At 60.1% G+C, this 53,846-nt stretch carries 63 protein-coding genes and 5 pseudogenes (2 of these 68 only partly in view); 45 read left to right on the forward strand and 23 right to left on the reverse strand.

Annotated elements, in window-relative coordinates; genetic code table 11:
- Positions 1–1,413: the 3' portion of an acyl-CoA synthetase gene (locus BLR13_RS35495; RefSeq protein WP_074832723.1), read on the forward strand. The gene continues 144 nt to the left of window position 1, outside the view; only the last 1,413 of its 1,557 coding nucleotides appear in the window; its start codon lies beyond the left edge, outside the window; its stop codon occupies positions 1,411–1,413.
- Positions 1,414–1,672: 259 nt separating this feature from the next.
- Here BLR13_RS35495 and BLR13_RS35500 read toward each other — a convergent pair whose 3' ends face one another.
- Positions 1,673–3,784 carry a RidA family protein gene (locus tag BLR13_RS35500; RefSeq protein WP_143039883.1) on the reverse strand — a complete coding sequence of 704 codons (2,112 nt, stop codon included), beginning with the start codon at positions 3,782–3,784 and terminating at the stop codon, positions 1,673–1,675.
- A gap of 335 nt (positions 3,785–4,119) precedes the next feature.
- Positions 4,120–4,655, reverse strand: a pseudogene (locus BLR13_RS35510) (VOC family protein).
- Between the two features lie 297 nt (positions 4,656–4,952).
- Between BLR13_RS35510 and BLR13_RS35515 the strand changes: the two are divergent.
- From BLR13_RS35515 to fabZ, 11 genes are all read left to right on the forward strand, one after another.
- The gene (locus BLR13_RS35515; RefSeq protein WP_074832728.1) at positions 4,953–5,951 is read left to right on the forward strand and encodes a 30S ribosomal protein S2; all 999 of its coding nucleotides are present in this window, start codon (positions 4,953–4,955) and stop codon (positions 5,949–5,951) included.
- A gap of 131 nt (positions 5,952–6,082) precedes the next feature.
- Positions 6,083–7,006 (forward strand): translation elongation factor Ts, encoded by a 924-nt coding sequence (gene tsf / locus BLR13_RS35520; protein WP_074832731.1) that lies wholly within the window; start codon positions 6,083–6,085, stop codon positions 7,004–7,006.
- 70 nt (positions 7,007–7,076) lie between these two features.
- Complete coding sequence (gene pyrH, locus BLR13_RS35525; protein WP_074832732.1) at positions 7,077–7,793, forward strand: UMP kinase; 717 nt, start codon at positions 7,077–7,079, stop codon at positions 7,791–7,793.
- Between the two features lie 73 nt (positions 7,794–7,866).
- Positions 7,867–8,430: a ribosome recycling factor gene (gene frr / locus BLR13_RS35530; RefSeq protein ID WP_074832735.1), complete on the forward strand. Its 564-nt coding sequence runs from the start codon at positions 7,867–7,869 to the stop codon at positions 8,428–8,430.
- 86 nt (positions 8,431–8,516) lie between these two features.
- On the forward strand, positions 8,517–9,272 hold the full coding sequence (locus BLR13_RS35535; RefSeq protein ID WP_074832840.1) for an isoprenyl transferase: 756 nt from the start codon (positions 8,517–8,519) through the stop codon (positions 9,270–9,272).
- The gene (locus tag BLR13_RS35540; RefSeq protein WP_074832738.1) at positions 9,269–10,117 is read left to right on the forward strand and encodes a phosphatidate cytidylyltransferase; all 849 of its coding nucleotides are present in this window, start codon (positions 9,269–9,271) and stop codon (positions 10,115–10,117) included. Before BLR13_RS35535 ends, BLR13_RS35540 begins: the two co-directional genes overlap by 4 nt.
- A 4-nt stretch (positions 10,118–10,121) precedes the next feature.
- Positions 10,122–11,345 (forward strand): 1-deoxy-D-xylulose-5-phosphate reductoisomerase, encoded by a 1,224-nt coding sequence (gene dxr / locus BLR13_RS35545; RefSeq protein ID WP_074832741.1) that lies wholly within the window; start codon positions 10,122–10,124, stop codon positions 11,343–11,345.
- Between the two features lie 43 nt (positions 11,346–11,388).
- Positions 11,389–12,543, forward strand: a complete 1,155-nt coding sequence (rseP, locus tag BLR13_RS35550) for an RIP metalloprotease RseP (protein WP_074832744.1) — start codon at positions 11,389–11,391, stop codon at positions 12,541–12,543.
- A 172-nt stretch (positions 12,544–12,715) separates the two neighbouring features.
- Complete coding sequence (bamA, locus tag BLR13_RS35555; RefSeq protein ID WP_074832843.1) at positions 12,716–15,286, forward strand: outer membrane protein assembly factor BamA; 2,571 nt, start codon at positions 12,716–12,718, stop codon at positions 15,284–15,286.
- Positions 15,287–15,318: 32 nt separating this feature from the next.
- Positions 15,319–16,386, forward strand: a complete 1,068-nt coding sequence (lpxD, locus tag BLR13_RS35560) for a UDP-3-O-(3-hydroxymyristoyl)glucosamine N-acyltransferase (RefSeq protein WP_074832747.1) — start codon at positions 15,319–15,321, stop codon at positions 16,384–16,386.
- A complete protein-coding gene (gene fabZ / locus BLR13_RS35565) occupies positions 16,383–16,844 on the forward strand; it encodes a 3-hydroxyacyl-ACP dehydratase FabZ (RefSeq protein WP_074832750.1) in 462 nt (153 codons plus the stop codon). Before lpxD ends, fabZ begins: the two co-directional genes overlap by 4 nt.
- A gap of 19 nt (positions 16,845–16,863) precedes the next feature.
- Here the strand turns inward: fabZ and BLR13_RS35570 are convergent, their stop codons facing one another.
- Positions 16,864–17,205, reverse strand: a complete 342-nt coding sequence (locus BLR13_RS35570) for a KTSC domain-containing protein (protein WP_074832752.1) — start codon at positions 17,203–17,205, stop codon at positions 16,864–16,866.
- Between the two features lie 375 nt (positions 17,206–17,580).
- On the opposite strand from BLR13_RS35570, the gene lpxA reads away from it, so the two are divergent.
- The 3 genes from lpxA to lpxB are packed head-to-tail and all read left to right on the forward strand — an operon-like array spanning position 17,581 to position 20,445.
- Positions 17,581–18,384, forward strand: a complete 804-nt coding sequence (lpxA, locus tag BLR13_RS35575; RefSeq protein ID WP_074832755.1) for an acyl-ACP--UDP-N-acetylglucosamine O-acyltransferase — start codon at positions 17,581–17,583, stop codon at positions 18,382–18,384.
- 19 nt (positions 18,385–18,403) lie between these two features.
- Positions 18,404–19,261 carry an LpxI family protein gene (locus tag BLR13_RS35580; protein ID WP_074832759.1) on the forward strand — a complete coding sequence of 286 codons (858 nt, stop codon included), beginning with the start codon at positions 18,404–18,406 and terminating at the stop codon, positions 19,259–19,261.
- Positions 19,258–20,445, forward strand: coding sequence for a lipid-A-disaccharide synthase (lpxB, locus tag BLR13_RS35585; protein WP_074832762.1), 1,188 nt, complete (start codon positions 19,258–19,260; stop codon positions 20,443–20,445). Before BLR13_RS35580 ends, lpxB begins: the two co-directional genes overlap by 4 nt.
- A 161-nt stretch (positions 20,446–20,606) precedes the next feature.
- On the opposite strand, the gene gltA is transcribed toward lpxB, so the two are convergent.
- Positions 20,607–21,911, reverse strand: coding sequence for a citrate synthase (gene gltA, locus BLR13_RS35590; RefSeq protein WP_074832764.1), 1,305 nt, complete (start codon positions 21,909–21,911; stop codon positions 20,607–20,609).
- 172 nt (positions 21,912–22,083) lie between these two features.
- On the reverse strand, positions 22,084–23,508 hold the full coding sequence (gene gltX / locus BLR13_RS35595) for a glutamate--tRNA ligase (protein ID WP_074832767.1): 1,425 nt from the start codon (positions 23,506–23,508) through the stop codon (positions 22,084–22,086).
- A 142-nt stretch (positions 23,509–23,650) separates the two neighbouring features.
- Here gltX and BLR13_RS35600 point away from each other — a divergent pair, with 142 nt between their 5' ends.
- On the forward strand, positions 23,651–25,333 hold the full coding sequence (locus BLR13_RS35600; RefSeq protein ID WP_074830500.1) for a glutamine--tRNA ligase/YqeY domain fusion protein: 1,683 nt from the start codon (positions 23,651–23,653) through the stop codon (positions 25,331–25,333).
- A gap of 23 nt (positions 25,334–25,356) precedes the next feature.
- Positions 25,357–25,740, forward strand: a complete 384-nt coding sequence (locus tag BLR13_RS35605; protein ID WP_074830498.1) for a YybH family protein — start codon at positions 25,357–25,359, stop codon at positions 25,738–25,740.
- A 20-nt stretch (positions 25,741–25,760) separates the two neighbouring features.
- Here BLR13_RS35605 and BLR13_RS35610 read toward each other — a convergent pair whose 3' ends face one another.
- Positions 25,761–26,042 (reverse strand): hypothetical protein, encoded by a 282-nt coding sequence (locus tag BLR13_RS35610; RefSeq protein WP_074830495.1) that lies wholly within the window; start codon positions 26,040–26,042, stop codon positions 25,761–25,763.
- 145 nt (positions 26,043–26,187) lie between these two features.
- On the opposite strand from BLR13_RS35610, the pseudogene BLR13_RS35615 reads away from it, so the two are divergent.
- The 6 genes and pseudogenes from BLR13_RS35615 to BLR13_RS42775 form a co-directional block, all read left to right on the forward strand.
- Positions 26,188–26,790 (forward strand): annotated as a pseudogene (locus tag BLR13_RS35615) (DUF4131 domain-containing protein); the annotation flags it as partial.
- Between the two features lie 171 nt (positions 26,791–26,961).
- Positions 26,962–27,186: a hypothetical protein gene (locus tag BLR13_RS35620; protein WP_074830489.1), complete on the forward strand. Its 225-nt coding sequence runs from the start codon at positions 26,962–26,964 to the stop codon at positions 27,184–27,186.
- Between the two features lie 10 nt (positions 27,187–27,196).
- A complete protein-coding gene (locus BLR13_RS35625) occupies positions 27,197–27,448 on the forward strand; it encodes a hypothetical protein (RefSeq protein WP_074830486.1) in 252 nt (83 codons plus the stop codon).
- A 528-nt stretch (positions 27,449–27,976) separates the two neighbouring features.
- A complete protein-coding gene (locus BLR13_RS35630) occupies positions 27,977–28,735 on the forward strand; it encodes a hypothetical protein (RefSeq protein WP_143039849.1) in 759 nt (252 codons plus the stop codon).
- 116 nt (positions 28,736–28,851) lie between these two features.
- Complete coding sequence (locus BLR13_RS35635) at positions 28,852–29,604, forward strand: hypothetical protein (RefSeq protein WP_143039848.1); 753 nt, start codon at positions 28,852–28,854, stop codon at positions 29,602–29,604.
- Positions 29,605–29,759: 155 nt separating this feature from the next.
- A pseudogene (locus BLR13_RS42775) lies at positions 29,760–31,240 on the forward strand (P-loop ATPase, Sll1717 family).
- Between the two features lie 158 nt (positions 31,241–31,398).
- Here the strand turns inward: BLR13_RS42775 and BLR13_RS40795 are convergent.
- The 3 genes from BLR13_RS40795 to BLR13_RS35650 all read right to left on the reverse strand — a co-directional run bounded on the left by BLR13_RS40795 (position 31,399) and on the right by BLR13_RS35650 (position 32,581).
- Entirely contained in the window at positions 31,399–31,710 is a 312-nt protein-coding gene (locus tag BLR13_RS40795; protein WP_143039622.1) for a hypothetical protein, read from the reverse strand.
- 292 nt (positions 31,711–32,002) lie between these two features.
- Positions 32,003–32,257, reverse strand: a complete 255-nt coding sequence (locus tag BLR13_RS42780; RefSeq protein ID WP_074830477.1) for a DUF1488 family protein — start codon at positions 32,255–32,257, stop codon at positions 32,003–32,005.
- A gap of 57 nt (positions 32,258–32,314) precedes the next feature.
- Entirely contained in the window at positions 32,315–32,581 is a 267-nt protein-coding gene (locus BLR13_RS35650; RefSeq protein ID WP_349517147.1) for a hypothetical protein, read from the reverse strand.
- A 524-nt stretch (positions 32,582–33,105) separates the two neighbouring features.
- Here BLR13_RS35650 and BLR13_RS35655 point away from each other — a divergent pair.
- A complete protein-coding gene (locus BLR13_RS35655; RefSeq protein ID WP_143039847.1) occupies positions 33,106–33,567 on the forward strand; it encodes a hypothetical protein in 462 nt (153 codons plus the stop codon).
- Between the two features lie 352 nt (positions 33,568–33,919).
- On the opposite strand, the gene BLR13_RS35660 is transcribed toward BLR13_RS35655, so the two are convergent.
- From BLR13_RS35660 to BLR13_RS35665, 3 genes are all read right to left on the reverse strand, one after another.
- Positions 33,920–34,102, reverse strand: a complete 183-nt coding sequence (locus BLR13_RS35660) for a hypothetical protein (protein WP_143039830.1) — start codon at positions 34,100–34,102, stop codon at positions 33,920–33,922.
- An 82-nt stretch (positions 34,103–34,184) separates the two neighbouring features.
- Positions 34,185–34,400: a hypothetical protein gene (locus BLR13_RS40800; RefSeq protein ID WP_143039846.1), complete on the reverse strand. Its 216-nt coding sequence runs from the start codon at positions 34,398–34,400 to the stop codon at positions 34,185–34,187.
- Positions 34,401–34,507: 107 nt separating this feature from the next.
- Positions 34,508–34,690 (reverse strand): hypothetical protein, encoded by a 183-nt coding sequence (locus tag BLR13_RS35665; RefSeq protein WP_143039845.1) that lies wholly within the window; start codon positions 34,688–34,690, stop codon positions 34,508–34,510.
- A gap of 335 nt (positions 34,691–35,025) precedes the next feature.
- Between BLR13_RS35665 and BLR13_RS35670 the strand changes: the two genes are divergently transcribed.
- The 4 genes and pseudogenes from BLR13_RS35670 to BLR13_RS35685 all read left to right on the forward strand — a co-directional run bounded on the left by BLR13_RS35670 (position 35,026) and on the right by BLR13_RS35685 (position 36,896).
- Complete coding sequence (locus BLR13_RS35670) at positions 35,026–35,295, forward strand: hypothetical protein (protein WP_138838555.1); 270 nt, start codon at positions 35,026–35,028, stop codon at positions 35,293–35,295.
- Positions 35,296–35,465: 170 nt separating this feature from the next.
- Positions 35,466–35,702, forward strand: a complete 237-nt coding sequence (locus BLR13_RS35675) for a hypothetical protein (protein WP_074830463.1) — start codon at positions 35,466–35,468, stop codon at positions 35,700–35,702.
- A 278-nt stretch (positions 35,703–35,980) separates the two neighbouring features.
- A pseudogene (locus BLR13_RS35680) lies at positions 35,981–36,406 on the forward strand (ComEC/Rec2 family competence protein); the annotation flags it as partial.
- A gap of 313 nt (positions 36,407–36,719) precedes the next feature.
- Positions 36,720–36,896 (forward strand): hypothetical protein, encoded by a 177-nt coding sequence (locus BLR13_RS35685; RefSeq protein ID WP_157793757.1) that lies wholly within the window; start codon positions 36,720–36,722, stop codon positions 36,894–36,896.
- Between the two features lie 482 nt (positions 36,897–37,378).
- Here the strand turns inward: BLR13_RS35685 and BLR13_RS35690 are convergent, their stop codons facing one another.
- Together BLR13_RS35690 and BLR13_RS35695 are read right to left on the reverse strand one after the other, a co-directional pair.
- Positions 37,379–37,672, reverse strand: coding sequence for a helix-turn-helix domain-containing protein (locus BLR13_RS35690; RefSeq protein WP_074832379.1), 294 nt, complete (start codon positions 37,670–37,672; stop codon positions 37,379–37,381).
- 34 nt (positions 37,673–37,706) lie between these two features.
- Positions 37,707–38,099: a type II toxin-antitoxin system RelE/ParE family toxin gene (locus tag BLR13_RS35695; protein WP_074830457.1), complete on the reverse strand. Its 393-nt coding sequence runs from the start codon at positions 38,097–38,099 to the stop codon at positions 37,707–37,709.
- 370 nt (positions 38,100–38,469) lie between these two features.
- On the opposite strand from BLR13_RS35695, the gene BLR13_RS40805 reads away from it, so the two are divergent.
- The 3 genes from BLR13_RS40805 to BLR13_RS35705 are packed head-to-tail and all read left to right on the forward strand — an operon-like array spanning position 38,470 to position 39,172.
- Positions 38,470–38,688 carry a hypothetical protein gene (locus BLR13_RS40805; RefSeq protein WP_074830454.1) on the forward strand — a complete coding sequence of 73 codons (219 nt, stop codon included), beginning with the start codon at positions 38,470–38,472 and terminating at the stop codon, positions 38,686–38,688.
- Positions 38,689–38,723: 35 nt separating this feature from the next.
- Positions 38,724–38,951 carry a hypothetical protein gene (locus tag BLR13_RS35700; protein ID WP_074830452.1) on the forward strand — a complete coding sequence of 76 codons (228 nt, stop codon included), beginning with the start codon at positions 38,724–38,726 and terminating at the stop codon, positions 38,949–38,951.
- A 17-nt stretch (positions 38,952–38,968) separates the two neighbouring features.
- A complete protein-coding gene (locus BLR13_RS35705) occupies positions 38,969–39,172 on the forward strand; it encodes a hypothetical protein (protein WP_074830448.1) in 204 nt (67 codons plus the stop codon).
- 40 nt (positions 39,173–39,212) lie between these two features.
- Here the strand turns inward: BLR13_RS35705 and BLR13_RS35710 are convergent, their stop codons facing one another.
- Genes BLR13_RS35710 through BLR13_RS35720 form a run of 3 tightly spaced genes read right to left on the reverse strand, consistent with a single transcriptional unit; the run spans position 39,213 to position 39,983 of the window.
- Positions 39,213–39,560 (reverse strand): hypothetical protein, encoded by a 348-nt coding sequence (locus BLR13_RS35710; protein WP_143039844.1) that lies wholly within the window; start codon positions 39,558–39,560, stop codon positions 39,213–39,215.
- Positions 39,560–39,760, reverse strand: coding sequence for a hypothetical protein (locus tag BLR13_RS35715; protein WP_143039843.1), 201 nt, complete (start codon positions 39,758–39,760; stop codon positions 39,560–39,562). The genes BLR13_RS35710 and BLR13_RS35715 overlap by 1 nt, the downstream gene beginning before the upstream one ends.
- A gap of 7 nt (positions 39,761–39,767) precedes the next feature.
- On the reverse strand, positions 39,768–39,983 hold the full coding sequence (locus BLR13_RS35720; RefSeq protein WP_074830439.1) for a cold-shock protein: 216 nt from the start codon (positions 39,981–39,983) through the stop codon (positions 39,768–39,770).
- Between the two features lie 138 nt (positions 39,984–40,121).
- On the opposite strand from BLR13_RS35720, the gene BLR13_RS35725 reads away from it, so the two are divergent.
- From BLR13_RS35725 to BLR13_RS35760, 9 genes are read left to right on the forward strand one after another with little or no spacing between them, the layout of a single operon-like run.
- A complete protein-coding gene (locus BLR13_RS35725) occupies positions 40,122–40,586 on the forward strand; it encodes a hypothetical protein (protein ID WP_074830436.1) in 465 nt (154 codons plus the stop codon).
- Between the two features lie 2 nt (positions 40,587–40,588).
- A complete protein-coding gene (locus tag BLR13_RS35730; RefSeq protein WP_074830433.1) occupies positions 40,589–40,990 on the forward strand; it encodes a hypothetical protein in 402 nt (133 codons plus the stop codon).
- Positions 40,987–41,364 carry a hypothetical protein gene (locus BLR13_RS35735; protein ID WP_074830431.1) on the forward strand — a complete coding sequence of 126 codons (378 nt, stop codon included), beginning with the start codon at positions 40,987–40,989 and terminating at the stop codon, positions 41,362–41,364. The genes BLR13_RS35730 and BLR13_RS35735 overlap by 4 nt, the downstream gene beginning before the upstream one ends.
- An 11-nt stretch (positions 41,365–41,375) precedes the next feature.
- Positions 41,376–41,579: a hypothetical protein gene (locus BLR13_RS35740; RefSeq protein WP_091976953.1), complete on the forward strand. Its 204-nt coding sequence runs from the start codon at positions 41,376–41,378 to the stop codon at positions 41,577–41,579.
- Between the two features lie 2 nt (positions 41,580–41,581).
- Positions 41,582–42,397 (forward strand): hypothetical protein, encoded by an 816-nt coding sequence (locus tag BLR13_RS40810; RefSeq protein ID WP_143039842.1) that lies wholly within the window; start codon positions 41,582–41,584, stop codon positions 42,395–42,397.
- A 26-nt stretch (positions 42,398–42,423) separates the two neighbouring features.
- The gene (locus tag BLR13_RS35745) at positions 42,424–42,663 is read left to right on the forward strand and encodes a hypothetical protein (protein ID WP_143039841.1); all 240 of its coding nucleotides are present in this window, start codon (positions 42,424–42,426) and stop codon (positions 42,661–42,663) included.
- 5 nt (positions 42,664–42,668) lie between these two features.
- Positions 42,669–43,052, forward strand: a complete 384-nt coding sequence (locus BLR13_RS35750) for a hypothetical protein (RefSeq protein ID WP_143039840.1) — start codon at positions 42,669–42,671, stop codon at positions 43,050–43,052.
- Entirely contained in the window at positions 43,045–43,362 is a 318-nt protein-coding gene (locus tag BLR13_RS35755) for a hypothetical protein (protein ID WP_074830423.1), read from the forward strand. The genes BLR13_RS35750 and BLR13_RS35755 overlap by 8 nt, the downstream gene beginning before the upstream one ends.
- Positions 43,359–43,553 (forward strand): hypothetical protein, encoded by a 195-nt coding sequence (locus BLR13_RS35760; protein WP_074830421.1) that lies wholly within the window; start codon positions 43,359–43,361, stop codon positions 43,551–43,553. Before BLR13_RS35755 ends, BLR13_RS35760 begins: the two co-directional genes overlap by 4 nt.
- A gap of 209 nt (positions 43,554–43,762) precedes the next feature.
- Here BLR13_RS35760 and BLR13_RS35765 read toward each other — a convergent pair whose 3' ends face one another.
- The 4 genes from BLR13_RS35765 to BLR13_RS35785 form a co-directional block, all read right to left on the reverse strand.
- Entirely contained in the window at positions 43,763–43,996 is a 234-nt protein-coding gene (locus BLR13_RS35765; protein WP_074830419.1) for a hypothetical protein, read from the reverse strand.
- A 197-nt stretch (positions 43,997–44,193) separates the two neighbouring features.
- Positions 44,194–44,733 (reverse strand): recombinase family protein, encoded by a 540-nt coding sequence (locus BLR13_RS35770; protein WP_074830416.1) that lies wholly within the window; start codon positions 44,731–44,733, stop codon positions 44,194–44,196.
- Positions 44,734–44,975: 242 nt separating this feature from the next.
- Positions 44,976–45,467 carry a hypothetical protein gene (locus BLR13_RS35775; RefSeq protein WP_074830414.1) on the reverse strand — a complete coding sequence of 164 codons (492 nt, stop codon included), beginning with the start codon at positions 45,465–45,467 and terminating at the stop codon, positions 44,976–44,978.
- 995 nt (positions 45,468–46,462) lie between these two features.
- Positions 46,463–46,831: a hypothetical protein gene (locus tag BLR13_RS35785; protein ID WP_074830409.1), complete on the reverse strand. Its 369-nt coding sequence runs from the start codon at positions 46,829–46,831 to the stop codon at positions 46,463–46,465.
- Positions 46,832–47,479: 648 nt separating this feature from the next.
- On the opposite strand from BLR13_RS35785, the gene BLR13_RS35790 reads away from it, so the two are divergent.
- Entirely contained in the window at positions 47,480–48,067 is a 588-nt protein-coding gene (locus BLR13_RS35790) for a hypothetical protein (RefSeq protein ID WP_143039839.1), read from the forward strand.
- Between the two features lie 1,274 nt (positions 48,068–49,341).
- Here the strand turns inward: BLR13_RS35790 and BLR13_RS40815 are convergent.
- Both BLR13_RS40815 and BLR13_RS35795 read right to left on the reverse strand, forming a co-directional pair.
- Positions 49,342–49,626, reverse strand: coding sequence for a hypothetical protein (locus BLR13_RS40815; RefSeq protein ID WP_143039838.1), 285 nt, complete (start codon positions 49,624–49,626; stop codon positions 49,342–49,344).
- A 19-nt stretch (positions 49,627–49,645) separates the two neighbouring features.
- Positions 49,646–51,148 carry a DUF3631 domain-containing protein gene (locus tag BLR13_RS35795; RefSeq protein ID WP_074830403.1) on the reverse strand — a complete coding sequence of 501 codons (1,503 nt, stop codon included), beginning with the start codon at positions 51,146–51,148 and terminating at the stop codon, positions 49,646–49,648.
- A 318-nt stretch (positions 51,149–51,466) separates the two neighbouring features.
- Here BLR13_RS35795 and BLR13_RS35800 point away from each other — a divergent pair, with 318 nt between their 5' ends.
- From BLR13_RS35800 to BLR13_RS35815, 4 genes and pseudogenes are all read left to right on the forward strand, one after another.
- Positions 51,467–51,652 (forward strand): hypothetical protein, encoded by a 186-nt coding sequence (locus tag BLR13_RS35800; RefSeq protein WP_143039837.1) that lies wholly within the window; start codon positions 51,467–51,469, stop codon positions 51,650–51,652.
- Positions 51,653–51,817: 165 nt separating this feature from the next.
- Positions 51,818–52,132, forward strand: a complete 315-nt coding sequence (locus BLR13_RS42080) for a helix-turn-helix domain-containing protein (RefSeq protein WP_074830398.1) — start codon at positions 51,818–51,820, stop codon at positions 52,130–52,132.
- A 32-nt stretch (positions 52,133–52,164) separates the two neighbouring features.
- Entirely contained in the window at positions 52,165–53,142 is a 978-nt protein-coding gene (locus BLR13_RS35810; protein WP_244525007.1) for a tyrosine-type recombinase/integrase, read from the forward strand.
- A gap of 38 nt (positions 53,143–53,180) precedes the next feature.
- Positions 53,181–53,846 (forward strand): annotated as a pseudogene (locus BLR13_RS35815) (ComEC/Rec2 family competence protein); its annotated part runs 408 nt beyond the window's last position; the annotation flags it as partial.

Here is a 53,846-nt window from a genome sequence, read left to right on the forward strand (position 1 = left end):
AAGACCGGCGACCGTGTCGCTATCCTGTCGCTGAATTCGGATCGCTATCTCGAAGTCTATCTCGCCACCGGCTGGGCGGGCGCCGTCGTGGTGCCGCTCAACATCCGCTGGAGCCCGCTTGAGAATGAAGACGCGATGCGCGACTGCCGGGCCAACGTGCTGCTGGTCGACAAGGCCTTCGCGCCGATCGGCGCCGCGCTGACAAAGGTGATCGACGGCCTGACGCTGATCTATGCCGACGACGGCGATGCGCCGGAGGGCATGCTCGATTACGAAGCCTTGTTGCGCCGGAGCGATCCGGTAGCGGACGCGATGCCCGGCGCGTCGGACCTCGCCGGCATTTTCTACACCGGCGGCACCACCGGCCGGTCCAAGGGCGTGATGCTCAGCCACGGCAACCTGATGGCCAACGCCATGAACGCGCTGGCCGAGGGTCTGTTTGGGGGCGGGGCGATCTATCTGCATGCCGCGCCGATGTTTCATCTCGCCAATGGCGCCGCGATGTATTCGATCCTGCTGAGCGGCGGCTCCAATGTCATCGTCTCCGGCTTCACACCGGAGGGCGTGATGGCGGCGTTCCAGAACGAGCGCGTCACCGACGTGCTGCTGGTGCCGACCATGATCCAGATCATGGCCGATCATCCCGCGCTCGGCTCCTACGACACATCGAGCGTCAGCAACATCGTCTACGGCGCGTCGCCGATCAGCGAAGCCGTGCTCGACCGCGCGATGGCGGCATTTCCGAACGTCCAGTTCACCCAGGCCTATGGCATGACCGAACTGTCGCCGATCGCCACGCTGCTGCACTGGAACGAGCATATCGGAGATGGCCGCGCCAAAAACCGGCACCGGTCGGCGGGCCGGGCGTCGCTCGGTTGCGAGGTCCGGATTGTCGATGCCGAGAACAGGCCGGTGCCATCAGGAACGGTCGGCGAAATCATCGCCCGCGGCGACAATGTCATGATGGGCTACTGGGAGCGTCCGGAAGAAACCGCGCGCGCCGTCGTCGATGGCTGGATGCATACCGGCGACGGCGGTTACATCGACGAATACGGCTTTGTGTTCGTCGTCGATCGCGTCAAGGACATGATCATTTCCGGTGGCGAGAACGTCTATTCGACCGAGGTCGAGAACGCCCTGGCGCAGCATGCCGCGGTCGCGCAATGCGCGGTATTCGGCATTCCGAGCGAGCAATGGGGCGAACAGGTGCATGCCGTCGTGGTCAGAAAGCCGGGCGCCGATGTCGAGGCCGCAACCTTGATCGCCTTCTGCAAAGAGCGGATCGCCGGATACAAATGCCCGCGTTCGGTCGAGATCCGCGACGAGCCGCTGCCGCTGTCCGGTGCGGGAAAGATACTGAAGCGCGAACTGCGAAAACCGTTCTGGGAAAACCGCAAGCGCATGGTGAGCTGAGGTCGCGTCATCGAGCCACCGGCGCGCGCACCCTGGCTGCCATCCCGGCGGGCAGGGGCTCCAGCGCGCCGGCGCTTCTCAAAAATTGTCGGCAAAAAATCTTCGAAGCGTTTGTCGCGGCGGCCGTCAAGGCCGGCGGCGCGCTGGCGCACTCGCCGCTGGCGTTGCGGATTTTCGATATCGCATCCTCGCTCTGATCTTTGGACGCGCGAGGCTCTTACGTCCCTCGCGCGTCCCCGCGATGTTTCCTGAGAGTTCGCTACATCAGATGAAAAGCGTGCAAATCCAGCTTGGCATCATGAACTAACGAGGCGTCGAGCTGAATGTCAGCGTGCGGGGTGTCTGGCACGTTCGAAGAGAGGTGCAAAAGCGCATCCGCGACTGAGGCACCTTGCGGAGCGATGTGCGGGTCGTCGTTGTTGGTCAAGCTGCCTGCGCCGCCGCCGTTTCCAAACACGAAACCGTCTTTGACGGTGTCCACTAAGGCTTCAGGGTTGTGGTCTGCGACGAACTCGACACCGTGGGCGCTGCCGAATTTGAAACCCGGCGCATTGGCCGCGGAAACAAGGGCGGTGAATTTGCCCGTATGTGGGTCGACCTCGCCAAACGCATTGCCGACCGAGGCATAATAATCGTTGGGATTGAGGCCGGTCGCGTGAACCGTGAGCACCCGGTTGTCTGCGGTATCGGAAAGATAAAACGTTCCGGCGCTGGCGTCGACCTTGACCACGTCGTCGAGCCCGGCGCCCGCCGGTACGCCCTTCACCTGGGTGAACGAGACCGACTGATGCGCGGTGCCGGCATCATGCACATCGATGATGACCTGGTCGCTGCCGCTGGAGAATAGCAGATCGCCGTTCGGCGCGAGCTTGAGCGAGTCCGGATCATTCTGGGGAATGATCTCGGTCTTGCCGGTTTCGAGATTGAGGCCCATGTCGCCGAAGTGCAGGATCGCCTTGGTCTTGAGCGCACCATCCGGGTCGTTGCCGTTGGTCAACTGCACCAGGGTCGGATCGCCGGGATTTACGGGGTTGGTAAAGCTCATGAACTCCTTGCCGTGGGTGAACACGACGTCGTCGTAGCCTCGCGTCGCGGACGGGTCCGCATAAGACAAGGGCGCGCTTATCGTATGATCCTCGGGATTGATGACGCTCAGGGTGGAGTTGCCGTCCTGGTTCTGCAGCGCCCAGATATCGCCGGTGTACGGATCGAACTTCAGGCCATCGACGTAACCAGCGATCTGATAGCTGTGATCAATGTGGCCGCTGCGATCATATTCGACGACGGTGCTGTGACCCGACAGGCCGGTGGAATCGGCGCCGTTTGTATAGGCCACCCAAATGTCGCCATTCGCCACCGTGATCGAGTCGGGCGACTTGTCGCCAGCGGGCGCTACCGCCAAAGTCGAGATATGATCAACTTGGGCGATTTCGGCATTACGATCGGCGACGAACTCGACACCGTGGGCGCTGCCGAACTTGAAACCGGGCGCATTGGCGGCGGAAACAAGCGCGGTGAACTGGCCGGTCAGCGGATCGACCTCGCCAAACGCATCGCCGACCGAGGCATAATAATCGTTGGGGTTGAGGCCGGTGGCGTGAACCGTGAGCACCCGGTTATCCGCGGTGTCGGAAATATAGAACGTTCCGGCGCTGGCGTTGACCTTGACCACATCGTCGAGCCCGGCGCCCGCCGGTACGCCCTTCACCTGGGTGAAGGCGACTGTTTGGTGCGAGGTGCCGGCATCATGCACATCGATGATGACCTGGTCGCTTCCGCTAGAGAATAGCAGATCGCCATTCGGCGCGAGCTTGAGCGAGTCCGGATCATTCTGGGGAATGATCTCGGTCTTGCCGGTTTCGAGATTGAGGCCCATGTCGCCGAAGTGCAGGATCGCCTTGGTCTTGAGCGCACCGTCCGGGTCGTTGCCATTGGTCAACTGCACCAGGGTCGGATCGCCGGGATTTACGGGGTTGGTGAAGCTCATGAACTCCTTGCCGTGGGTGAACACGACGTCGTCGTAGCCCCGCGTCGATGAAGGATCCGCATAAGACAAGGGCGCGCTTACCGTATGATCCTCGGGATTGATGACGCTCAGGGTGGAGTTGCCGTCCTGGTTCTGCAGCGCCCAGATCTGACCGGTGTACGGATCGAACTTCAGGCCATCGACGTAACCAGCGATCTGATAGCTGTGATCAATGTGGCCGCTGCGATCATATTCGACGACGGTGCTGTGACCCGACAGGCCGGTGGAATCGGCGCCGTTTGTATAGGCCACCCAAATGTCGCCATTCGCCACCGTGATCGAGTCGGGCGACTTGTCGCCAGCGGGCGCTACCGCCATTGTGGAGATGTGATCGATTTGTGTCATGACAAAGTTCCTACGTTCGGCGTGGGCGTGATGCGATTGAGAGGCAATCACGTCGATGTAACCGCGATACGACACTTGCATTTCGCATTTTGCATTTCGCGATCTCGGGATCCGCCGCCCGCATTGGGGAAATTCCTTTCAAGCGGGTAACGTCGGTCACCACCCGCGACGTTTCGCAACGCGCGGCATTTGTTGACGGAAGCGCTATAAATTCCGCGCGCTGGCCGCGCATCGCGAAGTGCTGGTCTCCGCTCAGAATGAGATTCTCTTGTTCACGGACATCGATGAGCGACCTGAAGACGGGGCAGGCTGCGTGCGATGAACCGGGCCGACGTTCAGGTCAGTTCGCGCAGCCCGTCCTGCGTTTTGATGGTCGCCCGAAGTCGGGCGGTGGCACTGCTGATGGTGACGCGATCATCGCGGAACAGCGGCGCGAGGGTTTCGGTCAGTTCAGCGCTGTCCGGATGCGCGATGGAAAGACGCTCGAACCGGCAGCCCAGATCGGCCATCTGCGAGGCGGGGTGCGACGCCGGCGGCCATTCGATCAGCGTTGGAAAGGCGCCGCCGAACGGCATCGACCCATCGCGCGGGAATCATCGAGCGAAAACCAGCGCGTCCGCTGCGGCGTAGCGTCTGGATTCGGAGCAAGGATCTCCAGGAACATCGTCTCGTCGAGCCGCATGAGGGAGTTATGGGTTCCTATGAGAGGATGCCTACCGCCGGACGGGATGACTACACCCAGATACCGCCAGACATGCTCGACGCCCTGTTCGAGCGTCAGCGCTGCGATCGCGAAGTGATCCAGCGCCGCGCCGCCGGGCGGGCGGGTTTCGGTAACGTCATCAAAGGCTTCCAACTTCTTTAGATTCATGTATTTGGAGCATAATCCTGATATTCTGATGTAGAAAGCTCACAATCATCCCTGCTACTTTGCATGGGGTTGATTTCGATATTTTGTCGGAGCGGGGCCGCTCCTTGGTCCGCCTTACCAAATCACCGGCGATCAGCCGGAAAACCGGCCGTATTTCCTTGCTTATCGGCAGAATCCGGCTATATACCGCGCCATCTCACACGGAAGCATGGCTCTCAAAGGCCGTCCGGTGGCAACCGGGCCATAAGGCTCGTCTGCTCACACGCTTCCGGAGGAACCAACCGGAGAATTGAAACGATGTCGGTACCCGATTTTTCTATGCGCCAGCTGCTTGAAGCCGGCGTTCACTTTGGCCACCAATCCCACCGCTGGAATCCGAAAATGGCAGAGTTCATTTTCGGCGCCCGCAACAACATCCATATCATCGATCTCGCCCAGACCGTGCCGTTGCTGCATCGTGCGCTGACGGCGGTCTCGGACACCGTCGCCAAGGGCGGCCGTATCCTGTTCGTCGGCACCAAGCGCCAGGCGCAGGACGGCGTGGCCGAGGCTGCGAAGCGTTCGGCGCAGTACTTCGTCAATTCGCGCTGGCTCGGCGGCACGCTGACCAACTGGAAGACGATTTCGGGCTCGATCAAGCGCCTGCGTCACCTCGATGAGGTGCTCTCGTCGGGCGAAGCCAGCTCCTACACCAAGAAGGAGCGGCTGACGCTGCAGCGCGAGCGCGACAAGCTCGACCGTTCGCTCGGCGGCATCAAGGACATGGGCGGGCTTCCCGACATGATCTTCGTGATCGACACCAACAAGGAAGACATCGCGATCCAGGAAGCGCAGCGGCTCAACATTCCCGTTGCCGCGATCGTCGATACCAATTCCGACCCCAAGGGCATCACCTATGTGGTGCCGGGCAATGACGACGCCGGCCGCGCCATCTCGCTGTATTGCGACCTGGTGGCCCGCGCCGCTATCGACGGCATTTCGCGCGCGCAGGGTGAATCCGGGATCGATGCCGGCTCCTTCGCCAAGCCGGTCCAGGAGGAAGTTCCGGCCGCAGCGCAGCCGACCGGCTTCCAGGGTCTGGCCGGCCCGCGCGGCACCGCCGACAACCTCAAGAAGCTCACCGGCGTGTCGGGTGCGATCGAGAAGAAGTTCAACGACCTCGGCATCTTCCATTACTGGCAGCTCGCCGAGCTCGACCACGACACCGCGCACAAGATCGGTGAAGAGGTCGGACTTCCGAGCCGCGCCGATGGCTGGGTCGCCCAGGCCAAGACGCTGACCGCAGAAGCGGAATAACGGTAGCACCGGGTGGCCGGCTTTGTCGGCCACCGGTTCATTTTCCCGATACGGCATCCCGGTAGCTGACAGCGGCACGGCGCAAGGCGTGCGCCGCGCCCGCGGCTAACAGGCAAGAAGGATATCCAACGATGGCAACGATCTCTGCTGGCATGGTCAAGGAACTGCGCGAGTCGACCGGCGCAGGCATGATGGACTGCAAGGCGGCCCTCACCGAAACCGCCGGCGACATGACGGCGGCGCAGGATTGGCTACGCAAGAAGGGCCTGTCGAAGGCTGCCAAGAAGGCCGGCCGCGTCGCCGCGGAAGGCCTGATCGGCGCCGTGACCGCGGGCACCAAGGGTGTGGTCGTCGAAGTCAACTCCGAGACCGACTTCGTGGCCCGCAACGAGCAGTTCCAGGGCCTCGTCAAGATGATCGCCCAGGTCGCACTCAAGACCGGCGCCGACGTCGAGGCGATCAAGGCCGCCAAGGTCGGCGACGTCACCGTCGAGACCGCGATTTCGGATGCGATCGCGACCATCGGCGAAAACATGTCGTTGCGCCGTGCGGCCCTGCTCGAAGTCGGCAAGGGCGTGGTGTCGAGCTACGTCCATGGTGCGGTCATCGACGGCGCCGGCAAGATGGGCGTGCTGGTGGCGCTGGAGTCCACCGGCAAGACCGATGAGCTCGCGGTCCTCGGCCGCCAGTTGGCCATGCATGTCGCCGCCACCAATCCGCTGGCGCTCGATCCGGCCGGGCTCGATCCCGTGACCGTGAAGCGCGAAAAGGACGTGCTGGCCGACAAATATCGCCAGCAGGGCAAGGCCGAGAACATGATCGAGAAGATCGTCGAATCCGGTCTGAAGACCTATTACAAGGAAGTCTGCCTGCTCGAGCAGGCCTTCATCCACGATACCGGCAAGTCGGTTGCGCAGGCGGTCAAGGAAGCCGAGGGCAAAGTCGGCGGACCTGTGAAGATTACCGGTTTTGTGCGCTATGCTCTCGGTGAGGGAATCGAAAAGCAGGAATCCGATTTCGCAGCCGAAGTCGCGGCGGCCAGCGGCAAGAAATAACCGCTGTCAGAATAGGCTTCCGGCGCTTTGGCGCCGGGAGTTGTCTGCGCGGGCAAGGAAGCGAGCAGCAATGGCTGAGCCGGTCTACCGTCGCGTCGTGATCAAGCTCTCGGGCGAATTTCTCGCCGGCAGCCAGTCCTTCGGCATCGACCAGCCCACCATCGACCGCGTTGCCGACGACCTGATCGCAGCCCAGAAGCTCGGCGTCGAGCTCGCCGTCGTGATCGGCGGCGGCAATATCTTTCGCGGCGTCGAAGTTTCCGCTCGCGGCGTGTCGCGGCCGACCGGCGACACCATGGGCATGCTTGCCACCATGATGAACTGCCTGGCCCTGGAAGCCGCCATCGAGCGCAAGGGGAGGCCGGCGCGGACCCTGTCGGCGTTCGTGATGCCGGAGGTTTCCGAGCTGTTCACCCGCGGTGCAGCGCACAAATACCTCTCCGAGGGCCGAATCGTGCTGCTCGGCGGCGGAACGGGCAATCCGTTCTTCACCACCGACACCACGGCGGTGCTGCGGGCGGCCGAAATCGGTGCCGAGGCGGTGCTGAAGGCCACCAATGTCGATGGCGTCTACAGCGCCGATCCCAAAAAAGACCCGTCGGCCAGGCGTTTCGACCGGTTGACGCATTCTCAGGCCATCGAAGGTGGCTACAAGGTGATGGATGCAACTGCATTCGCGCTTGCCCGCGAGACATCGCTGCCTATCATCGTATTCTCGATCGCCGAGCCGGGTTCGATCGGCGCGATCCTGCGCGGTACCGGCCACGGCACGGTCGTCGCCGGCTGAAACGCCGGTACTGCTTCTAACCGCCGGCGCCAGAGATGCCGGCGGCTGGTTTTCTTGAGGAGGGGAGAGCGTAATGCCCACGCCAGGTTTTGACATCAACGAAGTGAAGCGCCGCATGCAAGGCGCCACGCAGGCGCTCAAGCACGAACTGGGCGGCTTGCGCACCGGCCGGGCGGCGGCGTCCATGCTGGAGCCGGTGCAGGTGGAAGCCTATGGCTCGCACATGCCGCTCAACCAGCTTGCAACCGTCAGCGTGCCGGAACCGCGGCTGCTGTCGGTACAGGTTTGGGACAAGTCGATGGTCAAGGCCGTGGAGAAGGCGATCGTCGATTCCAACCTCGGCCTGAGCCCCGCTACCGAAGGGCAGGTGCTGCGTCTTCGGATTCCGGAACTCAACGAGGAGCGCCGCAAGGAACTGGTGAAGGTCGCGCATAAGTATGCCGAAGCGGCCAAGGTCGCGGTTCGCCATGTCCGTCGCGACGGGATCGATACCGTCAAGAAACTCGAGAAGAATCACGAGATTTCCGAAGACGATCAGGAGCGCCTTGCCAACGACGTGCAGAAGGCGACCGACGCCATGATCGCTGAAATCGACCAGTTGCTTGCGGCCAAGGAAAAGGAAATCCTCACCGTTTGATAACTGAAGACCGAGACACTGCAATCGAGACACTGCAATCGAGGCTTTTGCGATCAAGACTTTGGGACTGACCCTGGAATTGAATGATGTCTAACGCCGCGGCCCCAGCAACAGAAGGATCGGATCGAACCGTTCCGTTGCATGTGGCGATCATCATGGATGGAAACGGGCGCTGGGCGGCGGCGCGCGGCCTGCCGCGCGCGGAAGGCCACCGCCGCGGCGTCGAGGCGTTGCGCCGCGTGGTTCGGGCCTCCCATGAACTCGGCGTGCTCTATCTGACGATCTTTTCGTTCAGCTCGGAGAACTGGTCGCGGCCGGCGACTGAAATCGGCGATCTGTTCGGCTTGCTGCGCCGTTTCATCCGCAACGATCTGGCGACACTGCATCGCGACGGCGTGCGCGTCCGCGTGATCGGCGAGCGCGAAGGGCTGGATTCCGACATCTGCGCGCTGCTCAACGAAGCCGAAGAGCTGACCAGGGCCAATACCAAGCTCAATCTCGTAGTCGCGTTCAACTACGGATCGCGCCAGGAGATCGCCAAGGCGGCCCAGCGGCTCGCGCGCGAAGTCGCCGAGGGCAAGCGCGATCCTGCATCTGTCGATGCCGACTCCCTCGGCCAGTATCTCGACACGCCCGATATCCCGGATCCCGACCTCATCATCCGCACCAGCGGCGAACAGCGGCTGTCGAACTTCCTGATGTGGCAGGCGGCCTACAGCGAGCTCGTATTCGTGCCGATCCACTGGCCGGATTTCGACAAGGCCGCGCTCGAAAGCGCGATTGCCGAATACGCCAGACGGGAACGCCGTTTCGGCGGCCTGGCCGCGAAAACCGGCTCGTGACCGAGGACGACGCCGCGCCGGCGGCAGCGAGCGAATCCAATTCGCGCAATCTCCTGATGCGTGTTCTCGTGGCCGCCGTGCTGATCCCGCTGGCGGTGGCGATCGCCTATGCCGGCGGCTGGCTTTGGACCGCGCTGGTAACGGCGGCCGCCATTGGTCTGTTCGTGGAATGGCTGGCCGTCGTCGGACTTGCGGGCGCGGTGGCGTTGGCGATCAGAGGCGGCGTTGCGTTGGCGTTGGGAGGGATTTGCTTCGCGGTTGGACGGATCGATGCCGCGTTGATTGTCCTCGCGATCGGCTTCGTCGCGGTCGGATCGACTGCGCCGGACCGGCGAGGCTGGGCAGCGGCCGGATTTTGCTATGCGGCGGCGGCCGAGATCGCCTCGGTGCTGCTGCGCCTCGATCCCGTCAAGGGTTTTGCCGCGCTGATATTCCTGCTGCTCATCGTCTGGGTGACCGATAGCGGCGGTTATTTCGCCGGCCGCGGCATTGGCGGCCCTAAACTCTGGCCGCAGGTCAGCCCGAAGAAGACCTGGGCGGGGGCGGTTGGTGGTTTCGCCGCCAGTCTTGCCGTGGCCTGCGGATTTGCGGCGTTCGATCTCGGCAGGACCGTCCCGCTGTTGGTCGCAGCGGCCATCCTCTCGGTCGCCTCCCAACTCGGCGATCTCTTCGAATCCGCCGTGAAGCGGCGCTTCGGCGTCAAGGATTCCAGCCACATCATTCCCGGCCATGGCGGGTTGATGGATCGTCTGGATGGGTTTGTCGCAGCCGTCGTCCTGGCGGCACTTTTCGGGTTCCTGCGCGGAGGCGCCGATGGCGTCGGCCGCGGTCTTATGGTTTGGTGAAACGATGAGCGCAGTTCCATTGCGTAACAACAAGGCCACGGCGTCCGCCGTGCGTACCGTGACGGTCCTCGGCGCCACCGGTTCCATCGGTGACAGCACCATGGATTTGCTGCGGGGCGCGCGCGACCGCTACGAGGTCGAGGCGCTGACGGCGAATTCCAACGTCGAGGGGCTTGCCAAGCTCGCGAAAGAATTCGGGGCGCGGTTTGCGGCGATCGCCGATCCCGCACGGCTCGGTGAGTTGAAGGCAGCGCTCGCCGGCACCCGCACCGAATGCGGCGCCGGCGAAAGCGCGATCATTGAAGCCGCCGCGCGTCCCGCCGACTGGGTGATGGCGGCCGTGAGCGGCGCGGCCGGACTCAAGCCCGCGCTGGCGGCGGTCGATCGGGGGGCTTCGGTCGCCCTGGCCAACAAGGAATGCCTGGTTTGCGCCGGCGATTTCTTCATGCAGCGCGCCGCCAAGGCAGGGGCCTGCATCCTGCCCGCGGATTCCGAGCATAACGCGCTGTTTCAGGCGCTGTCGTCCGGCAATCGCGAGGAACTGGTGCGCGTGATCATCACCGCGTCCGGCGGGCCGTTCCGCACCTGGGCCGCCGCCGACATCGAGCAGGCGACACTGGCGCAGGCGCTGAAGCATCCGAACTGGAGCATGGGCCAGAAGATCACCATCGATTCGGCCTCGATGATGAACAAGGGCCTCGAAGTCATCGAAGCCTCGTATCTGTTTGGCCTGAGCGCCGATGAAATCGACGTTCTCGTGCATCCGCAGTCGATCATTCACGGCATGGTCGAATTCACCGATCGTTCGGTGGTCGCCCAGCTCGGCGCGCCCGACATGCGGATTCCGATCGCGCATTGCCTGGGATGGCCGGATCGAATCGTCGGCCCGTCGGCAAGGCTGGATCTGGCCAAGATCGGACAATTGACGTTCGAGGCGCCGGATTTCGAGCGGTTCCCGGGACTCCGGCTGGCCTATGAGGCGCTGCGCACCGGCCGCGGCGCAACCACGGTGTTCAATGCGGCCAACGAGGTCGCGGTGGCGGCTTTTATGGCCGGCCAGATCAAATTCGGGGCGATCGCGCGCCTCGTCGAAGCCACCATGAACGACTGGATTCGCTCCGGAAATCTCGCGCCCTTGACCTCGGCCGACGACGCGATTGCCGTTGACCATAACGCGAGAAATAAAGCTGCCTCCCTATTGCCTCAAATTGCCTTAAAGGCATCCTAGAGGGTTAAGGACGGAGCCATCGGCTCGCGTCGAGGGGAATCGAATGTCTGAGTTTTTTCTACATAGTTTCAATACGTTGGGCCATGGGCTCATCGGGTATATCGTTCCCTTCCTGTTCGTCCTGACCATCGTCGTTTTCTTCCATGAGCTTGGCCACTTCCTGGTCGCTCGCTGGGCCGGCGTGAGGGTGTTGACGTTTTCGCTCGGTTTCGGGCCGGAGCTCGCCGGGTTCAACGACCGCCACGGCACCCGCTGGAAGATTTCGGCGATCCCGCTCGGCGGCTACGTCAAGTTCTTCGGTGACGAGTCGGAAGCCTCGACGCCTGCCTCGGCCGAGACGCTCGCCAGCATGTCCGACGAGGAGCGGGCGGGCTCATTCCATCACAAGAAGGTCGGTTCGCGCGCTGCCATCGTCGCCGCCGGTCCGATCGCGAATTTCATCCTGGCGATCGTGATCTTCACCTGCCTGTTCACCTTCTTCGGCAAACCCAGCACCACCGCGCGCGTCGACAAGGTCGAAGCCGGTAGCGCGGCAGCCGCAGCGGGCTTCCAGGTCGGCGACATCGTTACGGTGATCGATGGCAAGATCATCGGCAGCTTTTCCGACATGCAGCGGATCGTCAGCGTTCATGGCGGCGATACCCTGAACTTCACCATCAAGCGCGGCGATACCACGCTTCAATTGCGCGGCACGCCCGAGCAGCGGGAAGTGAAGGACTCGTTTGGAAACGCACATCGGCTCGGGGTCTTGGGCATTACCCGTGCGACCAATCCGGGCGACGTCGTGACCGAGCGGGTTGATCCCGCGACCGCGCTCTGGCTCGGCGTCAGGGAGACCTGGTTCGTGGTCGACCGTACGCTGGCCTATATCGGCGGCGTCTTCACCGGCCGCGAAGCCGCCGACCAGGTCGGCGGTCCGTTGCGGATCGCCCAGATCTCGGGGCAGGTCGCCACCATCGGCCTTGCCGCCCTGATTCAGCTCGCGGCGGTGCTGTCGATCTCGATCGGCCTGCTAAACCTGTTTCCGGTGCCCCTGCTGGATGGCGGTCACCTTCTGTTCTATGCGGTGGAAGCCATCCGGGGGCGTCCGCTGTCGGAGCGGGCCCAGGAAATGGGCTTCCGAATCGGACTGGGGTTGGTGCTGATGTTGATGGTGTTTGCGACCTATAACGACATCCTGCACCTGGCGGCATCGTGAAGCGGCTTTTTTGTGACGTTGCCCATCGGCAACGTCTTGGAATGAAAATGGAATCGCACGGCGATGCCCCGTTTGCCGCTCCGGCGAAATTGGCTACAAGCAATGCAGCAAATGGGAATCTGCCGGTTCGTAGGGGTGCGGGCCGGCCTTGGATGATAAGGGCGCTTTGCGCATGATGTTTGGAATGCGAGTGCGGGGGGGCTTGTTGGCCGCTCTGATCATGTTTGCCGCGCCGGCGGCCGCCACGCTGGCGGCTGTAGTGCTGGCTGCGCCGGCTGCGGCCCAGAACGTGGCGTCGATCACCGTGGAGGGGAACCGGCGCGTCGAGGTCGAGACCATTCGCTCCTATTTCAAGCCGGGCCCCGGTGGCCGGCTGACCCAGGCCGAGATCGACGATGGCCTGAAGGCACTGATCGAGACCGGCCTGTTCCAGGACGTCAGGATCAACCAGGCCGGCGGCCGGATCGTCGTGGTCGTGGTCGAAAACGCCGTGATCGGGCGCATCGCTTTCGAAGGCAACAAGAAGGTCAAGGACGAGCAGCTCTCGGCGGAAATCCAGTCCAAGCCGCGCGGCACGTTTTCGCGGCCGATGGTTCAGTCGGATGCCCAGCGTATCGCCGAAATCTACCGGCGTTCGGGCCGCTATGACGTGCGCGTCACCCCTGAAATCATCGAGCAGCCCAACAACCGCGTCGATCTCGTCTTCACGATTGCCGAAGGCGGCAAGACTGGTGTCAAATCGATCGAGTTCATCGGCAACGTTGCCTATTCGGCCTATCGCCTCAAGGACGTCATCAAGACGCGCGAATCCAACCTGCTGAGCTTCCTCGGCGGCGCCGACGTCTATGATCCCGACCGGGTCGAGGCCGACCGCGACCTGATTCGCCGCTTCTATCTCAAGCATGGCTTTGCCGACGTGCAGGTGGTGGCCGCGCTGACCGAATATGATCCGGAGCGGAAGGGCTTCCTCGTTACCTTCAAGATCGACGAAGGCCAGCAGTACCGCGTCGCGTCCGTCGATTTCCAGACCAGCATCGGCACGCTCGATACCGCCTCGATGCGCGGCTTCAGCCGGGTCTCTGTCGGTTCGCTTTACAACGCCGAAGCGCTGGAAAAATCGGTCGAGGAGATGCAGATCGAAGCCTCGCGGCGCGGCTATGCGTTCGCCATAGTGCGTCCGCGCGGCGACCGCAATTTCGAGCAGCACACCGTCTCGATCGTGTTCTCCATCGACGAAGGCCCGCGTACCTATATCGAGCGCATCAATATCCGCGGCAACACCCGCACCCGCGACTACGTGATTCGCCGCGAGTTCGACCTTTCCGAAGGCGACGCCTACAACCGCGCGCTGGTCGATCGCGCCGAGCGCCGGCTGAAGAATCTCGATTTCTTCAAGTCCGTGAAGATCGCGACCGAGCCCGGTTCGTCGACCGATCGCGTCATCCTGATCGTCGATCTGGAAGAGAAATCGACTGGCGACTTCTCGGTATCGGGTGGCTATTCCACGACCGACGGTGCGCTCGCCGAAGTCAGTATTTCCGAACGCAACTTCCTCGGCCGCGGCCTGTTTGCGAAGGCGTCGGTAACCTACGGCCAGTATGCGCGCGGCTACTCGCTGTCGTTCGTCGACCCCTATCTCTTGGATTACCGCGTTGCCCTCGGTCTCGACCTGTTCCAGCGCCAGCAACTGGCCAACAGCTACATCGCCTACGGCACCAAGACGCTGGGCTTCAGCCCGCGGCTGGGCTTCAGCCTGCGCGAAGACCTCTCTTTGCAACTGCGCTATTCGATTTATCAGCAGCAAATCCAGCTGCCGAGCAACCTCGCAAACTGTAACAACAACCCCAACAACGGACTGCTCGCCTTCAACCCGTCGCCGGCCTATGCGAATCTGAACGGGCTTCCCAACGGAGGCACCACGACCGTCGGTGGCCAGACCGCCACCGACACGTCGGGTACCGGCCTATGGTGCTACAGCGATGGCGAAGCTTCGCTGCCGGTCCGCAAGGAACTGCAGAGCGGCCAAACCCTGACCTCGTCGGTCGGTTATTCGCTGAACTACAACACGCTCGACAACAACAAGAACCCGACCGACGGTCTGTTGATCGACTGGAAGCAGGACTTCGCCGGCCTCGGCGGCGACGTGAAGTACGTCAAGTCGGCGATCGATGCGAAGTACTACACCCCGCTGGTCGCCGACGTCGTCGGATTGATCCACCTCCAGGGCGGCATGCTCAACCAGTTCGGCGGCAGCGAGCTGCGCATGCTCGATCACTTCCAGATGGGCCCGAATCTCGTCCGCGGCTTTGCCCCGAACGGTATCGGCCCGCGCGATATCAACCCCTTCGGCACCGGCGACGCGCTCGGCGGCACCAAGTACTGGGGCGCGTCGATGGAATTGCAGATGCCGTTCTGGTTCCTGCCGAAGGAAGTCGGACTCAAGGGCTCGGTCTATGCCGACGCCGGCGGGCTGTTTGACTACAAGGGCCCGACATCTTGGGCGCAGACGGGCGAAGTCAATGTGGCTGGATGCCGGCCGGCGCGGACGAACTCGCCGACCGACGCCGGTACCTGTCTGGGCCTACAGTACGACAGCGGCAATGTCGTCCGCACCTCGGTCGGTGTCGGTCTGATCTGGGCGTCGCCGTTCGGTCCGCTGCGCTTCGACTACGCGGTTCCGCTTACCAAGGGTCAGTTCGACCGCGTGCAGCAATTCAAGTTTGGCGGCGGAACATCGTTCTAACTCCGATTACCGGCCGGACTGCGACGGATGGAATGGCGCAGCCGATATTCTTCAAACAACCCCCTTCGTCGACGCTGGCCGAGATCGCCGCGCTGACGAAGGCGGTATTGGTTGACCCTGCGCTCGGCGACCGGAAAATCAGGGGACTGGCTTCGCTGGACGAAGCTGGCCCCATGCATCTGGCATTCTTCGACAACCTCAAATATGCCGATCAGCTCGCCGCGACCAGGGCCGGCGCCTGCCTGGTCAGCCCGCGTTTCGAAGCCAGGGTGCCGGCCCATGTCGCGGTCCTGCGGGCCGCGCAGCCGTTCCGCGCCTTCGTCAGCCTCGCGCGCGAATGGCACGCCGATGCGCTGCGCCCGCAGACCTGGTTCGACAATGGCGGCATCGCGCCGTCAGCCATCATCGACGCGTCAGCCCATCTGGAAGACGGCGTGATCGTCGATCCGCTGGCCGTGATCGGCCCGCGGGTCGAGATCGGCGCCGGCACGGTGATCGGCGCTGGCGCCGTGATCGGCGCCGACGTCAGGATCGGCCGGGACTGCAATGTCGGCGCGCGTACTGCGATCCAGTTTGCGCTGATCGGCAACAACGTCCTGATACATCCCGGCTGCAACATCGGGCAGGACGGCTTCGGCTTCATCTTCTTCGGCCCCGACGGCCATCTGAAGGTGCCGCAGACCGGCCGCGTCCTGATCCAGAACAACGTCGAGGTCGGCGCCGGCACCAGCATCGACCGCGGCAGCCTGCGCGATACCGTGATCGGCGAGGGCACCAAGATCGACAATCAGGTCCAGATCGGCCACAATGTCACCATCGGCAGGCACTGCCTGCTCGCAGCCCAGATCGGGCTCGCAGGCAGCCTGACGATCGGCGACAATGTCGCGCTCGGCGCTAAGGTGGGCATCAACAACCACCTCAAGATCGGCGACGGCGCCCAGGTGACCGCGATGAGCGCGGTCAAGGACGACATCCCGCCCAACGGCCGCTGGGGCGGCCATTTTGCCAAACCGACCAAACAATGGTTTAGGGAGATCATTGCAGTGGAGCGGCTGGTACGCGACGCCACGGCCGACACCAAGGACGAGGGACGGGAATGATCGAGGAGGCACCGGTCAGGTTTGAGCTCGTGGATATCAACGAGATCCTCAAGACGCTGCCGCACCGTTATCCGATGCTGCTGATCGACCGGGTGAAGAATATCCGGACCGATTACAGCGGTATTGGCATCAAGAACGTCACCTTCAACGAACCGCCGTTTCTCGGGCATTTTCCGGAACGGCCGGTCTATCCCGGCGTGATGATGATCGAGGCCATGGCGCAGACCGCCGGCGTCATCGGCATCAAGTCGGTCGAGGGCACCGAGAAGCCGCGCGCGGTTTATTTCCTCACCATCGATAAGTGCAAGTTTCGCAAGCCCGTGATGCCCGGCGACACCGTCGAGTATCACATGCGCTCGATCGGCCGCCGCAAGACCATGTGGTGGTTTCACGGCGATGCCAAGGTGGACGGCACTGTCGTCGCCGAGGCCGATGTCGGTGCGATGCTGACGGACTGATCAGGCTCGCGCGCGAACGCTAGCTACCGGGAGGCCGCTTGATCCGGCAGCCGTAACGTCCGTCCGGCGCCGATCCCCTGATGTTCTGATTGAAGAACTGGCCCATCGACGGCGCGCCCATGAAGCCGTCGAATGTTTCAGGCGGAAGTTCGCAAAATCGATCGTAGCCGCCCTTGATGCCGACGATCATGGCGCATTGCGCGCGGTCGTAGCAGACGCGCTGGATCATGGTGCTACGATTGATATCCCGGCACTCGAACGTCCCGAGATCGACCGGGCCGCTATCCCGCACCTCCACCGTCTCCGTGCCGGCCGGCGCGGTTAGCAGAAGCAGGATGAAGCTCGTCGCCGCCCGGATCATGGTGTTGTGCGCATATCGACACGGGATTTCGTGCCAGCTGATTCCGATTCAATCAGAACCGGGGCTTCAATCAAATCTGTTTTTGTTCTGCTGGAACGAACAGGGGGTGTGTTTTCACGCTGCCATGTCCGCTTAACATTCTCTTACTGAAGCACTTCATCGCTTCGATGTGGACGATTGTTTTTGCGGACGTCGTGAGAGCGGGCGCTGTGCCTTTTCTTCTCGCCTTCCTGACGGGACATCGATCGTGCTCTTGCCAGCTTCGCAACACGGCGTAACCATACGTCACTGGACAGCGCCGGAATGTCACGCTAACCAGCGGAAAATACGGCATATTCCCCCGACCCTTACTGGCTTGAAGCGGACTTTTGGTTAATGAGCATGATCGATCCCACCGCGCGGATTGAAGATGGCGCCGTGATCGGCGAGGGCACCTCGGTCGGTCCCTATTGCATCATCGGGCCCAGCGTCGTCATCGGCGCGAATTGCAGGCTGATCGCGCATGTTCATGTCACCGCGCAGACCACGATCGGCGACGGCTGCATCATCTATCCGTTCGTCTCGCTCGGCACCCCGCCGCAAAGCCTGAGCTATCGCGGCGAACTGACCCGGCTCGAGATCGGCGCCGGCTGCACCATCCGCGAATCCGTCACCATGAACGCCGGCACGGTCGCGGGCGGCGGCGTGACGCGGGTCGGCGAGCGCGGCTACTTCATGAACTGCAGCCATGTCGGGCACGATTGCCAGGTCGGCAATGACGTGATCTTCGCGACCTCGGCGACGCTGGGCGGTCACTGCGAGATCGGCGACTTCGTCTTCATCGGCGGGCTGTCGGCGGTGCATCAGTTCACGCGGATCGGGCCGCAGGTGATGGTCGGCGGCGTCTGCGGCGTGCGCGGTGACGTCATTCCGTTCGGCCTCGTCAACGGCCAGTATGCGAGCCTCGAAGGTCTCAACATCATCGGCATGAAGCGCCGCAAGTTCACCAAGGAGCGCCTCGTCAAAGTGCGGTCGTTCTATCAAAAGCTGTTTCACGGCCCCGGCATTTTTGCCGAGCGCCTGACCTCGGTGCAGCCGCAGGCCGCAGACGATCCTGCGATCGCGGAAATTCTCGCCTTCATCGATCACGGCAAGCATCGCGCGCTGTGCCTTCCCGCCGACGACGGCAACAAGTCTTGATGACGGGATCGCCGCAGCCATGACGTCAGCGGCCCCGGAAATTTCCTCGCCGGTCGGCGTCATTGCGGGCGGCGGCGCCATGCCGTTCGCGGTCGCGGACTCGCTGCAGAAGCGCGGCATCGCGCCGGTACTGTTTGCCTTGCGCGGCGCCTGCGATCCCGTGGCCGTGGAACGCTTTCGGCATCACTGGATTTCAGTCGGACAACTCGGCCGCGCCATAAAACTGTTCCGCAGCGAGGGCTGCCGCGACCTGATCTTCATCGGCTCGCTTTTGCGGCCGGCGCTGTCGGAGATCAGGCTGGACCTCGGCACGATCAGCCGGATCGGCTCTATCATGTCGGCGTTTCGGGGTGGCGACGACCATCTGTTGTCGGGGATCGGCCGCATCTTCGAACAGGACGGCTTTCGGATGGTCGGCATAAGGGACGTCGCCCCGGATATTCTGATTCCGGAGGGGACCATCGCCCGCGCCACGCCCGATCCGGCGGCCAGCGCCGATATCGAGAGGGGACGGCAGGTGCTCCGCGCGCTCGGTCCCTTCGACATTGGTCAGGCCGTGGTCGTGATCGACGGCCACGTCGTGGCGGTCGAGGACATCGAGGGCACGGACGGTTTGCTGGCACGCGTGGCGCGCCTGCGGGAGGCGGGCCGCATCCGTGCCAGCCGTGGCCGGGGTGTGCTGGTGAAGGCCCCCAAGAGTAGCCAGGATCTGCGCTTCGACCTTCCGGCGGTGGGCCCCAAAACCGTCGAAGGCGTGGCCAAAGCCGGGCTCGCCGGCATGGCCGTCATCGCCGGCAACACCATTGCCGCGGAATCGCAGGAAATGATCGCCGCTGCCGACAAGGCCGGGGTTTTCATCCAGGGCCTGCCAGCGTGACGCCGGGACGCGCGGCCGCTGAGACCGGGCGGAAGGTTTTTCTGATCGCAACCGAGGAATCCGGCGACCGCCTTGGCGCCGCTCTGATGAAGATACTGCGCCAGCGTCTTGGTGGCGCGGTGCGGTTTGAGGGAGTCGGCGGCCGCGCGATGGCACGCGAAGGTCTGGATTCGCTGTTTCCGATCGAGGAGCTCTCGATCATCGGGCTCGCCGCCGTTGTGAAGCAGCTGCCGAAGATCCTGCGGCTGATCCGCCAAACCGCCGCCGCCGTGACCGAGGCCGCGCCGGATGTCCTCGTCATCATCGATAGTCCCGACTTTACCCACCGCGTCGCCCGGCGTGTTCGCGCCCGCGATGTCAGGATCCCGATCGTCGATTACGTCTCGCCCTCGGTCTGGGCGTGGCGGCCGGGCCGGGCGCGGGCGATGCGGACCTATGTCGATCATGTGCTGGCCCTGCTGCCGTTCGAGCCCGAGGCCTATCGCAGGCTTCATGGGCCGCCTTGCAGCTATGTCGGGCATCCCCTGACCGAGCAACTGGCGTCGCTGCGGCCGAACGTCGACGAGGCGAGGCGGCGCGACGAGGCGCCGCCGGTGCTTCTGGTGCTGCCGGGAAGCCGCCGCAGCGAAATTCGCCACCACATGGCCGACTTCGGCGCGACGCTTGGACGGCTGGCCGAGCAGGGCGTGGCGTTCGAACCCGTGCTGCCGACCATGCCGCATCTGCAGGAGGCGGTCGCGGACGGGATCAAGGCCTGGCCGGTGCAGCCCCGCGTCGTGATCGGCGAGCAGGAGAAGCGGGCGGCGTTCCGGATCGCGCATGCGGCGCTGGCGAAGTCCGGCACGGTGACGCTCGAGCTGGCGCTGGCAGGCGTGCCGATGGTCACGGCCTATCGGACCGGCGCGATGGAGGCCTGGATATTGCGGCGGGCGATCAAGGTGAATTCGGTGATATTGGCTAATCTCGTCGTCGGCGAGAATGTGGTGCCCGAATTCCTGCAGGAAGACTGCACGCCGGAAAAGCTGGCCGCGGCGCTGCGCGACTTGCTTGGCGATTCAGTGCTGCGGCGGAAACAGGTCGAGGCGTTTGGCAAAATCGACGGGATCATGTCGACCGGCAACGCACCGCCCAGCGTCCGGGCGGCCGACATCGTGCTCGCGACCATGCGCGAGGCACGGCGCTAGGAGGTTGCGTAGGGTGGGCAAAGGCGCTCTTGCGCCGTGCCCACCATTATTGATCGTGGTCCTCAATGGTGGGCACGCTACGCTTTGCCCACCCTACAAAGCAGAAAGCCGGATGCTGCGAGTGCATCCGGCTTTCCATGGTCTCGCAAACGCGGGAGTTGTTATTTCCGCTTGGCGATATCGACGTAATCGCGGCGCGCGACGCCGGTGTAGAGCTGGCGCGGACGGCCGATCTTCTGCTGCGGATCCTCGATCATCTCGCTCCACTGGCTGATCCAGCCGACGGTGCGGGCGACCGCGAACAGCACGGTGAACATCGAGGTCGGGAAGCCCATCGCCTTCAGCGTGATGCCCGAATAGAAGTCGACGTTCGGGTAGAGCTTGCGGTCAATGAAGTAGGGATCGCTCAGCGCGATCTTTTCCAGTTCCAGCGCCACCTTCAGCATCGGGTCGTCGCCATGGCCGGTCTCGGCCAGCACGGCGTGACACATCTTCTGCATGATCTTGGCGCGCGGATCGTAGTTCTTGTAGACGCGGTGTCCGAAGCCCATCAGGCGGACTTCGCTGTTCTTGTCCTTCACCTTGGCGATGAATTCCGGAATCTTGTCGACCGAGCCGATGTCGGCCAGCATCGCCAGTGCGGCTTCGTTGGCGCCGCCATGCGCCGGGCCCCACAGGCAGGCGATGCCGGCGGCGATGCAGGCGAACGGATTGGCGCCGGAGGAGCCGGCAATCCGCACCGTCGAGGTCGAGGCGTTCTGTTCGTGGTCGGCGTGCAGGATGAAGATCTTGTCGAGCGCGTCAGCCAGCACCGGATTGATCTTGTAGTCCTCGCAAGGCACCGCAAAGCACATGTGCAGGAAGTTCTCGGCAAAGGTGAGCGAGTTCTTCGGGTACATGAAGGGCTGGCCGATGGTGTATTTGAAGGCCATCGCGGCCAGCGTCGGCACCTTCGCGATCATGCGCATCGAGGCGATCATGCGCTGCTTCGGATCGTTGATGTCGGTGGAGTCATGATAGAACGCGGCCAGCGCGCCGACCGCGGCGACCATGATCGCCATCGGGTGGGCGTCGCGGCGGAAGCCCTGGAAGAAGCGGGCCATCTGCTCGTGAACCATGGTGTGATGGATCACGCGGCTGTCGAAATCCTGCTTCTGGGCGGCGGTCGGGAGTTCCCCGTAGAGCAGCAGGTAGCAGGTCTCGAGGAAGTCGCCCTTCTCGGCGAGCTGCTCGATCGGATAGCCGCGGTATTCGAGAATGCCGGCGTCACCGTCGATATAGGTGATCTTCGACTGGCAGCTCCCGGTCGAGGTGAAGCCGGGGTCGTAGGTGAACATCCCGGCCTGGCTGTAGAGCTTGGCGATGTCGATGACATCTGGCCCCACCGTGCCGCTGAGGATCGGAAAATCGTAGGTCTTGTTACCTACCGTTAGCGTTGCAGTCTTGTTGCTGGATTTTGCGTCCATCGTGAAGTCCCCGATGAAATCGTTGCGAAAACCGGGCCGACTTGGGTGCCATTCTCAGGGCAGATACAAGGCGAGCCGGATTGTCTAGAAGGCGGCGTGAAATGGGTAGCTTATTGCCCTGTGCACTGCAAGATGGACCCTGGTAGCCCGCCATCCGTCCTTGGCAGGGGGCTTATCCGGCCGCCTGGTCGCCGAGCCGGGCCAGGCATTGGTCCCGTCCCAGCACCGCCAAAACATCGAAAATACCCGGTGAAGTCGTGCGCCCGGTCAGGGCTACCCGAAGTGGCTGGGCGACGGCGCCCAGTTTGAGATTGTTTTGCTCGGCGAAATTCCGCATGGCGGCTTCGGTGGTCTGTGCGCCCCAGTCGGTGACCGTTTCCAGCGCGGTGCGGAGTTGGCCGATCAGGGCGCGGGTTTCCGGCGTCAGCACGGCGGCAGCCTTCGGCTCGACCTCGAGCGGACGGTCGGCAAAGATGAAATACGAGCCGGCGATCAGTTCGAGCAGCGTCTTGGCGCGCTCCTTCAGGCTCGGCATCGCCCGCAGCAACTGGGCGCGGGTGGTGTCGTTGAGCTTCGCCTTCAACTCCGCGCCGTCGGGGACGTAGTCCAGCACCTTCTCGAACTGGCTTACCAGCGCCTGGTCGTCGGCGTGGCGGATATAGTGGCCGTTGAGGTTTTCCAGCTTGGCGAAATCGAACCGCGCAGCGGACCGGCCGATCGCCGGCAGGTCGAACGCGTCGATCATCTCCTGCGTCGAGAAGATCTCCTGGTCGCCATGGCTCCAGCCGAGCCGGACCAGATAATTGCGCAGCGCCGCGGGCAGATAGCCCATGGCGCGGTAAGCCTCGACGCCCAGTGCGCCATGGCGTTTCGACAGTTTTGCGCCGTCGGGGCCGTGGATCAGCGGGATATGGGACATGTTCGGGATGTCCCATCCCAGCGCGTCGTAGATCTGCTTCTGGCGGGCGGCGTTGATCAGGTGATCGTCGCCCCGGATCACGTGGGTCACGCCCATGTCGTGGTCGTCGACCACCACCGCCAGCATGTAGGTCGGGTTGCCGTCGCCGCGCAGCAACACGAGATCGTCGAGGTTCTCGTTCTGCCAGACCACGCGGCCCTGCACCTGGTCGTCGATCACGGTCTCGCCGGTCTGCGGTGCCTTGAGGCGGATGGTGGGCTTCATGCCGGCAGGCGCGTCGGAAGGGTCACGGTCGCGCCACAGGCCGTTATAGAGGCGGGTGCGGCCCTCGGCGCGGGCCTGCTCGCGCATCGCGGTCAGTTCTTCCGACGTCGCGTAGCAATGATAGGCCTTGCCGCTGGCGAGCAGTTGCTCTGCCACTTCACGGTGCCGGGCGGCGCGGCTGAACTGGTAGATGACGTCGCCGTCCCAATCGAGTTCGAGCCACTTCAGGCCGTCGAGAATGGCTGATATGGCGGGTTCAGTCGACCGCTCGCGATCGGTGTCCTCGATCCGCAGCAGCATCTTGCCGCCGCGCTTCTTGGCATAGAGCCAGTTGAACAAGGCGGTACGGGCGCCGCCGATATGGAGGAAGCCGGTAGGCGAGGGGGCGAAGCGGGTGACGACGGAATCAGTCATTATCGGGACGGGCCATATGCATGAGAAGCGGTGGTGTATAGCAGGACCGGTGCATAACTAAAGTCTCCGCAGGGGCAAAGCGGGCTTGGCTCGCAGGGGCGAATTTGGCAGAAGGGCCCCTGATCCCGAACAGGACTTAATAATGACCACAGAACCGGTAGCGGCAGAGGCGGGGCGCGATTTCATCCGCGACATCGTCCAGGCCGACCTCGACTCCAAAAGACATAACGTGATCGTGACGCGGTTCCCGCCGGAGCCGAACGGCTATTTGCACATCGGCCACGCCAAGTCGATCGCGCTCAATTTCGGCATCGCGCAGGAATTTGCCGGACGCTGCCATCTGCGCTTCGACGATACCAATCCGACCAAGGAAGAGCAGGAATATATCGATTCCATCCAGGCCGACGTGCACTGGCTCGGCTACGACTGGGGAACCGATCTGTTCTACGCCTCGGACTATTTCGAGCGGCTGTATGACTGGGCCGAGGGCCTGATCAAGGCCGACCACGCCTATGTCGACGACCAGTCGCAGGAAGAAATCCGCGTCAAGCGCGGCACGCTGACGGAGCCCGGCAAGAACAGCCCGTTTCGCGAGCGGACGGCTGAGGAGAACCTCGATCTGTTTCGCCGCATGAAGGCCGGCGAGTTTCCGAACGGCGCCCGGGTGCTGCGCGCCAAAATCGACATGGCGTCGGGCAATATCAACCTGCGCGATCCCGTGCTCTATCGCATCCTGCATGCCGACCATCCGCGCACCGGCACCAAATGGTCGATCTATCCGAGCTATGACTACGCCCACGGCCAGTCGGACGCGATCGAAGGCATCACCCATTCGATCTGCACGCTGGAGTTCGAGGATCATCGCCCGCTGTATGAATGGCTGCTCGACAAGCTGCCGGTGCCTTCAAAACCGCGGCAGTACGAATTCGCCCGCCTGAACCTGACCTATACGCTGCTGTCGAAGCGCGTGCTGACCCAGCTCGTGCGCGACGGTCACGTCTCCGGCTGGGACGACCCTCGCATGCCGACGATTGCGGGCCTGAAGCGGCGCGGCGTGCCGCCGGCGGCGGTGCGCGAATTCGTCAAGCGCATCGGCGTCGCCAAAGCCAACAGCGTGGTCGATGTCGGCATGCTGGAATTCTGCATCCGCGAACACCTCAACAAGACCTCGCAGCGCCGGATGGCGGTGTTGCGGCCGCTCAAGGTCGTGATCGAGAACTATCCGGAAGGGCAGACCGAGGAGCTGGAAGCCGTCAACCATCCGGACGATCCGGCGGCGGGCTCTCGAAAGATTTCGTTCGGCCGCGAGCTCTATATCGAGCAGGACGACTTCATGGAGAACCCGCCGAAGAAGTTCTTCCGGCTGTCGCCCGGCACCGAAGTGCGGCTGCGCTACGCCTATTTCATCAAGTGCCGGGAAGCGATCAAGAACGCCGCCGGCGAAGTGGTCGAGCTGCGCTGTACCTACGATCCCGCGACCAAGGGCGGCAACGCGCCGGACGGACGCAAGGTCAAGGCCACCATGCACTGGCTGTCGGCGGCGCAGTCGGTGCCGGCGGAAATCCGCGTCTACAACCAGCTGTTCGCCAATCCGAGCCCGAGTGCGGCGAATTTCGCTGCCGACCTCAATCCGCAGTCGCTGGAAATCCTGCCCGACGCCCGGGTCGAGCCGGCGGTCGCGGCCGACAATTCGAACGAGGTAATCCAGTTCGAGCGGCAGGGCTATTTCGTCCGCGACAAGGATTCCGCGCCGGGCAAACCGGTCTTCAACCGCACCATCGGCCTGCGCGACACCTTTGCGAAGGAAGTCGGCGCCAAGAGCTGAAGCCTGTTTGATTGGATCACCCGATGAGCGCGACCGACGACATCGTCTCCGGCATCATGGCGAAATGGGCTGATAACTTCAGCAGGTTCGACGCCGAAGCACAGGCTTCGCTGTATTCGAACAACGCGCTGTTCTTCGGCTCGAAGCCTGTGCTCTATCGTGGCAAGGACGGCGTCGCGGCGTATTTCAACGGCTTGCAGAAATGGCGCTCGCGGCAGGTGCAGTTCACCGACGTGGTCGTGGTGCCGGCCGGGGACGATGTGATCAATGTCGCCGGCATTGCCAATTTCGTGATCGACGAGGGCGCCACCAACCTGTCGGTCAAGATCACCTGGGTGATCGTGCGCGAAGACGGCGACTGGAAGATCGTCAGCCATCATGTGTCGTCTCGGGGTGCGCTGATCTAGGCGACTGCCCGAAAGGCCGCCTAGCAGCCCCGGCAAATGCCGCGCATGGCGCGGGCAAGTGTCACATCGTCCGATGTCATCGGCTCCAGCGGCTTCGACTGCTCGGCCTCGCGGGCCGCTTGCGCCTTTTGGCGGTCGGCGCGGGCCGCCTCCTGGCGCTGATAGCACGCCTCCCGTTCGGCCTTGTCCTGGACGAAACGGCATTGCTCGGCCGCAGCATCGGCGGAAACGGAGGCGGTCATTGTCAGGGGGAACGACAAGGCCAATGACAAGCCAAGTTTGAAGCAGGCCGCAAATTTCATGTCTCGCCCTTGATCCCGGTCCGAATCCGATTCCGCCCGACTGTACCGATAGTCGGGATCCGTTTCCTCAGGTTTCTGCATCCGTTCTGCTATTCATGACACGTTCCGGTAGCTTTGCGCCCTGCAGGGCATCGCGGGTAGCGGGATGGCGGAGCAGGGCAATACGCCGGGTGGACGTCGTGGCTATGCCGGAACCTGGCCGCCGCGCACGGCGGCGCCGGTCGGCGGTTTTGCACCGTCCGTTCGCGGCGCCTGGCCGCCGTTCATCGAAACCCTGCGCCAATGGGTGCGCGCGGAGGCGGGCGCCGGCCGGCTGCTGCCGTGGGTGCCGGTCGCGTTCGGCACCGGCATCGCGTTCTATTTTGCCGCCGACCACGAGCCGGTGCTGTCGGTGGCCGCCACCGTGGCGCTGGCGCTTGGCGCGGTGGCGCTGTTGTTGCGGCGGCAGAAATTCTTTCCTGTGGCCGTGATGATCGCGGCGGTCGCGGCAGGCTTTGCCACCGCGACCTGGAAGACCGCGCGGATCGCGCACGGCGTGCTGGCGCGGCCGATGTTCTCGGTGACGCTGACCGGGTTCGTCGAGACCCGCGATATCCGCGAGCGCACCGACCGGTTCGTGCTGCGGGTCGTCACCATGGAAAGCGCGCGCGGGCCAACCAAACTGGAACGGGTGCGGCTGTCGGTGAAGAAGGGCACGGCGCCTGCGGTCGGCAGCTTTGTCGCGCTGAAGGCGCGGCTGTTGCCGCCGGGGCAAAGAGGTGTCGCAAACCGAGTTTAATCTCGTGAAGGTCTGGAAGGACCGAGCCATGCGCGACCCGGAATTCCAGAAGAAATATTTGAACTCAGATCCGGACGCGCTGCAGAAAATGACGCTCGCCAATATCGTTTTGAACAGCAACATCAAGAAGGAAAAATCCTGATGCGTTTCACCTGCAAATTTCTCAATCCGGATACCGACGAACGAAAATCGATCGTTACATCGCTCACGGCGGCTGAATGCCGGTCGATCGAGAGCCTGCGCAAGCATAAGGGCGACGATACGGCTGAAGTCACAGCTGAGGCCTGTGCGCTGCGGCGCGCCTACAGCGAAGTTCCTGACGGATTTCGTCACGTCGAACCACCGACTTTGGTCATTTCGCAATAGGAGAATTGACATGCCTGGCACCACTGCAGCGCAAGAGGCCGCGCATAAAACCAATGTTCTCGCCGCGGAGAGCGCTCGCCAGACGGCGATCGCAGCAGCCAAGGCCGCGTACAACAACACGCCGGCGGCCTGGCCGGCTTTCGACGCGGCAATCAAGGCGGCAGATGTAGCGCACTGTCGTGCAATTCTGGCGTCCGCAGCTTTGAACGGATCGGACGGCCCGAGGCAGACTCTGCACGAGCTCACGGGTTCATGGACGTGACCGCCGACGCTCTGTCTATCCTCAACGGCAGACACTCGCGCCTACACCTAATCTTGCCCACGGCCGATGGCCGATGGATGGTGGCACACGCCGAAAACGGTGCCACAAAATCGGACAACACGTTTGTAGGATCGTTTGACGAGGCACTTGCTGTGGCGGGTACTTGGCGCGCGCGAATTGAGATCGTACAGCGAGCAAAGCGTCCGTGCTCTCAAGCGTGCATTTTCAGAAATCCCGGAATGCGATTTTGTGACGGAAGCCATGCGCCGCGCCGCCGCGCTAGCAGCGTTGACATAGGAATAGACGATGGCAGGCAACATCCAAGGTTTCGACGCCGGCAACCTCGCCCTTCGCCCAACCGAAACGGGCGTGGAAGCGCGCGCGGGTACGGCTCGTCGGATCGGCGGGTTCTTCAGCCAGCAGGCCGGCGCGGAGCAAACGCTAGCGCAGGAGACGTCGCGACTTGGCAGCGAGACCGCAAAACTCGGCAGCGAGACGTCGGCGCTCGGCGCGGAGAAGGGCGCGTCGATGGCCGACACCGGCCGCCGTCTTGGTTCGTCGATAGCCGAGGCCGGAGACGCTGCGGTCAAATATCTCGACAACAAGCAGATCAGCCAGGGGTCGGCGGCGTGGACAAACATCCTGCAGCAAGCCACCAAAGACTGGAACGACATCAGTGCGCACGCCGACCCGAATGATCCGACGGTCGCCAAGAAGTTCATGGAGTCGCTCGACGGCCAATTGTCGACCTTCAAGGACGAGGGCTTCTATACCGAGGGCGGACAGAAATGGGCCGAGGCGCATGTTGAGGCGCTACGCACGCACATGGCCGAAAAGACCATGGCCGATATGTCGACAATGGCCGGCGAGGCTGCGAGGGTCAATCAGAAGCAGACCGTCAATTCCCTTTCGGCTACGGTGCACTCTGATCCGACGAGTCTCGACTTCTCGCCGACCGCGTTGAAAAGCTCTACGGAGGGTATGATCTCCACCAGCCCCAATCTCACGGGTGCGCAAGCGGCGGCTGTGCGGTCGGAACTGTTGCAGTCTGGCTCCGAAGCGATCGTTAAGTCTGCCGCAATCGGTTACATCGAAAAAACGGCCAAGGTGCCACCGTGGGCAACCGATCCGAAATACGCGCCGTACATCAACGGTGCTGAGCTCAAGCAATTCGAGAGCGCGGCGAAGGCTGAGGCAAAGAAGAACGAACTGACGCAAAAGCAGATCGAAAGACCAACCGCGAGATTGCTGATCAGAAGGCGCATGCCGCCGCCAATAAGACTTTGAGCGACAATGTTTCGATTGATCCACAAACCGGTAGACCGATCATCGACCCAAAATTCTACAGCGATGCGCTCGACATCGTTCGAAACAATCCGGGCGCTCCAAGCGCAGCCGCAGCCGTGCGGACCATGTTTGACTGGGGTGAAAGCCAGCAAAACAAAGAAGTGAAGGCCGTCGATGACCCGCTGGTCAAGCAGGGCCTGACCGATCGGCTGTTCGACCCAACTAATCCGACGACGCGCATCGACCTGATGAAGGCCAGTGCTGCCGGCAAACTGAGCGATCATTCGTTCCAGTCGATGGAGCGGCTCGTCACCGAACTGGAAACCTCGCCGCTCAAGGGACCGGTTTGGCAGGCGACGGCGGCCGCGGCAAAGGACGCGCTGATCGTCAGCATTCCCGGCGCGATCGGAAAGGACATGAAAGGTACCGAGAGCTACGCCAGTTTTATGCAGTCGTTCATTCCGCAGTATCTGGCGAAGTCGCGGGCCGGGACACTGGAGCCGAACGCACTCGATGTGAAAGACCCGAACAGCATGATTTCGAAAGCCATGGCTCCGTTCAAGCGGACGGCGGCGCAGCGCATGTCGGATTATGTAGTCAGCTTCGGCGGGCTCGCGAACGTTCCGGAGCCGCCCGCGCCTGCCACGCCAACGCCGTCCGCCGTCCCGAAGCTGCCGGCCGATCGCGAGGCCGGACACGTCTATCCGACGCCCCAGGGGCCGTACAAATGGACCGGAACGGGCTGGGTGAAGCCAGACGCCGAGGCCTTCAGCAGCGGCGCGGCAATGCAGTACAACGAGGCGACCAGGCAGTGGCGAAACAAGGCCAGCGGGGCCGTCTATGACTCCGTCGGGCGCCCGGTGAAGTGACTAGCCTACCTGTTCGGCGAGGCGATGCCGGAATGACGATGAGAACTGAAACGAACAAACACTAAGCAGCCAGAATGTTGCACAGCGATATCCGAAAAGGACTCGGACGGTCCGCAAGCGTCATGTCATACTCGCACCAAAGGCGAGGAATCGATATGGAGCGGTTGCAACTACTAAAGAGCATAACCTTCGGCGAGCGAGTCGCTGAGGAGGAGACGAGCGCGTTGGGGCAATACTTCGTCGAAACGGATCAATGGGAACGGATATTCGATGGCAAGATCGATGTCGTCAGAGGTGACAAAGGTTCCGGTAAGAGCGCCATCTATTCTCTGCTTGATAGCAAGTCGAATGACCTGTTCGATCGGCGGGTGCTGCTGACGACCGCCGAGAATCCGCGCGGTGACACGGTATTCTCGGATTTGGTATCCGAACCGCCGACTAGCGAGAACGAATTCGTCTTCTTATGGAAGCTATATTACGTGTCGCTAGTCGCGGCGAAGCTGAAAGAGTTCTACATCGCCAATGACAAAGCGACCGAGCTCTTCGCCGCGCTTGAGGAGGCAGGCCTCCTGGAGCCTTCGTTCAGCCTGAAGCGGACGTTCCTAAAGGTTCGTAGATATGTCCTTCCAAAGACGATCGAAGGTACGGTTACCGTTGATCCCAATACGCTCCAATCGACTGCAACGGGAAAAATAACGCTCGCTGAGCCAAATCCCGAGGCCGAAAAGCGGGGCGCAGTCTCGGTTGGACGTTTGGCCGAGCTGGCAAACGATGCCTTGGACCGGGCCGGATATCGGGTTTGGGTCTTATTCGATCGACTCGACGTGGCATTCATTGAAAGCGGAGGGCTAGAGAAGAATGCGCTAAGGGCGCTGTTTCGCGCTTATCGCGATTTTAGCGGCTTCGATTATCTCAAGTTCAAGATTTTCTACGGTTAGATATTTGGAGCCGCATCATGGAAGGTGGCTTCCGCGAGGCAAGCCACATCACGAAGACCGCAGATCTCGAATGGAATGAGTCGAGTCTTCTTAATCTCATTGTTCGGCGAGCGCTCAACAATGATGCGCTTATCGATGCGTACGGTGCGGATCGCGCGGCCATACTAAAAAGTGTCGAGCAACAGAAACAATTTTTTTACAAGCTGTTTCCGGCGCAAGTCGAACAGGGCGAAAAGAAGAGGGCAACGTTCGACTGGATTGTCAGCCGTTGCGCCGATGGGCGGGGGCGGACGGCACCTCGGGAGGTCATTCACTTATTGAATGGATTGCGCGAAAAAGAGGTAGAACGAATTGAAAGGGGCGGTGTGCTGCCCGATGACGGCACCTTATTCGACCGCTCTGTGTTTAAGGCTGCTCTCGCGACGGTTTCAAAGACTCGATTGGCTGGAACGATCTACGCCGAGTATGATGACCTCAAGCCCTACGTTGCCAAGCTTGAAGGACAGAAAACGGAGCAGACTCTCGAATCGCTCCGATCCACATGGGGCGTTTCGGTCAATGATGCTGAGCGCCTCGTGCAGCAGCTTATCGATATCGGCTTCTTTCAAGAAAAATCATCACGCCAGGAAGACACCTTTTGGGTGCCCTTTCTGTATCGCGACGCTCTTCGGATGAGCCAAGGTCTGGCCGACGACTGAGCATTAGCTGGTCGATTTAGCCAATGCTGCTAGATCTCGCATGCAGAGCGGCGCGGTCACCGGTCAGCTTCTCGACGTAGTCGTCGATCGCATCGATCAAGTCGCGGCGACCCATCGCTTGTAAATATCATGGTTCTTGAGTCGGCTCACCTGATTGCTCAGCACAACCGTCCATTTTGGGCACAGTTGAATTTCTTGGCCGCATCGTTGAAACGATCGATGATCGCGCTGTTCTCACTCTTTAGGCAATCGACGTAGGCGCGAACCTCGATCTGGTAGAGATCCATGAGGGGCTGGCAAATCTCGATTGATACTCGGTCAACGAGATAATCCAGGCATGGCGGTCGCGCAGGCTGCACCAAATCGCCTTGGGGAAAACTCGTGAAGCCGCGGCACGCCGACGGATATTCCCCGGCCTGACTGGCTGCCGAAACCAACGCGAGAAGCGCTGCAATTGCTGGAATACGCATTTCACAGCCTCCGACCCGCGAGAGAAATTGCTGTACTGCACCGGCATCCAAGCCGGTGGCTAGCGGGGACAGTCAGGGACGCAGCAAAAAAGCCGCAGGCATTCGCGCGCCGCGGCTCGCCGGGTTCGAAAATTGATGCTTATGAAATTGTCCAGCCCCGGTGAGCAGAGCTAAGGCCACATATTACTAAAGGTAAATTAAAATGCGCTGTTCCCGAACAGGAACAAAAAATCTGTTGCTGAGTGGTCACTGCGCTCCTCGAAAGGGATGGATTTTTAACGCGGCTTCGCCTTCAGCCAAGGCTTAGATCTGAGGAAGTCACAAGGATGCCTCCGAGGCCGTAGTCAGCTTTGCGGAGTTTAACGAGCGCGGCGGCTTCTATTTTTTCTCGATGCGTCTCGAAAATGTTGAGCAATTCATCTGGTGGAGTATCTGCGCGGTGAGCACGGCCAAGATCGAGCAACGCTTCGCGCGCGACTGCGCACTCTTCAACACCCGTCTCATGCTCTAGTTGAAAAATAACGAGCTCGACGACTAGAGGCGACAATGTGAGCCGCGGGCTTTGGGACTAAACACGCGAAAGCAGCCCCGAGGGGCTTGGCAATCACTCCTCGCTCAACGAGCTCCTCAGGTACCCCAGCATGACCCAGCAAGCTTCTTCGGCCTCAGTGAGCGTTTTAAAGGGCGAGCCGCTGACCCTGATGGCGCCCCTGTTCTGATGGATAGGACGCCACGATGCCACATAACCGGGTGGTCCGTGAAAGCCGGGACCGCTGCGGCTCTCACAACTGATCACGAACGAAAAGCTGTCGCTGCTCGCGATCCATATTTCCATGTCCTCGACGGGATTAATGACGCGGGTGAACTCCATGGCCATTTCCACCGCCGATCTACGCCGGGACTTCCGACGATCAAGCGCTCTCCCAAAGACGGTTTCCAGCACTATCCAGCACTATAGCGTGGGTACCCCCGCAAAGCCCGCTATCCACGCGCAAAGGGGCCCCTTTGAGGGGAATTGCTTTTTTAACCAAATCAGGTGAGCATGTCCGTGGGCGTAGAAACCCGGACCGAGATATAGCCGCAAATGCTTGGTCAGCATCCACCCGATTGGCGTCGGGTGAGGTCGGCTGAACGTAGGCAGCGCATTGGCGTGCGCTCCAAGCTGGCCATTATGGCCGGGAGGGCCGCGCCATGTCCAGAGGGGCAACCCTTAAAAGCGCGTGCCGCCAGTCTCTCGGCTGGTTTCTACCTCCCGGCTGCCGGCCGATCCGGCAATGGCCGTAGAACGCCAATCCGAGAGCACCACCCATGCAAAACCAAATCCACGACTCCGACGTTGACCGATCGCCTGTGCAGAACGCCCAGGTTTCACATCAAACGCGTAGGAGTTTCCTCATGAATTTACTGGTTTCGCTTCCAATCGTCGCCGCCGTACCCACCGCCTCGCCTGCGATGCCGACCAATGATCCGATTTTTGCCGCGATCGAAAGAGCGCGCCAAGCCAAGGCTCAAAGCGACGCCCGGTATGCACGCGTAAGTAAGCTGTACAAGTCAGCGGCCAAGAGAGGACTTGGAGAAGAAAGTTCGTTGGACGAACGCAACGCATTCGTCGAGGCCAAATTCGGCTGCGACCCGGATATCTATACGGATGAGACCGCTCAGGCGCTTTGGGATGCGGTCGACGAAACGTTTGAGGTGGTGCCGACAACGCCGGCGGGAATGCTAGCGCTCCTACGTTTTGCTGACAAACTGGGGGAAAGAGAGAGCGATCTTGTGCTGGAGAATGCATTTACGTTGATTGCCACACTCACCGCTGCCGCAGAGCGTCAGCTTAGCGGGAGCGGAACGTCAACTTAAGGGCTGCTGGTTGAGCGCGGGGCTTCGGTCCCGCGCTCACACCGCCGATAAAAGTCTCGAGCCCGCCGCTTTAACCCGGTGGGTTTTTCTTTTGGCTTTGGCGGGCTCGGAAAGCTGTTGTTGTTGTTGTTGAGGCTGGCTTTGGGACCCCGCGGGGTGAGCCGGCCGACAAAATCTGGTGGCCCATCGCCGTTCGCACCGTCTTTGAATGTCCAGGGGGATAATGCTCATAACCGAGCTCCGGGTTGTCGCCCCCCGGTCTCAAGACCTCAACGCGCGTGCTCCTTTAAAGGTCCGTCAAAGCGGCTACATACTTTCGGCATCAGTGTGACAACGGGATTAAGCAGCTCAATCAGTCCGCTGGAAGCTGGTCGAACTTCTGCGACGGGTATCGGCACCCGTCCGGCGCGGTAATCTCAATTTCCCGACAACCGTCTTCAGCCAGCTCTGCAGCCTTTTTCCGGGCCGCGGCGGCTGTTTCGCGCCGAAAGGTGATGCTGCCCGAAGTATCCGTTCCTGTGATCAAAAATCGCATGGGCGACCCCATAGGAGGCCACTAAAAACCCGACGTCGGCTCCGTTACGCAGACGGGCGACGAGGCACGGTGCAATTACAGATTAGACAAATGCGAAAGCCAACAAACCAGAGCAAAGCATGACGACGCCGGCCAAGGCGAAGAAACGTTCCGCAGCGAGGAAACCTTTGGAAGCGAATTCATCCCGCATGGTACACCGCCTATCGCGCGCCCCCGCTCGAACGAAACGACCAACCCGCCGCATAGTCAAAGAGTTTTCCTGCCAAATACTAATTTCGACGCTGGCTGATGATTTCATGCAACACCCGTCCCGGGCGCTGTGACGGCCTGGAGTTGCTTACGCGGTCGCGCCTCGCGGGCCGTCCCTGCGCTGGCGCCGGCGGTAACGGCCTCAAGCCCGCCGCTTCAACCCGGCGGGCTTTGCCCTGGCGCGATATCCATTGAGTCGGGTGATCGACGGTGGCGCGCGCTATGCTCGGTCATTACTTTCACCGCCTCATTTTCGTCGGCGCAAAAAGCAATGCTTTCCCGATCGGCAAACACTAGCCACTGATGAAGGCCAATTTCCCTGATGACGTACTCGGTCATTTCGAGCGTCCGGCAGCGAGTGAACCGCATCTTACGCCAGCAACGTTGCCGGTTCATTAACCAGAATCCTTCAGCAGCGGTAACGAGGAGAGAGGGCGCGAATGATAGCCCGGCGCTCACAGCGCTGGCTAGCCATCCGCTGGCGCCGATCGATCGGCACATAGCCTGCAGCGGCCAGGCTCACCAGCGGGCTTGCTGGAGTTGTGGAGGGGCTACGAGGCTTCTGTCCCGCGCCCTAAAGAGGCCGTCGCCAATTTCTATGCTGGCGCCCGCACCACACTTTGGCGGAGGAAATTAAGATGCGAGATATAATCGAAGACAGAAGGGTCCTGAGGATGCAATTCGAGGCCTTCGCACACTATGCGGGACATGAGAGCGGAAAGCCCGAATCCGCATATTGTTTCGATGCATTGGCGGCCAGCGTCGACGACGTCTCGTCCGAATTGTTGGAGACTTATGTCGGACTGTTCCAGAAAACCGAACACCGGAAAATCGGCAGCGCCTTGCGGCAATCGATCCAACAGGGATTGTGGTCGCCCAAAAACGCAACCGAATACATGCAGCGATTCATTGCGTTTGCATCTGGAACAGGGGCGTCCTCCTGAGGCATGCGATAACGGCGTTGATCGCTTGACGCCTTCGGGGCCGATTCCGCACACGTAACTGCAGATTAACTGATCGGCCTCAGTATGAAGTCGACCTTCTGGAGGTCACTGGTATTGCGTAAGGGCCGTCGTTGGGAATTCCGCGACGGCTTTTTCGTGACGAGGCCAAGATGGATTATCAGGCATTCACGAACGATAGCCTCACCCTGATGTACGAGGCCGCGCGCGGCGCGCTGGCGTCCGACGATGCGCAGGAAAAGCAGGGCGAGGATCCAAGGTTCCGCGTTCGCGATACGCCGGATTGGAAGAAGCACGCCGCCGACATCGAGGCCGAGATGCTCAGGCGCGGGATGCCTTTCAGCGTCATCGAGTGGCACGAGGGCCAGGAGAAACTACCGTTCGGATGAACTGGCGTCGCGGGAAAACCGGCGTTTCGGGCGGCGGGGCAGCCGGACCCAAGTTCGGACCCAAAGCCGACGTAACAGGACAGAACAGAGCATTACGCGATGGACTAAGCGGGTCGTACGGGGCTTTGATTTTCCTACAAAGAATAACAGGACGGCACTCGATGAGATCGCGCCGTCCGTACTCCAAAACCGGTTGTCGCAGGTTCGAGCCCTGCCGCCCCTGCCAGCATTTTCAATGGCGGCCAGTGCTTCCCATGCGCTTCCCGCGCTCACAATTTGGGAAGCGAAACTGCTCTAATCCTTTACAATTGCACATATTTCCCTCCGGTTGCCATATCTCCGGCTACCACATGGCTGTCGTCGCCGGCGTCGTGTTCTTTGCGGTGCGGGCGCTGCTGGCGCTGTTTCCGGCGCTGACCGCCGCCCATCCGATCAAGAAATGGTCGGCGGCGGCGGCCGTGGTGGCCGCCGCCTTCTATCTGCTGCTGTCGGGCGCCGAGGTCGCGACGCAACGGTCGTTCTTCATGACAGCGGTGGTGCTGATCGCGGTCATGGTCGACCGCCGCGCCGTCACCTTCCGCACGCTCGCGGTCGCGGCCATGATCGTGCTCGCGATCGCGCCGGAGGCCTTGGTCCATCCGAGCTTTCAGAGCTTGGTGGCGCAGTTCTCAATCCTGCCGTTCCCGGCAGAAGAACCCCTGTAAATAAAGGGTTTTTGCAATGTTGCCCTTCCAGGTGCGTGGCACGAAAACCGAACAAAACGGGGCAAAAGACCGGGTTTGGCGGCAAAAAGTCCCGAAAAAAGTCCCGAACCGGTTTTTGCCTGTTCGCGTACCGTTCCGCCCGCACGGGCCAAGGCATGCAAGCCGTCGCGCGTTTCCTTTACAGCCGCTGGCATCGGGCCGCTTCCTTGGGACGCATTGCCGTGAAGCGCCAGCCCAACAAGTGGTTCAAGCGCCGCACTCTATATAGGCATATAGGCGGGCTGTGGACGCGCTCAGGACGGCCACGGGGCCGATGACGACGGCGGAGCTGGCCGAAGCCATCCTCAAGGCTGAGGGCATCGAAGCCGCCAAGGCGGACGTCCAGAGCATCGCCCTAGCCGTACAGCACGGGCTCAAGAACCATGAGGGCAACGGAGTGGAGATTGTTGGTGAGGCCAGACCTGCGCGGTGGCGATTGGCGGCCAGCTAAAGAAAAACCCCGCCGTGGAGGTCGGTCCCCGGCGGGGTTTCCCCCTAGCCCACCGCTGAGAACGGGCGCTGAGGGAGTATGCGACTTGGAGCTGACACCAAACTGACTCGTCGCCCCAAATCCCGCAGCGTCGTTGGCTATGGTATCCAACAAGTTAAGGAGGGGATACCGGCGCGGTGGAGATTGAAAGAGGCCGCCAACTGAGGCGGCCAACAAAAATACCCCGCTCGAACCGCGAGCGGGGTTAAGTCGCTATGACGAGTTTCCAAAGCGTCACAACAGCCCCCGGCTAACAGCCGTATATGACAGTTTTATTAAGTGCGTTCAAAGCGTCGCCTTCAGCATCCAGCACGGACTTAAGAGCCATGAGGGCAGGGAGCGGAGATCGTGGGAGAGGCGCGCCCCGGCGAAGTGGCGGCTAACAGGTTAAAGAAAAAGCCCGGCTGAACCGGGCTTTTGCCTTCTTGTCAATTTGCGAAAGGTCAGCCGACAGCGAGGGCCCTTTCAACTACATCGGGGTTCTTATCAATAATCTTCAGCAACACTCTCGCTGGCCCTTCAGGTCGGCGATGGCCCTGTTCCCAATTCCGCACAGTGGACAGCGTAAACCCAAAACGAACCGCAAACTCCGTCTGAGACATTTTTAGCTTCTTACGCACAGCCTGAACGTCAATGCTCTCAGGAACTCTGACTTCCCGTACAACCGCACCATTTTTTCGGCCGCGCGTGAACTCGACCGCTTCGGCCAGTCCATCCAGTATCTTTCGACCGCTCATTTTGCCCTCCATGGCAACTTGGCATTCTCTTATTTTAAGCTGGATCGCGGAGCGCGGCCAATCTGTATATCGACCTTGCCGCCTGTTCACGAACCAGCGTCTCCACAACGCGTTGCATGAGTTCGCGCTCATGCATCGTCAAATTCATTTTCTCGCCCTTGGCATAGACCGCCAAAAGAAAGACCGGCATGTTCAGATCGCGGAAATAATATATTACACGCGCTCCGCCTCGTTTGCCGCTACCCCGCGCTCTCCAGCGCAGCTTCCTAATTCCGCCTGTCCCGGGGATGACGTCCCCAAAGACTGGATTGGCGGAAATAAAGTCCGATAGGTCTTCTCGTTCTTGTTCGTCGAAAATCTTGTCCGCATCATTCTGAAAGGAACGCAACTCAACAATAGTGATTCCGTAATTTGTAGCCCCGAACATTTTTCATTCCCCGTGTTTCGCACCGAGTGGCCATCGCTACCCTCATGTTCCGCTCCTCCCTGCAAAAGGCTTTTCGCCCAGTGATGTTATACGTCATTGACGGACGTATGTCAACGACGTACTAACCCTCCGGTTCCCGTAAAATTACGGGGTTTGATGTCGCTGCCAGTATCCGGTGAAGTCCACCGACTTGCCGCGCTTCATCGCCAGCGCCGCTACGCGGCTCACCTGATCGCCATTCGAGACGCGGCGGTTAAGCTAAGGCCTCGGCCCCAGCGCTGTGAATTACGAGCGAATATCCAGGGTACAACTTCCTTTCAACGTCCGCCTTTGTGGCAACCTGTGCTCCTGATTCGGGAGGACGGAAAAAATGATTCAGCATTTGTCGGCATTAGACCTCGGCGGGATCGCTGCGAGGGGCGGAAGCTTGGAAGTGAACGGACAACAGTTTTCGGCGCTGGACCTCGGCGGCATTGCGGCACGGTTGTCCGATGGCGCTACGTTGAAGGTACATAATTCTGCGTGTTTCAGTGCATTGGACATTGGTGGCATTGCCGCGCGCAACCCCGGTCAAGTCATTTTTTGCTGAAGCATTCTGGTCGCAACCAATAGAAGTAATATCGCATGGAATATTGGTTGGATATCGCGGCCGCGCTGTTCGCATTTGGTGCAGCGGCGTTCTGGTTCGCTTCGGCCTACGGCGACCTACCGCCAATGGTTTCGTATTTTGATGCCGCGCCAGCGACCGATCCGCTCTACATGGCGATCAAACGTTCGGCGAGGATGAACCGTTGGGCTGCCGGACTGAGCGGTCTGTCGGCTTTGTGCATGGCAATGAGGATAATCGTCTAAGCTCCGGATGGCAGACAATGAGCAAGATGCGCAGAGTTATCAGCTTGGTCTTGGCGTTGGTTCTGACGGTGGCCGGCGCCGTTGCGTCTATTTATATGCTGTTCTTTTGTGCGGTCATTTCCTTCAAGGCGGCTGGCGCTGCGGGGCTTGTTCTTGGGGTCGGCCTGATCTGGCTCTATTCTGATTTCATCGATGCTACACCGAATGATCGACAGCCATAGTGGAGCGACCCGCCGCGCCTCGGCGCGCGCTGCTCTGGCGTCATGGCTGAATTGGCGGCAGGTCAAATTGCCAGACGTTGACGATGCCGACGCCAACTTGTTGGCGCTTGATCGTATTGTTCCGCCCATGCTCCTTCAGCGTTTCGGTGATTGGCATAAGTCGTTCATGCGTCCCGTTATCGATCACCCAATGCCCGGCCTGCCGTAGCAATTCCGGCAATTCAGAATTCAGCGGGGCTTCAAATCGGATCGGGCTGACATCGGCCTGGCTCACAATCCATCCACCATTCGCCATAATGCATTTGTTGAGCCGTCCCCATAGTTCACGCTGCCTCTGACTGAGCGGTGGCTGTTTGGGCTGGAATGGATTGGCTCCGGGGCGGGCCATCAATGCGTGCCCCTGGCCGGTGGGTGCAGGTACATCAATTGGGCCAGAACAAGCTTCTTCGGGATTCTCAGCGTATCGCAGAGAGACTGTATGACGGCGGCATCGTGCTTGGCGTCCACGCCGCCTGACAGCCGCTTCATCAGCAGCGACCAAAACACCGGATCATCAATCAGATAAGAGAAGTTCTCGGGTTCGTTCATTGGCATTTCAATCCCCAATCTCTTTCAGGTTTTCAGCGGAGCATTTGCCGCCCTGTTTACGTGGCCTGAGTTCATAGCTGAGCCTTTGCCCGACGCTTAACACCCAGATGTCCGCACGCTCGACGGCCTTGGCGTGAACGAAAACATCTTCTCCACCGTGATCCGGGATGATGAAGCCGTACCCATTGTGAGGCTCGTAGGATTTGACCCGTCCGAACGGCATCAGGTAATCCCCCAAGTAATTGTTTCAATATTGTTCCTCATTACTTTCCACCACTAGTATTCATCTTTGCATGCGGCACATTATATAGTATAATACCCTCGAACGCCAAGGGTTATACTTACTGGGGGTATCGGGATAATGGCTAAATTCAGGGAAATGTCGCCTTCGCACGAACGGGGTAGGCGCACCGTCGAGGCTGATAGAGGCCCCCTCAGTCCAAGGGCCATTGATGCCGTCTATGCCAAGGGCAGGAAGACGATCCGGCATGACAGCAAAGAATGGATCGGCCATGAAACTCAGCCCCCGCAGTTTGTAGAGGAGGCAAGGCATCGGAACTACACAAACGATGTTCCCTTGAAGGGTGAACGCGCTTTCCTTCGGGGTGGTGGCGATAGTCAGCACATCTATGGCTCAAGGAACCAAAATCCCGACGCCAAGCACGGCATCTCCGGTCAAGAGGCGGCCCGCAAGCGGTCAGAGGCCGGTGAAAAGACAGATGGTACGGCTAAGTATCCGCATCCAAGTGGACGCTTCACTGGCACTGGTCAGGACTGCAACAAATCTCCGTTCTCAGCGGCTCATAAAACTTACGGTGAGGATTAATCATGGCAGACTTTAATGATGAAGCGGCCCGGCATCGTGGCAAGCAGTTGATTGTCACCCGCAAGCAGGCAGAGGCTCACCTAGCTTACGCTGAAGCCAATGGCGATCTTGAATATGCAGCAGAGAAAATTCAGGAGATTGCGAACATCGATAGAGAGGGTGAAAACCTGAACAGGCTGTTTCAGCAGTACACGGAAGCTCGGCAAGCTCCCACTGCTCCAAGCTCTGATGCTTGGCGTACCAAAAAGTCTGAAGAGATGACTCCCGAGGATGTCCGGCTGATGCTCAACGACACCAGTGCTACCGCCAAGATCGGTGGCGGGATTACATATGAGGAGAATGTCAATCAGCTACGCAAGCTCGCCCAGGCCAAGGCCAGAGGTGACTATCACGGAAAGCCATGATGGGCATCATCAGAGATTGGGCAGCATATACAAACGGCGCACAGGGTGTTCCTGAAGACATGCGGGAAGACCATAGGGACATGCGGGTTTATATGGGACAGGCCCATTCAAGGGCTATCAACCGGCATAACGGAAGTCTGAGTGAGGCCAAGAAGGATTTAGCTGAAGCCATCGAGCGGGATCGCCGGTTTGACCCTTATGACAAGAAGCGGTTGCTGGATCGTTTTTCGGAATGTTGGGGCAGCGGCCAGCTTTTGGATTTCAGTGATCCCGGACTTTTGCACGGAGGCCAGTCACGGCCTGAGAGGCTGAAAACGTCTACTAGGCCAATGGAGTCTCCGCCGATCAAGCAATCAGGAAGACTTATCGATTAACGGGGGCGATCATGGGACGGAAGAAGGCCGCCCTTCCTTTTGAGGTAACTGGAGGGCTTTGTCGCGCTGCTGGTGTCGCATTTGACCGTGCGATGCTGATTGAAAGCACAACTCAAAGCGCCCTTGTCCGCAAAGCAGTCAACAAGCTTCTGTTGAGCGAAGGTTATCTAACTCTTCAGCAGTTAGCTGACGATGCCAATCAGCAAGCGGGATAGCCATGCCAAGACTGCGATCACGTTATAAGAAATTTCGGGATGGTGGTGTTGTTCGCTCTGATGGCTCTGTGGCGGGGACGATAACGCCGGAACCTCTTGAGGTCCAAGTTGATACCGCTCTGGCGGATATTGCCGCGGACAAAGCGACGGAGCACTTATTAAATGCCGTCGAGTCTCCGCAACAACATACCACTAGTATTGATGTTCCAACTGATGAGGCCTCCTCTGCTTTCCTGAAGCAGATTGAGGATCTCCGCAATGCTGAACAGATTCAGCGTCAGAGGCAGGCTGCACCAGCGCCGACTGCATTACCTGGAACCCCCGAGGAACGGCTGCAACTCTGGCGGCGGCAAGGTGTCAGCGAGGATGACGCCGAGCACTTAAATGAGCTAATCGAATTTCCAGCTATCACCGCTGAAGCCGTCAGGGATGTTGAACGCCAAGGCTTGAATCCAAACACGCGGGAATATCATCAAGCAGTCCGGGCCAGCTTTGAAAATCATCTCTTGGATCGTTTACATAAACCGCCAGAGAGAAAAGCACCAAAGCAAGTTGATCGTGGCGGCTACGTAGAACCAGAACAGCTTGGGCCAGCAGAGCGCAATCGTTCCAGTCTCGTCAGTGCTCCACCAAGCAGAGATACCTTCGCTAACGGCTCCTACAACTCTTATGGAGATCGCCCCGGTACAGTCCGGTTATCGAAGGCCCAACTTGAGGCCGCCGCTTTTAGCGGCATTACCCCTAGAGAATATGCCGAACAGCTTCTCCGTCTCCGGGAAGAAAAGGAAAATGGCAACTATCATGGGGGCCAGCCGTAATGTCGTATTACGCTCCCGGACCAAACATGACTGAGGCTGAGCGTCAGGAATGGCAACGCCAGACGGCGTTTGATGAGATGCTTAAGGAGATGGAAAACGCGATCAACGTCCTTCTTGTAAATGTTCAAGTTCTCCGCCGCAACGGTCCCTCCAAAGACCTTCTCCGCAGAATAGATGAGTCTGGCAGCAGGTTCACGGAACTCTTGCAGGCGTACATAGCTGAAGCCAAAGCAACTCCGCCACGGCTTACAGCTAAGGGGCGATGATGGCTATGAGCAAACCTGAAAGGAATGAGAAGGGCCATTTTATAATCGGCAAAAAAGGTGGTCCCGGCCGTCCCAAGGGCAGCCGTTCCAAGCTGGCTACAGAGTTTATTGATGCGCTGTATCAGGATTTTGAACAGCATGGCGTTGGAGTTATTGCCAAGGTTCGCAGCGATAAACCGGATGTTTATTTGAAGGTGGTTGCCAACCTGATGCCTGCCAAGATGGAAGCTTCGCTAACGCAGGTATCTCTCTTCGCCAGCTATGATCTCCAAGACCCCAAGGAATTTCTGGAGGCTTACAGGATAGCAAAGTCGATGATTGGGGCAGACCCCCCCGCTATCGAGCTTGAAGCTGAGCGCCGTGACGCGGAGTTCTCAGACGATGACTGATGATGACTTTGAGAAGTTTGAAACGGCAGATGAAATCCTTGGCTACGTATTCAGTCAGCTAGGTCCAGACGCGCTGCAAAAGGTGCTCGAACAAGTCATTGGCGGTGTTGACCGGGAATACCTGGACAGGGCTGCCAGCGAGTTACGGGTAGCGGGACTGGAACAGGCGGCGGATATGACCCTTGAGGCTGCCACTGAAGCTTTACCCGAAAGGGAATCCCTCTGCACCTATGAGCCCGGAACCCTCGACTATCAGGCTTGGCAAGACGCATACGATAGGCGGAAACGGAAGGGCTGGATTTCAACATGAAGTTCGACTCTTCAGCCAAAGCCGAACAAGCCCTAACGGAGCAGGGATTTAATAAACCTTCCGTTCCTGAAAGCTTCGATTGGATGAATACTGAGGACCGCAAGATAGCAACTATCCACCCGACCTATGATACCGCCTCCAATAGATGGAAATACCGTATCCAGTACCGGCCCATGGTTGTTGGGGTTTAGTCCCGGAAGGAATAAGGCCCCGGAGCTACGGCAAGCCCCGAGGCCTCTATCGTGAACCGGAGTACATCCGTCCGGTAGTGGAATATTACCATGACACGGGGACCGAACAAATCGACCTGTAATGGGTAATTCGAGGTCATCAGTTCTACCGATAAATTGGCTGTAGGACTGGGTGTAGCGAGGCCTATCCCTAGGGCGTTTGGGGAGGGTCATTGCCATGGCCGGAATTCCCCCGCCATCAATTTTTGCTCCTTGGTTTCGCTTACGCTGAGGGGAGTGGCAAAAACTCTAACCTCCAACTCCGTGGGATATAGGCCCCTGATCCGCGCTTCTGCTTCCTCGCGCGTGGGGCAGCCGACGACATAGGTCTCGCGCATGGGCGATTCTCCACTACCGTGGATATGGACCAGCACCGTAAAGGCTTCATCCACATATTCGGGCATCCCACAAATATGCGCCCCGACGGGGGCATTTTCCAGCCCGGAAGCTAGCCTATAGTTAAACGGGCCATACCGAAAAGGGAGCGGTTTTGACCGGGTGCCCCTCGGCCTTCCTCCGAAATTTTCGTTTATGCTATAATGTTTGCGCTGCCTATGACGCGCTGGCGGCCTTCACCCATGGCCTCTGGCGCGTTTTAGTTTCACAGCCTGCTGATGGTGCTGTGGCTGACGTTATAGGACCGTCCAATTTCGGTTAGGGTCTCCCCGGCATTTCGCCTTGCAATGGCTTCCTGCCGCTGGTGATAGGTCAGTTTTGGCTTACGGCCCATGACCACGCCCCGCGCCCTGGCGCGGGCCCGGCCTTCGCCGGTGCGGCTACGGATCAACTCCCGTTCAAATTCAGCCAGACCGCCCAAGACTGTCAGCATCAAGCGACCATGCGGCGTTTCGGTATTCGCCCATGCATCCCGGAGTGACCGGAATCCCGTTCCCTTATCGGCAATGGTGCCGAGCAGGTTCAGCAGATCGCGAGTGGACCTTGCCAAGCGATCAAGGCGAGTGACCACGAGCACGTCACCTTGCCCAAGACGGGCGATCAGGCGCGTGAGTTGTTTGCGGTGAGATTTCGCCCCGCTGATCTTCTCCTGATAGATTTCATGGCAGCCAGCCGCCTTAAGCTCTGCAACCTGCGCCGTCAGGGATTGGCCTTCAGACGATACTCTCGCATATCCGAATTCCATTTCTCCGCCTCCATTATTGCACGTCATTTCTGCACAGGAAAAACCCTGCCAGATCAGGGGCCGTCCGGTTGTGCGTCATTCGTGGATTTTGCACAGCCTCACACAAAAAAGGGGGAGACCCGAAGACCTCCCCGTGGTTTTTCAGAGGTTCAAGAACACCGCTGTCATCATGATGGCTATGGCGGTAAGGATCGTGCCCGGTACGACCAGATCGAGGATGACGTGGACCATCTGATGGTGCGTCATTGCGGCGCTCCGGCATTGATCGGAACAACCTTGCTGTTCTTACGGGCCTCATGGGCCGCCTTCTGCTCTTTCATCTTGGCTTGATCCGCCTTCTCCAAAGGCCGTGTCTGGCTGATATGGAACAGCCTCAAGTTATTGATCTTGAGGGCATGTGATCCTTCGATTGGCCTTCGTCCGGCCTCGATCCACTTCTGGAAAGTGAGGACGTTCTCCCGGGGCCTTACATCCTTGAAGCCCTGCTTCTTGAGGACCTTCAGCACCTTGGCGTCATTGAGGGTACTAACCTCTGATTTGCCATTAGCGGCGGGCTTCTCAGGCTTGCTGGTAAGCTCTGCATAGAGCTTCGCTATCTCAGCCTTCTGGCTGGCGACCTCTGCCAGCAAGCTTGCCAACGCTTCTGCCGTAAGGGTTGGCATGGGGCTGGCGGGAAGCTCTGCCGCCTGAGTGGTGGGCTTGGTTTCGGGGGACTTTGGGGTACGAGTTGCCATTGCACTTCTCCGAAGTGGGGTTGCTGGCCGTGCCGTTCGACATCGACCTACCCCATCGTGTGATGCGGGATCACGCACGCACGGCTCGCGCATGCCCATGTAACCGTGACCGAAAGGTCACGACGACTTGATCGCCGCCTTTCGCCGGGGGACGCATGCAGGCGCAAGCTCACTCGCCTGCGGTATCTACACCGCGCCTGCTGGCGAAATAGGCCGGGCTATGGGGCTTGGGGGTGGCCTGCCATCGCGTGAGTATTAATCGCAGGCGCAAGCGTGAGGCAGCAACGATCAATGATTGATCGATCAGCTACGCTGCTGTGACGGTGGATCGGATGCCAGCCTTTCAGGCTGGATTGAAATCTAGATTGGGTGTCTGGGTCCAACGGGTGGGGGCGCTAATGAGCAAGGGGGTGGCGCGTTCTGAAATTCCCTGTCCACCACCACATATGACGCCAAAAATGAATTCCAAAAAAAATTGCAGAAAGGGTCCTTTATGAATCTAAGGGGTGACGACCACTTGCGCATCTGAGGTACCTCTGAAGTTCAATAGCCTTGGCCTTCTCTCTCGTAATAATATCCATCGATTAACTCACGAAACAATCCTGAAACAGGATTTCAGAAGCCTTTAGAGGGCTTAGGGGAGTCGCCCTGGCGGGGCGGCTCCCCAACAACCGGCCATCAGGAATAACTCACGGGCGGCCCTTAAACCCCCCTTTGGCTGGAGGCGTTTAACCTTTCCCGTAGCTCGGTCCGCTGTTCCTCGGTGAGATGGGTTGCTGATCGCAAGCCAACCACTGCCCTGATGGTTTTGGCTTCTGGCGGGGTCGGCATTCTCTCAAGCTTCAGGATACCTTCCTCGTCGCCGTCTTGGCTGACTTCCATGAAGTCCAGATTGTTCTTGATGTTGTTCCAGCGGCGTTTGCTGCCGGGACTCCCTTGATACTGGCCATTCGAAAAATCGCACCAGCGGACTCGGCTGAGTCGCCACACAAGCGCTACGGTGTGTGTTTCGAGGTTAGAGCTGACCTTGCATGGGTCGCCCGCTCTATGTCTGGCGGCGGATGCTGTAGTCCTGCCATGGAGTGCCAGACACCGGCATAGGCGGCATGCAGGGAGCTGTCTTCAACACTATCCTTGAAGTTCGGGTAATCGATCTTGTCGATCATGGTGGCCAAGGCCTGTTTCACCACATCGCGTGGTAGAACTGCCCGATACAGATAATCACTCTTGGTGTTCCGGGTTACCTTGGCATCTGGGAATACCTTCTCGATATCTCCAGCGCGCCGAGCCCTGACCAACAATTCATCGGGCTGGCAATCCTTGGCCACGATTGAGAAAAAACAATCTGAGAGCATCAGCCACATTTGATTTCTCCCATTTCAGGACGGAGATGGTGGGGGAGTTTACCGCCAATCGGCCCGCCGTCCAAAAATTTGCAAAAATTCTGCGGCGGACAAGATCGTTTGCCACTCGACTCAAAGTAGAGAGTCGGCCCATCATGGTTGCACTGCGGGTCCGCTAGCACCGCCGTACACCACGGCGAGAGGGACGATGCGGGCAACCTGTAGGCCCATGGCCCGGCCCCGACGACGGCGTATCAAACACGCTGGCGGGAGGATACCCGGGGGCGACATGGGGGCTACTGGAGGCGGTTCTAGAACGCCAATAGTGGGCCGATGCACCCATGAACGACGGCTTATTCGTTCGATGGGAGCTTAACCGCAAACCTTTTGGGTAGGCGGCGCGCTGCTACCCGGAGGACCACGAGATGCGCAAGCAACTCATCATCCGGTGTTCTGTAAAAGTGGACGTAGCCGCCTGCCTTCGGGCCGTTGCGCTATTTGTTTATCTTTTGACGTGAACGAGGGCGGGAGGCTGGCTTGCTGGTCTCCCGTTTCTTCGCCTTTTCCTTCAGCGGCTTGTGCGGTGCGTTCATTGCGCTCTTGAGCGCGGCTTCAAAGCGCTCTTTGGCTTCTTTCTCGGTGTATTTATCATCCCAAGGGATTTTCTAAATGGCTTCACGCTCATCTCGCGCTCCCTTGAAAACACCATCGCGACGAAGAAGATTATCACCCAACGCGTTAGAAGAAGTTAAGCAAGCGCACCGCGATTACGTGGCGGGAACGCTTGTTCCGAAAAAGTTTCTGAAACCTCTCGGCTACCTCATGGTTTGGGCAGCGACGTTTGAACACGCAATTGATCAGGCGATATATACATTTTTCAGCTTTGACCACCCTGACAAGGGGTCCATCATTTCGGCCCGCTTTAGTACGCTTGGCACCAAATTGGACGTACTAAAGGTGATTGCCGAACTAAGCGTCAAAAACCCGGCCGCGAAGTCGGCATTCAACAAAATCATGTCAGATGCAGACAAATTCATAGGGGAGCGAAACAAACTCACCCACGGCGATTGGAAGGGCGCCAGCGGTGATGATTCCGCCCTCAAAATCACCTACAAGGCCCAAGGCAAACTGACTGTTTCTCACAAGTGGTATTATGTCGAAGAGGTCATGGCCATTGCCGAATCCGGCCTTGGCCTCAGCGACCGGCTTTGGGCGTTTTTTCGGGATCACCCGGACTGGAACGTGTCGCCTCCATAGCCCTGAATATCCCCTCGACGATTTCAGCTCTCGTATCGTAGAGGCGATCAAAACCGCAAAACGAAATCTCTAGCAGTATTCGTACCTCTACTAACTTCAAGGTAAGTAGCCTTCCACCTCCGCCCTGTTTGTGGGGCTACGTGGAAGGCTATACCAAGAAGTAAGGTTCTACTTTTTTATGTGGATTAAATCATCAAGTAACCCTGAAAAATCCCTTGAACCACTATTGCTCCGCTGCGCTCCACAACAGCGGTTCTGGCGGAATCAAGTAAGAGTTGTTTCCTCTTCCTTCCTTACTTCAGTGTCCATGGCAGGTGGTGGAAGGGAGAGCGGAGAACACACTTCGCCCCCCCTCGGGGGGAGGGCAAAGGTGCTGATTATGGCAGTATGGAGCCAAGTCCTCGCTATCAACACATAGGTCAACGAGCGTCCTTTCGGTGGGGCGGGGGTCAATCGATCTCACCCTCGCGGGTGAGCGTCCCATTACTCGCTTTATCGCTTTACTATCGACGGCAGGGGCATTGCAGCCGACCTATCAGCCGCACGTCCCGTGTTCTCCGATGTCTCGGGGAACGTCCTCTTTCATCCTCAATCGTGGCAGCCCCTGTTTTCAGGGCAAGCGAAATCGACTGAGCTTTTGACTGAGACCGGACCCCCTGCCAATTCAGGACCACTTCCGATGCTTCGTTCACGCCGGTCCTTCGTCCCGGTGTTTCCCGTGAGCCCTACTCCGCCTTTTAGGGCACGCTATGATTCATCCGGACTAACTCAACGGCCAAGGGCCTCTCGCACGGATGATCTATTCCCGATCAATCCGCACCACCGGCCATACAGCCCAGACGCAGCACGGAGTAATCGCTCCAGTGGGCGTTGACGGGCCAGATGGCAGGGTTTATTTTTGAACCTGCGTCGTGGCTATCGACGCCATTCCGGCAGGGGCTTGCAGGCCCGGTGCCGAAGTTTAGAACGGGGTCACCAAGGGGAGAACTTGGCGGCCTCGTTTCCTTTTATAATCCCCGTTGCCGGGCAGTAACAGCGTCCGATGAAATAACCCACACCAAAACATTCAGCCCCCGAAACGGAATCACAGAAACCCTTGTGCCGCAGGCATAACTTTCGACGGGTGGTTATGGTGAGTCCGATTGACGCATCCGCCGGGGATTTATTTTAATGGCAGAAGGGCGACAAAAAGATCGCCGACGATCAAGGCTGACTGATGCTCGACTTGCTTTAGCCGTTTTGTTTTCTGGGATCGATCAGATCGATACCAATACTCACTGCTCCCATTTGGTATCGGGATGAGCCCCGATAACCAGCATGATCTCGTTCAACAGTGCAGGTGACCGCGATTGGGGCCAGTCACGGAATAGGACAACGGTCTCCGTAAGAGCCTTTCGCCTTTCGGGATCAGCGGTCTGTATCATCGCTCTCAGCGCATCTAACAGTTTGTCCGTTTTGATTTTTTCTTCAGGTGTTGCTGTATGTCTTATGGAAATTTCCGTCATTGTCGTTCCTCCTGTTGAAACTGGAATAATATTTACCTTCTCTAATTTCCTCATTGTAGGTTCTCTTGTGCCGTCACGCTGTGCCGTCGCCGACGAGCCGCAAGTCCTTGATATTGCTGGCGTGTGCCGTTGTGCCGTCATCGGCGCAGTACGCGCGCCATACTTCCTCGAACTGCGAGCGTCGATAACCCTTCGCGCTCTTGCTCTTGGCGGTCCGGGTCGGTGGCCAGATCGTGCGCGGCCTGATCCTGAACTCGCGCAGCATACTCGCCAGTTCACTGCCCCTGAGCTTGTGCGGCTGCTGCTCACCGCGAACGCCGCGAAACTCACACCAGTCCGCGTTCAAGTCATTCAGCGCGTCGAGCAAGATCTTGCTGGGCAAGCGATCCGCCTTGTGCGCGTCGAAGACTTTGCGAATGTCCGTGAGCAGGAGAATTTTCGCATCGGCGTCCTGGTATTCACGCCCGAAGATGACCATGGCTTCACGCGCCTGCTCGCCCCAGCCGAGCGAGTCGGCGATGCTGAGCAGTGGTCGCCAGTTATCAGCAAAGCGGTTGCGCATCCCTGCCGGCATCTCAGGTTCAGGATTAAGTTCGGCGTCGCGTCGCCACAGCAGAATCTGCCCATAGGCGGCGTCAAGCGCGGCATCGGGGTGATTAACGTCGAAGCGCCGCAATTCACGCTGCCCGGAATGACGCTCCATCGTGATCGTGATGCACCGCGAGTTGAGCGTGCGTGGCAAAGTGCCGTACATGTCGGGCAGCGCCAGCGCTAGCGGTGCAAAGGTCGAATATCTGCGTGTGCTACTGCGCTCCACGTGCGCGACCGTCCCGCCGTTGCGGTGGCCGCTGTTGAACACAGCCCGAAGCTTGCCATTCAGTTGCAACGCGAGCCCGAGATTATCCGCCTCGTCGATCAGCAGGGTCGGATGCGTCTCGTCGATCAGGCGATAAATGGCGGCGGTCGTGATCGAGTCGAACTTGTCGGCTCGCGCCGTCAGCCTCGACAGAATGTCGAGCAGCGTGGTCTTGCCGCAATCGGCAACCGGGCTGCGCAGTGCCAATCGCGGCGTCACCATGTAGCGGCTGTAAACATGGGTGTGCAAAATCCATAGCGACACCGCCACATATTCGTGCGGCTTCAGCGCCACGTACTCTTCGAGCAGATGATAAACGAGGCCCAGCAAATCATTGACGCGCTCTGGATCGTCTGCCGGACTACTCGTCCATGCCTCCGGTGAGACCGAGCCCAACTCGTCGGCGAGATCATTCCAGCTCTTGTGGTGTCGTGCGAGCAACTCGTCGATGTTGTGACGGGCGTTGGCGCGTTCACCGGGATCGCTGGAGCCGAGTGCGGCAATGTCGTGAGCGAGATCGGTATGAATGGCGGCCGGCGTGCCGCCGAGCAGAGAAATCAAATCGCCCCAGGCTTTGCCGAACTGCTGTAACAGGCTGTCGATCCGGCCGCGCGCCGCAGCGGCTTCGTGCACATTATCGGTGCCGAGCGCGCGAAAGAGTTTGGCAAGCGTCTGGCGTTCGCGCTCGCCGAACCGTCGCTGAACTGTCCGTCCCGTCATGGCGTCACACCGTCACAGTTTAGCCGTTGCAAGGACTTGGAGCCTGTTTGAACCGTCACTGTGCCGGCACCAACACACTGGTGCGTGGTCATTTGACTCCTCCTCATGGATTTGTCCTTTCTCTCTCTCTCTCTCTCTCTCTCTCTCTCTCTCTCTCTCTCTCTCTCTCTCTCTCTCTCTCTCCCGAGTAGTCCCCGGCCAGCGGCGGTATCCGAATCCGGGATTGACAGGCCGCCTCGATTGGCCTATTTGTCAGCCACGTAATGACATGGCTGGCGTTGTCCACCACGTAATGACATGATGACGGAGCGCAAGGGGATGGCTGAAAAAAAATCAGAGAATGAGTGGGAACAGAACCTGACGTTCCAGTTTCGGACCTCAAAAGATTTCCTGAAGCTGCTCGATGATTGGCGGCGCAAGCAGGAAAATCTGCCATCGAGGGCTCAAGCTATTCGCCTGTTGGTCAAGGCGGGGATCGAGGCTGAGAAGCGGCCCCGCAAGTAGCGATCACCCGATCACGAAAAAATCACCTTTGGTGGCGCTGCTGATTTCTCGCCCTGCCGAAAATTTTCTGGACGGCGGGGTGCGAATTCGTGCAGGGGGGGGAACAGGCACGTTGGCGGCCCAGCAAGCCACGGCGGCCTTTCATTCCGGGCGGAATGATCGACAGTGACGGTCGAACTTTTGGACAAGAAAGAAGCCGCTAAACGGCTGAAGATCACCGAGGATCAACTTGCCGGGTTGGTCGAGGACGGCGAGATTTCCTATATCAACACCGGGCGCGGCAAGAAGCGGCCTCGGAGGCGGTTCACCGAAAAAGACCTTGAGGAGTTTGTCGAACGGCGGAGGAGGCGGGAATCATGTCTGTCTACAAGCCCAAAAAATCACCGTTCTACCAATACGATTTCTGGCTCGGGTGTCATCGGTTTCACGGCCCGACGAAATGCGCAAATCGCAAAGACGCCGAAAAATTCGAAACGGTAGAGCGGGAGCGGGCCGCGATACTGGTCAAGGCGATGAAGCGTTCGGCTGTCTCGCTGCTGATCGATGATGTCGCTGATCGCCTGTGGAATGAAAGCGCGCAACATGATGCAGCCCCGGATGCCACCGAGACCAACCTTGCCCGGCTGATCGATTATTTCGGCAAGGCAAAATCGCTGACCGACATCGATCACACCGAGGCCAGGAAGATGGTGGCATGGCGTCGTGGCCATCACGTCACGCGGCGCGGCAAGTTGACCAAGGAGGAAAAGGACGCGCTGCCGCTGATTACTAATTCGACCGTCAACAGATCAGCCACCAAGGTGTTGCAGCGGCTCTTCACATTCGCCAAGACCGAGGGCGCGCAATTCGAACATGAGCCGAACTGGACGGAGCTTTTGCTCCCCGAACCGCAGGAGCGAGTCCGCGAACTGCATGATGATGAAGCAGCAGCGTTTGATGCTGCCATGCGCGCGGATTATGAGCCGTTCTTCGAATTTGTCGGGACCAGCGGAATGCGGCAGAAAGAATGCGTGACTCTGCGCTGGTCGGAAGTGAACTTCGGAACCCGCCAGATTGTCAGGATCGGGAAGGGCGGCAGGCGCGTGGTGTTCCCGATCACCGATACCATCCGCGACATTCTCTTCCCGTTGCAGGGCCAGCATCCGCAGTTCGTGTTTACCTACGTCGCGGTCTACGGCAACAAGCGGCTGGGGAGGGTGCGCGGCCAGCGCTACCCGTTGACGATCAACGGGACCAAGACGGCGTGGCAGACGATGCGCGCCAAGGCAGGCGTCAAGGATTTCCGCTTCCACGATTACCGGCACGATTTCGGGACCAAGCTGTTGCGCGACAGCGGCAACCTCAAGCTGGTGCAGAAGGCGATGAACCATCGCGACATCAAGAGCACGCTGCGATATGCGCATGTGCTGGATGAGGATGTCGCCAGCGCGGTCGAGGCCGTTGCAAAGTCCCGAAAAAAGTCCCGAACCACGGTTCGGAAGGTGGGCTAACTTTCGGACAGAATTGCCAAATTCAGAATTCGCGTCAGAGCTTTCAGATGTCGTTTGCGGCGACATTGGGTCTGGTCGCGCTGGTGCAGATCGGCATGCCGCGCCTGTTCGCCACCGCAGAGCATTCTGCGACCGCGCGGGTGGCGTTGTGGGGCGGCCGCGAAATCATGGTGCTGCTATTGGCCTCGCTGGTGGCGGGGTTCGCGACCACGCCTTATGCAGCATTTCACTTTCATCGCATCACGCCCTATGGCGTGCTGGCCAATCTCGCGGCGATGCCGGTGGTCTCGGCAGTGGTGATGCCGGCGGGCCTGCTCGGTCTCGCGGCGATGCCGTTCGGCTTCGACGGGTTCTTCTGGTGGCTGATGGGGCTTGGCATCGACTGGATGATCTCGGTGACGCAATGGGTCGCGGGCTTGCCTGGCGCGGTCGGGCGGGTGTCGGCATTCGGCATCGGCCCGCTGATCGCGGCCAGCGGTGGCATCATCCTGCTCGGCCTGTTGCGGACGCCGCTGCGCTGGTCCGGCGCGGCATTGCTGCTGCTGGCGACGCTGTGGGCGGCGCGGGTGCCGCAGCCCGACATCCTGATTTCCGCCGATGGCCGCCTTGTCGGCGTGCGCGGCCCGGACGGGCGGCTGCATCTGATGCACGCCGCCAAAGGCTCCAAGGATGCGTTCCTGGTCAGGGAGTGGCTGGCGGCGGAT

It is taken from the genome of Bradyrhizobium ottawaense (genome assembly GCF_900099825.1).
GTDB classification, from domain to species: domain Bacteria; phylum Pseudomonadota; class Alphaproteobacteria; order Rhizobiales; family Xanthobacteraceae; genus Bradyrhizobium; species Bradyrhizobium ottawaense_A.

Coding starts and splice junctions, on each gene's coding strand:
- BLR13_RS35500 (WP_143039883.1), bottom strand. CDS start 3,784: ATGACACAAATCGATCACATCTCCACAATGGCGGTAGCGCCCGCTGGC.
- BLR13_RS35515 (WP_074832728.1), top strand. CDS start 4,953: ATGTCGGTACCCGATTTTTCTATGCGCCAGCTGCTTGAAGCCGGCGTT.
- tsf (WP_074832731.1), top strand. CDS start 6,083: ATGGCAACGATCTCTGCTGGCATGGTCAAGGAACTGCGCGAGTCGACC.
- pyrH (WP_074832732.1), top strand. CDS start 7,077: ATGGCTGAGCCGGTCTACCGTCGCGTCGTGATCAAGCTCTCGGGCGAA.
- frr (WP_074832735.1), top strand. CDS start 7,867: ATGCCCACGCCAGGTTTTGACATCAACGAAGTGAAGCGCCGCATGCAA.
- BLR13_RS35535 (WP_074832840.1), top strand. CDS start 8,517: ATGTCTAACGCCGCGGCCCCAGCAACAGAAGGATCGGATCGAACCGTT.
- dxr (WP_074832741.1), top strand. CDS start 10,122: ATGAGCGCAGTTCCATTGCGTAACAACAAGGCCACGGCGTCCGCCGTG.
- rseP (WP_074832744.1), top strand. CDS start 11,389: ATGTCTGAGTTTTTTCTACATAGTTTCAATACGTTGGGCCATGGGCTC.
- bamA (WP_074832843.1), top strand. CDS start 12,716: ATGATGTTTGGAATGCGAGTGCGGGGGGGCTTGTTGGCCGCTCTGATC.
- lpxD (WP_074832747.1), top strand. CDS start 15,319: ATGGCGCAGCCGATATTCTTCAAACAACCCCCTTCGTCGACGCTGGCC.
- fabZ (WP_074832750.1), top strand. CDS start 16,383: ATGATCGAGGAGGCACCGGTCAGGTTTGAGCTCGTGGATATCAACGAG.
- BLR13_RS35570 (WP_074832752.1), bottom strand. CDS start 17,205: ATGATCCGGGCGGCGACGAGCTTCATCCTGCTTCTGCTAACCGCGCCG.
- lpxA (WP_074832755.1), top strand. CDS start 17,581: ATGAGCATGATCGATCCCACCGCGCGGATTGAAGATGGCGCCGTGATC.
- BLR13_RS35580 (WP_074832759.1), top strand. CDS start 18,404: ATGACGTCAGCGGCCCCGGAAATTTCCTCGCCGGTCGGCGTCATTGCG.
- gltA (WP_074832764.1), bottom strand. CDS start 21,911: ATGGACGCAAAATCCAGCAACAAGACTGCAACGCTAACGGTAGGTAAC.
- gltX (WP_074832767.1), bottom strand. CDS start 23,508: ATGACTGATTCCGTCGTCACCCGCTTCGCCCCCTCGCCTACCGGCTTC.
- BLR13_RS35600 (WP_074830500.1), top strand. CDS start 23,651: ATGACCACAGAACCGGTAGCGGCAGAGGCGGGGCGCGATTTCATCCGC.
- BLR13_RS35605 (WP_074830498.1), top strand. CDS start 25,357: ATGAGCGCGACCGACGACATCGTCTCCGGCATCATGGCGAAATGGGCT.
- BLR13_RS35610 (WP_074830495.1), bottom strand. CDS start 26,042: ATGAAATTTGCGGCCTGCTTCAAACTTGGCTTGTCATTGGCCTTGTCG.
- BLR13_RS35620 (WP_074830489.1), top strand. CDS start 26,962: ATGCGTTTCACCTGCAAATTTCTCAATCCGGATACCGACGAACGAAAA.
- BLR13_RS35625 (WP_074830486.1), top strand. CDS start 27,197: ATGCCTGGCACCACTGCAGCGCAAGAGGCCGCGCATAAAACCAATGTT.
- BLR13_RS35630 (WP_143039849.1), top strand. CDS start 27,977: ATGGCCGACACCGGCCGCCGTCTTGGTTCGTCGATAGCCGAGGCCGGA.
- BLR13_RS40795 (WP_143039622.1), bottom strand. CDS start 31,710: ATGCGTATTCCAGCAATTGCAGCGCTTCTCGCGTTGGTTTCGGCAGCC.
- BLR13_RS35650 (WP_349517147.1), bottom strand. CDS start 32,581: ATGGAGTTCACCCGCGTCATTAATCCCGTCGAGGACATGGAAATATGG.
- BLR13_RS35655 (WP_143039847.1), top strand. CDS start 33,106: ATGAATTTACTGGTTTCGCTTCCAATCGTCGCCGCCGTACCCACCGCC.
- BLR13_RS35660 (WP_143039830.1), bottom strand. CDS start 34,102: ATGCGATTTTTGATCACAGGAACGGATACTTCGGGCAGCATCACCTTT.
- BLR13_RS40800 (WP_143039846.1), bottom strand. CDS start 34,400: ATGAAATCATCAGCCAGCGTCGAAATTAGTATTTGGCAGGAAAACTCT.
- BLR13_RS35665 (WP_143039845.1), bottom strand. CDS start 34,690: ATGACCGAGTACGTCATCAGGGAAATTGGCCTTCATCAGTGGCTAGTG.
- BLR13_RS35670 (WP_138838555.1), top strand. CDS start 35,026: ATGCAATTCGAGGCCTTCGCACACTATGCGGGACATGAGAGCGGAAAG.
- BLR13_RS35675 (WP_074830463.1), top strand. CDS start 35,466: ATGGATTATCAGGCATTCACGAACGATAGCCTCACCCTGATGTACGAG.
- BLR13_RS35685 (WP_157793757.1), top strand. CDS start 36,720: ATGACGACGGCGGAGCTGGCCGAAGCCATCCTCAAGGCTGAGGGCATC.
- BLR13_RS35690 (WP_074832379.1), bottom strand. CDS start 37,672: ATGAGCGGTCGAAAGATACTGGATGGACTGGCCGAAGCGGTCGAGTTC.
- BLR13_RS35695 (WP_074830457.1), bottom strand. CDS start 38,099: ATGTTCGGGGCTACAAATTACGGAATCACTATTGTTGAGTTGCGTTCC.
- BLR13_RS40805 (WP_074830454.1), top strand. CDS start 38,470: ATGATTCAGCATTTGTCGGCATTAGACCTCGGCGGGATCGCTGCGAGG.
- BLR13_RS35700 (WP_074830452.1), top strand. CDS start 38,724: ATGGAATATTGGTTGGATATCGCGGCCGCGCTGTTCGCATTTGGTGCA.
- BLR13_RS35705 (WP_074830448.1), top strand. CDS start 38,969: ATGAGCAAGATGCGCAGAGTTATCAGCTTGGTCTTGGCGTTGGTTCTG.
- BLR13_RS35710 (WP_143039844.1), bottom strand. CDS start 39,560: ATGGCCCGCCCCGGAGCCAATCCATTCCAGCCCAAACAGCCACCGCTC.
- BLR13_RS35715 (WP_143039843.1), bottom strand. CDS start 39,760: ATGAACGAACCCGAGAACTTCTCTTATCTGATTGATGATCCGGTGTTT.
- BLR13_RS35720 (WP_074830439.1), bottom strand. CDS start 39,983: ATGCCGTTCGGACGGGTCAAATCCTACGAGCCTCACAATGGGTACGGC.
- BLR13_RS35725 (WP_074830436.1), top strand. CDS start 40,122: ATGGCTAAATTCAGGGAAATGTCGCCTTCGCACGAACGGGGTAGGCGC.
- BLR13_RS35730 (WP_074830433.1), top strand. CDS start 40,589: ATGGCAGACTTTAATGATGAAGCGGCCCGGCATCGTGGCAAGCAGTTG.
- BLR13_RS35735 (WP_074830431.1), top strand. CDS start 40,987: ATGATGGGCATCATCAGAGATTGGGCAGCATATACAAACGGCGCACAG.
- BLR13_RS35740 (WP_091976953.1), top strand. CDS start 41,376: ATGGGACGGAAGAAGGCCGCCCTTCCTTTTGAGGTAACTGGAGGGCTT.
- BLR13_RS40810 (WP_143039842.1), top strand. CDS start 41,582: ATGCCAAGACTGCGATCACGTTATAAGAAATTTCGGGATGGTGGTGTT.
- BLR13_RS35745 (WP_143039841.1), top strand. CDS start 42,424: ATGACTGAGGCTGAGCGTCAGGAATGGCAACGCCAGACGGCGTTTGAT.
- BLR13_RS35750 (WP_143039840.1), top strand. CDS start 42,669: ATGAGCAAACCTGAAAGGAATGAGAAGGGCCATTTTATAATCGGCAAA.
- BLR13_RS35755 (WP_074830423.1), top strand. CDS start 43,045: ATGACTGATGATGACTTTGAGAAGTTTGAAACGGCAGATGAAATCCTT.
- BLR13_RS35760 (WP_074830421.1), top strand. CDS start 43,359: ATGAAGTTCGACTCTTCAGCCAAAGCCGAACAAGCCCTAACGGAGCAG.
- BLR13_RS35765 (WP_074830419.1), bottom strand. CDS start 43,996: ATGCCCGAATATGTGGATGAAGCCTTTACGGTGCTGGTCCATATCCAC.
- BLR13_RS35770 (WP_074830416.1), bottom strand. CDS start 44,733: ATGGAATTCGGATATGCGAGAGTATCGTCTGAAGGCCAATCCCTGACG.
- BLR13_RS35775 (WP_074830414.1), bottom strand. CDS start 45,467: ATGGCAACTCGTACCCCAAAGTCCCCCGAAACCAAGCCCACCACTCAG.
- BLR13_RS35785 (WP_074830409.1), bottom strand. CDS start 46,831: ATGTGGCTGATGCTCTCAGATTGTTTTTTCTCAATCGTGGCCAAGGAT.
- BLR13_RS35790 (WP_143039839.1), top strand. CDS start 47,480: ATGGCTTCACGCTCATCTCGCGCTCCCTTGAAAACACCATCGCGACGA.
- BLR13_RS40815 (WP_143039838.1), bottom strand. CDS start 49,626: ATGAGGAAATTAGAGAAGGTAAATATTATTCCAGTTTCAACAGGAGGA.
- BLR13_RS35795 (WP_074830403.1), bottom strand. CDS start 51,148: ATGACGGGACGGACAGTTCAGCGACGGTTCGGCGAGCGCGAACGCCAG.
- BLR13_RS35800 (WP_143039837.1), top strand. CDS start 51,467: ATGGCTGAAAAAAAATCAGAGAATGAGTGGGAACAGAACCTGACGTTC.
- BLR13_RS35810 (WP_244525007.1), top strand. CDS start 52,165: ATGAAGCGTTCGGCTGTCTCGCTGCTGATCGATGATGTCGCTGATCGC.